Annotated in this window: 56 protein-coding genes, 1 rRNA gene, 2 riboswitches and 1 other annotated feature; of the genes, 19 read left to right on the top strand and 38 right to left on the bottom strand. The window is 40.4% G+C overall.

What is annotated here, in order from left to right:
- The 4 genes from ACTWP7_RS18380 to leuS all read right to left on the bottom strand — a co-directional run.
- Positions 1-84, bottom strand: a 16S ribosomal RNA gene (locus ACTWP7_RS18380); the annotation flags it as partial.
- Between the two features lie 392 nt (positions 85-476).
- On the bottom strand, positions 477-806 hold the full coding sequence (locus ACTWP7_RS18375) for a rhodanese-like domain-containing protein (protein ID WP_014644076.1): 330 nt from the start codon (positions 804-806) through the stop codon (positions 477-479).
- An 18-nt stretch (positions 807-824) separates the two neighbouring features.
- Entirely contained in the window at positions 825-1,136 is a 312-nt protein-coding gene (locus ACTWP7_RS18370) for a rhodanese-like domain-containing protein (RefSeq protein WP_014644077.1), read from the bottom strand.
- Positions 1,137-1,271: 135 nt separating this feature from the next.
- Positions 1,272-3,686, bottom strand: coding sequence for a leucine--tRNA ligase (leuS, locus tag ACTWP7_RS18365; RefSeq protein ID WP_014644078.1), 2,415 nt, complete (start codon positions 3,684-3,686; stop codon positions 1,272-1,274).
- 50 nt (positions 3,687-3,736) lie between these two features.
- Positions 3,737-3,958, bottom strand: a binding site (T-box leader).
- 119 nt (positions 3,959-4,077) lie between these two features.
- On the opposite strand from leuS, the gene ACTWP7_RS18360 reads away from it, so the two are divergent.
- Together ACTWP7_RS18360 and ACTWP7_RS18355 are read left to right on the top strand one after the other, a co-directional pair.
- The gene (locus tag ACTWP7_RS18360) at positions 4,078-4,200 is read left to right on the top strand and encodes a hypothetical protein (protein ID WP_014644080.1); all 123 of its coding nucleotides are present in this window, start codon (positions 4,078-4,080) and stop codon (positions 4,198-4,200) included.
- A 298-nt stretch (positions 4,201-4,498) separates the two neighbouring features.
- The gene (locus ACTWP7_RS18355) at positions 4,499-5,071 is read left to right on the top strand and encodes a tRNA (mnm(5)s(2)U34)-methyltransferase (protein ID WP_443124425.1); all 573 of its coding nucleotides are present in this window, start codon (positions 4,499-4,501) and stop codon (positions 5,069-5,071) included.
- A gap of 8 nt (positions 5,072-5,079) precedes the next feature.
- Here ACTWP7_RS18355 and ACTWP7_RS18350 read toward each other — a convergent pair whose 3' ends face one another.
- Positions 5,080-6,156 carry a tetraprenyl-beta-curcumene synthase family protein gene (locus ACTWP7_RS18350; RefSeq protein WP_443124424.1) on the bottom strand — a complete coding sequence of 359 codons (1,077 nt, stop codon included), beginning with the start codon at positions 6,154-6,156 and terminating at the stop codon, positions 5,080-5,082.
- A complete protein-coding gene (locus tag ACTWP7_RS18345) occupies positions 6,156-6,953 on the bottom strand; it encodes a lysophospholipase (RefSeq protein WP_443124423.1) in 798 nt (265 codons plus the stop codon). Before ACTWP7_RS18345 ends, ACTWP7_RS18350 begins: the two co-directional genes overlap by 1 nt.
- Positions 6,954-7,014: 61 nt before the next feature.
- Between ACTWP7_RS18345 and ACTWP7_RS18340 the strand changes: the two genes are divergently transcribed.
- Complete coding sequence (locus ACTWP7_RS18340; protein ID WP_443124422.1) at positions 7,015-7,527, top strand: gamma carbonic anhydrase; 513 nt, start codon at positions 7,015-7,017, stop codon at positions 7,525-7,527.
- 89 nt (positions 7,528-7,616) lie between these two features.
- On the opposite strand, the gene metK is transcribed toward ACTWP7_RS18340, so the two are convergent.
- Positions 7,617-8,813 (bottom strand): methionine adenosyltransferase, encoded by a 1,197-nt coding sequence (metK, locus tag ACTWP7_RS18335; RefSeq protein ID WP_443124421.1) that lies wholly within the window; start codon positions 8,811-8,813, stop codon positions 7,617-7,619.
- A 225-nt stretch (positions 8,814-9,038) separates the two neighbouring features.
- A riboswitch (SAM riboswitch) is annotated at positions 9,039-9,151 on the bottom strand.
- A gap of 615 nt (positions 9,152-9,766) precedes the next feature.
- Between metK and pckA the strand changes: the two genes are divergently transcribed.
- Positions 9,767-11,362 carry a phosphoenolpyruvate carboxykinase (ATP) gene (gene pckA, locus ACTWP7_RS18330; protein ID WP_443124420.1) on the top strand — a complete coding sequence of 532 codons (1,596 nt, stop codon included), beginning with the start codon at positions 9,767-9,769 and terminating at the stop codon, positions 11,360-11,362.
- Positions 11,363-11,397: 35 nt separating this feature from the next.
- Here pckA and ytkD read toward each other — a convergent pair whose 3' ends face one another.
- Positions 11,398-11,874 carry an RNA deprotection pyrophosphohydrolase gene (gene ytkD, locus ACTWP7_RS18325; RefSeq protein WP_443124419.1) on the bottom strand — a complete coding sequence of 159 codons (477 nt, stop codon included), beginning with the start codon at positions 11,872-11,874 and terminating at the stop codon, positions 11,398-11,400.
- 255 nt (positions 11,875-12,129) lie between these two features.
- On the opposite strand from ytkD, the gene ACTWP7_RS18320 reads away from it, so the two are divergent.
- Positions 12,130-12,969, top strand: a complete 840-nt coding sequence (locus ACTWP7_RS18320; RefSeq protein ID WP_443124428.1) for a DUF6612 family protein — start codon at positions 12,130-12,132, stop codon at positions 12,967-12,969.
- Positions 12,970-13,007: 38 nt separating this feature from the next.
- On the opposite strand, the gene ACTWP7_RS18315 is transcribed toward ACTWP7_RS18320, so the two are convergent.
- The 7 genes from ACTWP7_RS18315 to ACTWP7_RS18285 all read right to left on the bottom strand — a co-directional run bounded on the left by ACTWP7_RS18315 (position 13,008) and on the right by ACTWP7_RS18285 (position 20,868).
- On the bottom strand, positions 13,008-13,319 hold the full coding sequence (locus ACTWP7_RS18315; protein ID WP_014644090.1) for a hypothetical protein: 312 nt from the start codon (positions 13,317-13,319) through the stop codon (positions 13,008-13,010).
- Between the two features lie 69 nt (positions 13,320-13,388).
- Positions 13,389-14,492: an o-succinylbenzoate synthase gene (gene menC / locus ACTWP7_RS18310; protein WP_443124418.1), complete on the bottom strand. Its 1,104-nt coding sequence runs from the start codon at positions 14,490-14,492 to the stop codon at positions 13,389-13,391.
- The gene (locus ACTWP7_RS18305; protein ID WP_443124427.1) at positions 14,482-15,960 is read right to left on the bottom strand and encodes an o-succinylbenzoate--CoA ligase; all 1,479 of its coding nucleotides are present in this window, start codon (positions 15,958-15,960) and stop codon (positions 14,482-14,484) included. Before ACTWP7_RS18305 ends, menC begins: the two co-directional genes overlap by 11 nt.
- A gap of 101 nt (positions 15,961-16,061) precedes the next feature.
- The gene (gene menB, locus ACTWP7_RS18300; RefSeq protein WP_014644093.1) at positions 16,062-16,880 is read right to left on the bottom strand and encodes a 1,4-dihydroxy-2-naphthoyl-CoA synthase; all 819 of its coding nucleotides are present in this window, start codon (positions 16,878-16,880) and stop codon (positions 16,062-16,064) included.
- Between the two features lie 66 nt (positions 16,881-16,946).
- Positions 16,947-17,741, bottom strand: coding sequence for a 2-succinyl-6-hydroxy-2,4-cyclohexadiene-1-carboxylate synthase (gene menH, locus ACTWP7_RS18295; RefSeq protein ID WP_443124417.1), 795 nt, complete (start codon positions 17,739-17,741; stop codon positions 16,947-16,949).
- Entirely contained in the window at positions 17,735-19,477 is a 1,743-nt protein-coding gene (gene menD / locus ACTWP7_RS18290; protein WP_443124416.1) for a 2-succinyl-5-enolpyruvyl-6-hydroxy-3-cyclohexene-1-carboxylic-acid synthase, read from the bottom strand. The genes menH and menD overlap by 7 nt, the downstream gene beginning before the upstream one ends.
- Positions 19,477-20,868, bottom strand: a complete 1,392-nt coding sequence (locus tag ACTWP7_RS18285; RefSeq protein ID WP_443124415.1) for an isochorismate synthase — start codon at positions 20,866-20,868, stop codon at positions 19,477-19,479. The genes menD and ACTWP7_RS18285 overlap by 1 nt, the downstream gene beginning before the upstream one ends.
- 235 nt (positions 20,869-21,103) lie before the next feature.
- On the opposite strand from ACTWP7_RS18285, the gene ACTWP7_RS18280 reads away from it, so the two are divergent.
- The 3 genes from ACTWP7_RS18280 to ACTWP7_RS18270 all read left to right on the top strand — a co-directional run bounded on the left by ACTWP7_RS18280 (position 21,104) and on the right by ACTWP7_RS18270 (position 22,915).
- Positions 21,104-22,048, top strand: a complete 945-nt coding sequence (locus ACTWP7_RS18280) for a 1,4-dihydroxy-2-naphthoate polyprenyltransferase (protein WP_443124414.1) — start codon at positions 21,104-21,106, stop codon at positions 22,046-22,048.
- An 86-nt stretch (positions 22,049-22,134) separates the two neighbouring features.
- Entirely contained in the window at positions 22,135-22,530 is a 396-nt protein-coding gene (locus ACTWP7_RS18275) for a hotdog fold thioesterase (protein ID WP_443124413.1), read from the top strand.
- Between the two features lie 16 nt (positions 22,531-22,546).
- Positions 22,547-22,915 carry a hypothetical protein gene (locus ACTWP7_RS18270; RefSeq protein ID WP_443124412.1) on the top strand — a complete coding sequence of 123 codons (369 nt, stop codon included), beginning with the start codon at positions 22,547-22,549 and terminating at the stop codon, positions 22,913-22,915.
- A gap of 49 nt (positions 22,916-22,964) precedes the next feature.
- Here the strand turns inward: ACTWP7_RS18270 and ACTWP7_RS18265 are convergent, their stop codons facing one another.
- The 3 genes from ACTWP7_RS18265 to ACTWP7_RS18255 all read right to left on the bottom strand — a co-directional run bounded on the left by ACTWP7_RS18265 (position 22,965) and on the right by ACTWP7_RS18255 (position 25,364).
- Positions 22,965-23,564: an ECF transporter S component gene (locus tag ACTWP7_RS18265; RefSeq protein ID WP_014644101.1), complete on the bottom strand. Its 600-nt coding sequence runs from the start codon at positions 23,562-23,564 to the stop codon at positions 22,965-22,967.
- A gap of 167 nt (positions 23,565-23,731) precedes the next feature.
- Positions 23,732-23,880, bottom strand: a riboswitch (FMN riboswitch).
- Between the two features lie 633 nt (positions 23,881-24,513).
- Positions 24,514-25,113: a collagen-like protein gene (locus tag ACTWP7_RS18260; protein ID WP_443124411.1), complete on the bottom strand. Its 600-nt coding sequence runs from the start codon at positions 25,111-25,113 to the stop codon at positions 24,514-24,516.
- A 170-nt stretch (positions 25,114-25,283) separates the two neighbouring features.
- Positions 25,284-25,364, bottom strand: a complete 81-nt coding sequence (locus tag ACTWP7_RS18255; protein ID WP_443124426.1) for a hypothetical protein — start codon at positions 25,362-25,364, stop codon at positions 25,284-25,286.
- A gap of 501 nt (positions 25,365-25,865) precedes the next feature.
- Here ACTWP7_RS18255 and ACTWP7_RS18250 point away from each other — a divergent pair.
- Positions 25,866-26,057 carry a Spo0E family sporulation regulatory protein-aspartic acid phosphatase gene (locus tag ACTWP7_RS18250; protein WP_443124410.1) on the top strand — a complete coding sequence of 64 codons (192 nt, stop codon included), beginning with the start codon at positions 25,866-25,868 and terminating at the stop codon, positions 26,055-26,057.
- A gap of 235 nt (positions 26,058-26,292) precedes the next feature.
- Here ACTWP7_RS18250 and ACTWP7_RS18245 read toward each other — a convergent pair whose 3' ends face one another.
- The 6 genes from ACTWP7_RS18245 to ACTWP7_RS18220 all read right to left on the bottom strand — a co-directional run bounded on the left by ACTWP7_RS18245 (position 26,293) and on the right by ACTWP7_RS18220 (position 33,719).
- Positions 26,293-27,066 carry an N-acetylmuramoyl-L-alanine amidase gene (locus ACTWP7_RS18245; RefSeq protein WP_014644105.1) on the bottom strand — a complete coding sequence of 258 codons (774 nt, stop codon included), beginning with the start codon at positions 27,064-27,066 and terminating at the stop codon, positions 26,293-26,295.
- A gap of 630 nt (positions 27,067-27,696) precedes the next feature.
- Positions 27,697-29,667, bottom strand: coding sequence for a hypothetical protein (locus ACTWP7_RS18240; RefSeq protein WP_443124409.1), 1,971 nt, complete (start codon positions 29,665-29,667; stop codon positions 27,697-27,699).
- Positions 29,668-29,682: 15 nt separating this feature from the next.
- Positions 29,683-31,026 carry an ATP-grasp domain-containing protein gene (locus ACTWP7_RS18235; protein WP_443124408.1) on the bottom strand — a complete coding sequence of 448 codons (1,344 nt, stop codon included), beginning with the start codon at positions 31,024-31,026 and terminating at the stop codon, positions 29,683-29,685.
- Between the two features lie 156 nt (positions 31,027-31,182).
- Complete coding sequence (ablB, locus tag ACTWP7_RS18230) at positions 31,183-32,025, bottom strand: putative beta-lysine N-acetyltransferase (RefSeq protein WP_443124407.1); 843 nt, start codon at positions 32,023-32,025, stop codon at positions 31,183-31,185.
- A 281-nt stretch (positions 32,026-32,306) separates the two neighbouring features.
- On the bottom strand, positions 32,307-32,525 hold the full coding sequence (locus tag ACTWP7_RS18225; RefSeq protein ID WP_014644109.1) for a hypothetical protein: 219 nt from the start codon (positions 32,523-32,525) through the stop codon (positions 32,307-32,309).
- Between the two features lie 135 nt (positions 32,526-32,660).
- Positions 32,661-33,719 (bottom strand): M20/M25/M40 family metallo-hydrolase, encoded by a 1,059-nt coding sequence (locus ACTWP7_RS18220; protein WP_014644110.1) that lies wholly within the window; start codon positions 33,717-33,719, stop codon positions 32,661-32,663.
- A gap of 126 nt (positions 33,720-33,845) precedes the next feature.
- Here ACTWP7_RS18220 and ACTWP7_RS18215 point away from each other — a divergent pair, with 126 nt between their 5' ends.
- Complete coding sequence (locus ACTWP7_RS18215) at positions 33,846-34,397, top strand: thioredoxin family protein (RefSeq protein WP_014644111.1); 552 nt, start codon at positions 33,846-33,848, stop codon at positions 34,395-34,397.
- Between the two features lie 98 nt (positions 34,398-34,495).
- The gene (locus ACTWP7_RS18210; RefSeq protein WP_443124406.1) at positions 34,496-35,494 is read left to right on the top strand and encodes a potassium channel family protein; all 999 of its coding nucleotides are present in this window, start codon (positions 34,496-34,498) and stop codon (positions 35,492-35,494) included.
- Here ACTWP7_RS18210 and ACTWP7_RS18205 read toward each other — a convergent pair.
- From ACTWP7_RS18205 to ACTWP7_RS18195, 3 genes are all read right to left on the bottom strand, one after another.
- Positions 35,465-35,893: a YugN-like family protein gene (locus ACTWP7_RS18205; RefSeq protein WP_443124405.1), complete on the bottom strand. Its 429-nt coding sequence runs from the start codon at positions 35,891-35,893 to the stop codon at positions 35,465-35,467. The genes ACTWP7_RS18210 and ACTWP7_RS18205 overlap by 30 nt on opposite strands.
- Before the next feature lie 117 nt (positions 35,894-36,010).
- Complete coding sequence (locus tag ACTWP7_RS18200) at positions 36,011-37,357, bottom strand: glucose-6-phosphate isomerase (RefSeq protein WP_443124404.1); 1,347 nt, start codon at positions 37,355-37,357, stop codon at positions 36,011-36,013.
- Positions 37,358-37,505: 148 nt separating this feature from the next.
- Positions 37,506-38,672: an iron-containing alcohol dehydrogenase gene (locus ACTWP7_RS18195; RefSeq protein WP_443124403.1), complete on the bottom strand. Its 1,167-nt coding sequence runs from the start codon at positions 38,670-38,672 to the stop codon at positions 37,506-37,508.
- A 150-nt stretch (positions 38,673-38,822) separates the two neighbouring features.
- Between ACTWP7_RS18195 and ACTWP7_RS18190 the strand changes: the two genes are divergently transcribed.
- Positions 38,823-39,059, top strand: coding sequence for a DUF378 domain-containing protein (locus tag ACTWP7_RS18190; protein ID WP_014644117.1), 237 nt, complete (start codon positions 38,823-38,825; stop codon positions 39,057-39,059).
- Positions 39,060-39,106: 47 nt separating this feature from the next.
- Here ACTWP7_RS18190 and yugI read toward each other — a convergent pair whose 3' ends face one another.
- A complete protein-coding gene (gene yugI / locus ACTWP7_RS18185) occupies positions 39,107-39,499 on the bottom strand; it encodes a S1 domain-containing post-transcriptional regulator GSP13 (protein WP_014644118.1) in 393 nt (130 codons plus the stop codon).
- Positions 39,500-39,713: 214 nt separating this feature from the next.
- Between yugI and ACTWP7_RS18180 the strand changes: the two genes are divergently transcribed.
- Positions 39,714-40,070 (top strand): helix-turn-helix domain-containing protein, encoded by a 357-nt coding sequence (locus tag ACTWP7_RS18180; protein ID WP_443124402.1) that lies wholly within the window; start codon positions 39,714-39,716, stop codon positions 40,068-40,070.
- Between the two features lie 214 nt (positions 40,071-40,284).
- Positions 40,285-41,460, top strand: coding sequence for a MalY/PatB family protein (locus ACTWP7_RS18175; protein WP_443124401.1), 1,176 nt, complete (start codon positions 40,285-40,287; stop codon positions 41,458-41,460).
- A gap of 331 nt (positions 41,461-41,791) precedes the next feature.
- On the opposite strand, the gene ACTWP7_RS18170 is transcribed toward ACTWP7_RS18175, so the two are convergent.
- On the bottom strand, positions 41,792-42,367 hold the full coding sequence (locus ACTWP7_RS18170; RefSeq protein WP_443124400.1) for a superoxide dismutase family protein: 576 nt from the start codon (positions 42,365-42,367) through the stop codon (positions 41,792-41,794).
- A gap of 103 nt (positions 42,368-42,470) precedes the next feature.
- On the bottom strand, positions 42,471-42,686 hold the full coding sequence (locus ACTWP7_RS18165) for a hypothetical protein (protein ID WP_014644122.1): 216 nt from the start codon (positions 42,684-42,686) through the stop codon (positions 42,471-42,473).
- Between the two features lie 92 nt (positions 42,687-42,778).
- Between ACTWP7_RS18165 and ACTWP7_RS18160 the strand changes: the two genes are divergently transcribed.
- Positions 42,779-43,165 (top strand): kinase-associated lipoprotein B, encoded by a 387-nt coding sequence (locus ACTWP7_RS18160; protein WP_443124399.1) that lies wholly within the window; start codon positions 42,779-42,781, stop codon positions 43,163-43,165.
- Between the two features lie 49 nt (positions 43,166-43,214).
- Here the strand turns inward: ACTWP7_RS18160 and ACTWP7_RS18155 are convergent, their stop codons facing one another.
- Entirely contained in the window at positions 43,215-44,393 is a 1,179-nt protein-coding gene (locus ACTWP7_RS18155) for a cation:proton antiporter (protein ID WP_443124398.1), read from the bottom strand.
- A 6-nt stretch (positions 44,394-44,399) separates the two neighbouring features.
- Positions 44,400-44,888: a cation:proton antiporter regulatory subunit gene (locus tag ACTWP7_RS18150; RefSeq protein ID WP_014644125.1), complete on the bottom strand. Its 489-nt coding sequence runs from the start codon at positions 44,886-44,888 to the stop codon at positions 44,400-44,402.
- 218 nt (positions 44,889-45,106) lie between these two features.
- Between ACTWP7_RS18150 and deoD the strand changes: the two genes are divergently transcribed.
- Positions 45,107-45,817, top strand: coding sequence for a purine-nucleoside phosphorylase (deoD, locus tag ACTWP7_RS18145; RefSeq protein ID WP_422168198.1), 711 nt, complete (start codon positions 45,107-45,109; stop codon positions 45,815-45,817).
- A 31-nt stretch (positions 45,818-45,848) separates the two neighbouring features.
- Here the strand turns inward: deoD and ACTWP7_RS18140 are convergent, their stop codons facing one another.
- Positions 45,849-46,070 (bottom strand): hypothetical protein, encoded by a 222-nt coding sequence (locus tag ACTWP7_RS18140; protein WP_443124397.1) that lies wholly within the window; start codon positions 46,068-46,070, stop codon positions 45,849-45,851.
- Positions 46,071-46,364: 294 nt separating this feature from the next.
- Between ACTWP7_RS18140 and ACTWP7_RS18135 the strand changes: the two genes are divergently transcribed.
- On the top strand, positions 46,365-46,847 hold the full coding sequence (locus ACTWP7_RS18135) for a divergent PAP2 family protein (RefSeq protein WP_443124396.1): 483 nt from the start codon (positions 46,365-46,367) through the stop codon (positions 46,845-46,847).
- A 69-nt stretch (positions 46,848-46,916) separates the two neighbouring features.
- Here ACTWP7_RS18135 and ACTWP7_RS18130 read toward each other — a convergent pair whose 3' ends face one another.
- From ACTWP7_RS18130 to ACTWP7_RS18120, 3 genes are all read right to left on the bottom strand, one after another.
- On the bottom strand, positions 46,917-47,558 hold the full coding sequence (locus ACTWP7_RS18130) for a 3D domain-containing protein (RefSeq protein ID WP_443124395.1): 642 nt from the start codon (positions 47,556-47,558) through the stop codon (positions 46,917-46,919).
- 993 nt (positions 47,559-48,551) lie between these two features.
- Positions 48,552-48,869: a YuiB family protein gene (locus ACTWP7_RS18125; RefSeq protein ID WP_443124394.1), complete on the bottom strand. Its 318-nt coding sequence runs from the start codon at positions 48,867-48,869 to the stop codon at positions 48,552-48,554.
- A gap of 148 nt (positions 48,870-49,017) precedes the next feature.
- The gene (locus ACTWP7_RS18120; protein ID WP_443124393.1) at positions 49,018-50,238 is read right to left on the bottom strand and encodes an NAD(P)/FAD-dependent oxidoreductase; all 1,221 of its coding nucleotides are present in this window, start codon (positions 50,236-50,238) and stop codon (positions 49,018-49,020) included.
- A gap of 298 nt (positions 50,239-50,536) precedes the next feature.
- On the opposite strand from ACTWP7_RS18120, the gene ACTWP7_RS18115 reads away from it, so the two are divergent.
- Complete coding sequence (locus tag ACTWP7_RS18115) at positions 50,537-51,523, top strand: NAD(P)/FAD-dependent oxidoreductase (RefSeq protein WP_443124392.1); 987 nt, start codon at positions 50,537-50,539, stop codon at positions 51,521-51,523.
- 34 nt (positions 51,524-51,557) lie between these two features.
- On the opposite strand, the gene ACTWP7_RS18110 is transcribed toward ACTWP7_RS18115, so the two are convergent.
- Entirely contained in the window at positions 51,558-51,803 is a 246-nt protein-coding gene (locus ACTWP7_RS18110) for a hypothetical protein (RefSeq protein WP_443124391.1), read from the bottom strand.
- A 280-nt stretch (positions 51,804-52,083) separates the two neighbouring features.
- Positions 52,084-52,446, bottom strand: coding sequence for a HesB/IscA family protein (locus ACTWP7_RS18105; RefSeq protein WP_443124390.1), 363 nt, complete (start codon positions 52,444-52,446; stop codon positions 52,084-52,086).
- A gap of 169 nt (positions 52,447-52,615) precedes the next feature.
- Here ACTWP7_RS18105 and ACTWP7_RS18100 point away from each other — a divergent pair, with 169 nt between their 5' ends.
- Positions 52,616-53,299 (top strand): hypothetical protein, encoded by a 684-nt coding sequence (locus tag ACTWP7_RS18100; protein ID WP_443124389.1) that lies wholly within the window; start codon positions 52,616-52,618, stop codon positions 53,297-53,299.
- Positions 53,300-53,804 lie beyond the last annotated feature (505 nt).

Raw genomic sequence — 53,804 nt, 5'->3', positions numbered from 1 at the left:
ATCCGCTTGCTTCCCGCGCTCGACTTGCATGTATTAGGCACGCCGCCAGCGTTCGTCCTGAGCCAGGATCAAACTCTCCATAAAAGTTGAGATTGATTAGCTCTTTGCACACCGAATGTGCTTGTTTTAATTCCTTCTTTATAGAAAGAATATCTTGACGTACTGGTTGGTTCGTTCAGTTTTCAAAGATCAAATACTGCCTCACCGACAGTAATCAAATTCTAGCATAATGTGTTAGAAACTGTCAATGCATTTAATAGAATTTGTTGAATAAAGTTTTTGTTTTATTTTTGTAAAGTTGCTCTCAAATAAGCAACGTTAACTACTATACATTGCTACTAAAGAAAAGTCAACAGCTTCTCTTCATTTTTTTATAGTTCCTTAATCGAAAGGCTTAACTTAAAAGTTAAAACTCATAACCGCAGATGTTAAAAAGCACTCCTCTACAGAATATTGCATGCAGCAGGAGCACTTTTTTAAGATTTTATATAATAAATGGATTGCTGTCTTTTTTTCCGGATAATCTTCGCTGCTAGTTTTGCACCTCGTTTATCATCTGATACTACCAGAATTTTCTCAGGGCAGTCAAACCTCTCTTTTATAGTCCTGGATAAATAACTCAGAGGGATATTTTCTGCTCCAGGATAAGGGGAGCGGTAAGCTGAAATATAATCCCGTATATCAATTACACAAAGATCAGCGCCCGAAAGATTGGATTGGTTATAAGGTTTTAAAGCTGTTTTTTGATAAGCATTGTACAGGAACAAGCCTGCTATAATAACTATGGTCATATAGAATAAAGTCATGATTCTAACCCTTTCTAATTAAAAAACTAGTTCTCCCGTCCACTTTAGCATGCCGCCTTGCATATTTTTCACATGATGAAATCCTTTTTCTTTCATGAATTCAGCAGCGTTCATGCTCCGACTGCCTGAACGGCAAACAAGTATATACTCTTCCTCTTTCGAATATTGATCAATTTCATAAGGGATGTTCCCCAGAGGAATATGCTTGGCTGACGGAACCATACCTTGAGATACTTCCTCATTCTCTCTTACATCTATAATTGTCATCGGTTTATCTTGAGATATCATCGTATCTACTTCTTGAGGTGTAATTTCTTCAATTTGACTCATAACTTCTCCTCCTTCAAATCTGCTTACAAGATTTATTCTATTAAAAAAAACTTCAAAGTCAAGAGATTGAATTGACCACAGTTAAAACCTACAAAAGCCACCCCCAAAATAGTCTGGAGGCGGCTTTTGTATTCATTAATTCGCTACGATATTCACAAGTTTACCAGGAACGGCTATTACTTTTCGTACGGTTTTTCCTTCGAGCCACTGTTGGACATTTTCATTTTCTAACGCCTGCTTTTCTAAGTCCTCTGCAGAAGCCTCTTGATTAACCATCATTTTAGCCCTTACTTTACCCATTACCTGTACGACAATTTCGACTTCATCTTCTACAAGCTTTTCCTCATCGAATATTGGCCATTGCTGATACGTAATTGTTTCTGGATGTCCAAGCTTTTCCCATAACTCCTCTGCCAGATGAGGCGCTACCGGAGAAAGAAGCTTCACGAATCCTTCTACATATGATTTTGGAAGTTCTTCTACTTTATAACCTTCGTTAATGAATACCATCATTTGAGAGATACCGGTATTGAAACGAAGCGCTTCAAAATTTTCGGTAACTTTTTTAACCGTTTCGTGATACACCTTTTCAAGCTTATCCTCAGAAACGTCCTGCTTAATTGAATCGGATAGTTCACCGTCCACAACGAATAACCTAAACACACGATCAAGAAAACGACGTGCACCGTCAAGACCATTCGTAGACCATGCTACGGAGGCGTCTAATGGTCCCATAAACATTTCATAAAGTCTTAAAGTGTCCGCTCCATGGGTATGAACAATATCATCTGGATTCACTACGTTGCCTTTAGATTTGCTCATTTTTTCATTGTTTTCACCAAGGATCATCCCCTGATTGAAAAGTTTTTGGAAAGGTTCTTTAGTTGGTACTACACCTGCGTCGTAGAGAACTTTATGCCAGAAGCGAGCGTATAACAAATGAAGAACCGCATGCTCAGCGCCGCCAATATATACATCGACAGGAAGCCATTTTTTAAGCTTTTCATAATCGCCCAGCTCTTGTTCATTGTTCGCATCAATATACCTAAGGTAATACCAGCAACTGCCGGCCCATTGCGGCATGGTGTTCGTTTCACGCCGTCCCTTCATTCCTGTGTCCGGATCAACTACATTTACCCAGTCGTTAATATTGGCAAGTGGAGACTCGCCGGTACCGGACGGTTTGATTTCTGTCGTTTTAGGAAGCTCTACTGGTAATTCCGTCTCAGGAACCGGAGTAACGGAACCATCTTCCCAGTGAATAATTGGAATAGGTTCTCCCCAATAACGCTGCCTGCTGAACAACCAGTCACGCAACCGATAGGTGGTCTGTTTTTTACCTCGGCCGTTATTTTCCAGCCATTCAATCGATTTATCTATGGCTTCATCCTTGTCCAGTCCATTTAGAAAATCTGAGTTGATGTGTTTGCCATCACCTGTATAAGCTTCTTCATTCACATTACCGCCTTCAACAACCGGGACAATTGGCAAATCAAATTTCTGAGCGAACTCATAGTCCCGTTCATCGTGGGCAGGAACAGCCATTATCGCTCCGCTTCCGTAGCTCATTAAAACATAATCAGCTACCCAGATTGGAAGTTTCTCTCCATTAATAGGATTAATCGCATAGGAACCAGTGAATACTCCGGACTTGTCTTTAGCTAAATCCGTTCGCTCCAAATCACTTTTATTCAAAGCTTTTTCTACGTACGTTTGAACTGCATCCTGATGGTCAGGTGAAACGATTTTTTCAACGAGTGGATGTTCAGGAGCAAGCACAGCATAAGTAGCACCGAATAATGTATCCGGCCGGGTCGTAAATACATCAAACGTCCCTTTATCTCCTTCGATATGGAAGGTAACTTCGGCGCCTTCTGATTTTCCAATCCAATTGCGCTGCATATCCTTAATACTTTCAGGCCAATCTAGATCTTCCAGATCATCAAGCAGCCGGTCAGCATATGCCGTGATTTTCAACATCCATTGTTTCATCGGTCTGCGTTCAACGGGATGATCCCCTCGCTCACTTTTACCGTCAATTACTTCTTCATTAGCGAGTACCGTTCCTAAAGCAGGGCACCAGTTCACAGCAACTTCATCTATATAAGCTAATCCTTTTTCATACAATTTCAAAAAGATCCATTGCGTCCACTTGTAATAATCAGGATCAGTCGTGTTTACTTCCCGGTCCCAGTCATAGGAGAAACCAAGCTCCTGAATTTGGCGGCGGAAGGTCTGAATATTTTGAGCGGTGAATTCTTCAGGGTCATTACCCGTATCAAGAGCATACTGTTCAGCTGGAAGTCCAAAAGCATCCCAACCGATTGGGTGCAATACTTCATACCCTTGCATCCGCTTCATTCTTGAAAGGATATCTGTTGCTGTATATCCTTCAGGATGCCCTACGTGCAAGCCTGCTCCAGAAGGGTACGGGAACATATCCAAAGCATAAAATTTCTTCTTCTCTGACTCGCTATCCGTCTTGAACGTTTTTTGATCAAGCCAGTACTTCTGCCACTTCTTTTCTATTTTCTTATGATCAAAAGCCATTTCTTTTCCTCCTCATGTTCCTATCAAAATACAAAAAGCCCCTCATCCCTATATGGGACGAGAGGCTTGATTCCCGCGGTACCACCCAAATTAACGTTCTTTTAAACGTTCACTCGTGTATCGATAACGGCGATTCACCGGCAAAAAGCTACCATTAATGTTCACTTCTGCGACATCCAAGGCGAGTTCGTAATAATCAAGGACAGCTTCCACCAGCCGCTGCCTCTCTAAAAGCTTGATCTTTCACTACTACTCCTCTTCCACGTCATTAAGTTTATAATCGTATCTTAATGAAACCAAAACTCTTTGTCAAGTTTATCAAGCCTATGTTTATAGTAAGACGATATAAGGTAAACAAAACAGTAAGGAATCCTATAAGGAGGTCGTATCCATGAAGAATTTAGTCCGTAAAGCTGCGAATTATGCTAAGCGAAATCCACAAAAAACCAAGAGTTATGCGCGTAAAGCTGTAAATAAGCTTCAGAATCGCAGCAGTAAATCAAAAGTTAAATAATTCGGATTTATCATAAACTACATCTTCACAGATGTAGTTTTTTCTTTATACCTCTACTAAGCTCCCCGCTCTGCTCCAGCCCTGTTGATAGCCAGACAGGTACCACGTGATGTAAAGAATGAAACTTTACATACATGAAATAAATGTACGTATAACCCATCAATTAGCTCACCTTTATTGATTACTCTTGCCAAAATAGCCTATTTGATGGTCAGATGAATAAGAAATTATAACTCGTACGCCATTCATGCTACAATAATCCTTGCCTTAACCAAATGTAAAGGAGCTTTTAGAACCAATGACATTGCAGCCAATTCTGAACTACGCCCACTCTCTAATGGAAAACGTTATTAATGACGGAGACATAGCCATTGACGCTACTTGTGGCAACGGCCATGACACGTTATTTCTCACCAGTCTAGTAGGGGAAAAAGGATATGTTTATAGCTTCGATATTCAAGAGCAAGCTATTATCAAAACCAGGGAACGGTTAAAAAAACATCAAGCAGAAGAGCGGGTAACTCTAGTTCAGGACTCTCACGCACATTTAGCTAAGTACATCTCTCAGGTCCATCAATCACAAATTAAAGGAGCCATTTTTAACTTAGGCTATTTGCCAGGAAGTGATAAAACCGTTGTGACCACACCGAAGGAGACCCTTTCTTCCATAGAGCAGCTCCTTTCCTTCTTACAACAGGGCGGCATAATTGTTCTAGTAATTTATCATGGTCATGCGGGAGGAAAAGAAGAAAAAGATGCTTTAATGGAGTATGTTGCGTCATTGGATCAAAAGTCATTCAAGGTCCTGCAATACAGTTTCATTAATCAGAGAAATACGCCACCCTTTATTATAGCAATAGAAAAAACTTAGCCTGGCTCCTACAATGGACGGCCAGGCTTTAATTTATGATACATTTTTGTATTATAGTAAAAGAACTTCGCTTTACGTCCACTTACTTTAAGCAGATCTTTAACAAAGCTTTTCGCATTATCAAGCTTTCCGACTTTACGGTCAGCCAGATACATGCCGACCAGGCCTTCATGAATCATTTGGTGAAACGCTGTATCAGGAAGTTCTTGTACTTCTTCATGAGTTTGCCGGACAAAATACTCAAATCGATGCTTCATCTGTTCTTCATGAGCGTAATAAGAGCAAAAATTTAAATCTCCTTCTTCTTCGTCTTCTCTCTGGTCAATGTAGTAATCCAGCAGTATATGAAGCCCCTGCATAAATGGAAAGTAACTTCTTTCCACTTGTGCTGCAAGCGATTCATCCATACGGCCGTTAAGCATATAAGATACCAGACAGAAGATTCCTAAAGTAGAACCGGTGCAAGCTGAAAACTCATACCACTCTAAATGCGGCCACTCAGATTGATGATCTTTAAACCAACTTTTTAGACGTGGTATTCTTTCCTCTTCTATCACGTGTTTATGTACTTGCAAGTCGGTATATAATGATCCAAGTTTTAACGTGTGTTTCTGAACCATGGGATAATCTGATGAGTCCTTGAGTACATTCTGGCAGGTATGTACAAGGTCCCTTAAATAATTCCCATCATCCTTATCATCACGATAATGGTAATAATCTTTGATTTCATTTTCCGGAGTCAAAGCATCCGCCATGGATTGATGAAGCATGCGAAAATCGATTGGATCCATAGAAGTACTGCGGTCACACAAATTATCAAGATAGTCACTAATCGTCTGATAAGCCACAATAAAGCGAATCGACTCTTTCCATTGAGGACCAGCAAGCATGGAGTAAATAGAACCTCCTTCACAATGGAAGGTCTTATCTTCAATACTGGCTATCGCCTGGGTTCTCAATTCTTTGTTAGGAATCTTTTTAGCCCGCTCAACCCAATAATTCAATTCCTTATGAACTTCAGGAAAAACTTCCTTATAAACGCGAAACATTAAATGAACGGCATTTTGTGGTACTTGGGCTGTCACTACAACTCCTCCTTATCAGCTTGTTTCACTTGAAAGTGGATAAAATTCAGAGCAAAATTGTAGACGTCTTCCTGCTCAGGTTCATTAAAAATTTCATGATAGAACCCCGGCCATTCTTTATAGGTTTTCTCCTGACATCCGACTTTATGAAACCATTCTCTTGTTTTCTCAGGATCTACCATATGATCCTCACCTGCCTGCATGACTAATAAAGGCACATCCGGAAACTCTTCAACTTCTGAAAATGACTTCTTAATCGCTTTTCGGAATTCCTTATACCATCGAATAGATACCTTCTCTATTATAAGAGAATCCTGTTTATCTTTGGCAATAACCTCTGGATTACGGGTTACATACTCTGGTTTAAAAGGAGCTTTTACCAATACGGATGGCCAAACCTTATTTATTACATGAGTGACCGCTTCGAGAGACTTGCTAGCTCCGTTTAGTATTCCTGCAGCAGGCGACGAAAGAATCACTCCATTCACTGACGGTTTTAATTCCTGCATAACCCGCATCACAACCGTCCCGCCCATACTATGTCCCAGTAAAAATACAGGACGAGAAGAATCTGCTTTTTGCAGCCATTGACGCACAGTTTCTATGTAGGTTTCAAAATTCTTTATATGACCTTTCTTTCCTTCCGATAGTCCCTGGCCTGGCAGATCACCATAAATGACATTAAATCCACCTTTTTGAAAGCTTTCAGCCAATGAATGATAACGTCCGGCGTGTTCAAATGCTCCATGCACAATAATGATGGTAGCTAAATTTTGATTGGAGTTTAATCGTTTCACTTCTTCACGGCTCCTATCACTTTGCTATACTTAATATAACCATATTATAAGGGGGTTTAGTATGATTTGCGAATATAAAGGAAAAGAACCTCGGATCGATGAAACTGCTTATATTGCTGAAGATACTGTAATCACTGGGGATGTAACGATCGGAGCATACTCAAGTATTTGGTTTAAAACAGTCATTCGCGGAGATGTATCATCCGTACATATTGGCAGCAATGTGAACATTCAGGACCTTAGTCTACTTCATCAGAGTCCTGGTCTTCCATTGGTGATTGAAGATGGCGTTACGGTTGGACACCAGGTTACCCTTCACTCTCCACACATTAAGAAAAATGCTTTAATAGGCATGGGATCCTTAATACTTGACGGAGCTGAAATAGGAGAACAGGCTTTTATTGGCGCCGGCAGCCTTGTACCTCCGGGTAAGGTAATTCCTCCGAACACCCTTGCTTTCGGCAGGCCGGCTAAAGTCGTTCGTGATTTGACCGAAGATGATATCAAAGAAATGAATCGAATCCGAACCAGTTATGTAGAGAAAGGGCAATATTATAAAGGAGTCCAAGGTTAAACAATCTAATGATCAGCGTATCTATAGTTTTTATAGAAAAGGGAACTTCCTCTTTGAGAAAGTTCCCTTTTTGATATGCGTGAAGTTTTTTAACTAAAACGCTCTTTAAGCTCATCTGCCTTATCTGTTCTCTCCCAAGGAAATTCTACATCTGTGCGGCCAAAGTGACCATAGGCAGCCGTCTGCCTATAAATGGGTCTGCGCAAATCGAGCATTTTAATGATGCCTGCGGGACGGAGATCAAACAATTCTCTTACAGCTGCCACGAGGTCTTCTTCAGCTATCTTTCCTGTGTCAAAAGTATTAATGGAAATGGACACTGGCTGTGCTACCCCAATAGCATAGGCTAACTGTACTTCAACTGTATCAGCAAGACCTGCTGCCACAATATTTTTAGCTACATATCTGGCCGCATAGGCAGCAGAACGATCCACCTTAGTGGCATCTTTCCCACTGAATGCTCCGCCCCCATGACGCGCATAGCCGCCATAAGTATCTACAATGATTTTTCTGCCAGTTAATCCGGCGTCACCTTGAGGTCCTCCAATAACGAAGCGGCCTGTAGGGTTAATGAAGTATTTTGTACTGTCATCAATAAGATGAGAAGGGACAACCGGATCAATAACCTGTTCTTTTAAATCTTTTTTTATTTGTTCAAGTGTAATCTCTTCTGCATGCTGGGTTGATATAACAATCGTATCCACTCGAACAGGTTGATCATTAGCGTCGTATTCAATCGTTACTTGTGTTTTTCCATCAGGACGAAGATATTCCAATGTTCCGTTATTACGTACATCTGATAACCTTTTGGAAAGTTTATGAGCTAATGAAATCGGTAACGGCATCAATTCTTTGGTTTCATTATTAGCAAAACCAAACATGAGTCCCTGGTCTCCAGCTCCTATAGCTTCTATTTCATCATCACTCATTTGACCTTCTCTGGATTCATAGGCAACATCTACGCCGCCGGCAATGTCAGGAGACTGCTCATCAATGGCTGTCAATACAGCACATGTATCAGCGTCAAATCCAAATTTAGCTCTTGTATATCCAATTTCTTTAATGGTTTGACGAACAATGGCTGGAATATCAACATACGTATTGGTACTGATTTCTCCTGAAACAAGTACTAGTCCCGTTGTTACCGTTGTCTCACATGCAACTCTTGCATTTGGATCATTTTTTAAAATTTCATCTAAAATAGCATCAGAAATCTGGTCACAAATCTTGTCCGGATGACCTTCTGTAACAGATTCTGATGTGAATAACCGGCGATTGGCTGGCATTCTGAAAAACTCCTCCTTCTGTAAGTACAAAGTATTAGACGGAACTCTTTACCAGTATGTGTAGAAACTTTATCATAGTCTCAATCTATGTTCTTTTCTTATGGATGTCACAACCTAAGGTGCAAGCAATTTGGAATAGCAATCGGCATATCACTTAGTGTAGATATTGCCTTAAAAATAGAAAAAACCCTTCCTGATTCGAGGAAAGGGGGCTGCTTCCTTTCGCTCTTATCGTCCAAGGAGTATTCGTCCTTGCTTCAGGTTAGCACCATGTCATATTTCACATGACGGTTGCTGGGCTTCAAAGGGCCTGTCCCTCCACCTACTCTGGATAAGAGAGTTTCCGTTCTAAGATATCGTATCGAAAACGTACTTTAATGTCAATTAAAGCACTAATGCTATGAGGAACGCCCATTTACGGGCTTTTCTCCATCGTCTCAATAGCTGGTCTCCCCTTGTAATGGTCACCAGGAGTTTTTGGCAAAATAATAAACCTTCTGCCTATTCCTACATAGTATAATTCATATAACTTTTCACATTCTCATTCCTTTAAATTTTCTATATTAAAGGAGGAAATTTATCATCTCTAAACGAACTTGAAAATAAGCGGACGGATGATTATTAAGTTCACGTCGGTATTCAAATGAATATCTATGCTAAACGGTTCCCAGAATTCACCCGTTGCTGATCCATTTATGGAATGAGTGGATTAGGGGACAAAAAAACGAAAGATCTCTCCGTCCTCAACATTGTTGAATATCTAATACATTTCGTGCTTTTTCCAGATCATCCAGCTTGCAAAAAACAACTTTTAGATTTAACCTTACCATCACAAAAATTATTGAAAGCATTTTCATTATTAGTATGGATTAATAAAACGATTGTGTTATACTAATGTTCAGATTAACACATAGCTTGGAATAAAATTTTCTTATAAAGGCGGGTAGACACATATGAGTGCCATTAATCAAATGTCAGAATTGAATCTTTTATTAGCTCAAGACCATGTCCACCATCAATTATCGGTCCCTCAGCTAGTGGAAAGGGTCCTGGATCGCAATGAAGGAACATTGACAAATAAAGGTGCCATCCAGGCCACAACCGGTGCTTATACGGGAAGGTCTCCCAACGACAAATTCATTGTCAAGGACGACCAGTCTAACCAATTGGTCGACTGGGGCAAAGTAAATCAACCTATTGAAGACAAAGTCTTTGTAAACCTTTATCATAAAGTACTGGATCACTTGAAAAATCGCAATGATTTATTCGTTTTTAAAGGATACGCCGGGGCAGACGAAAAGTTCCGCCTTCCGATTCAGGTAATTAATGAATTTGCATGGCATAACTTGTTCGCCCACCAAATGTTTATTAGACCAGACGAAGATGAAGAGAAAAATCATGAGGCAGAATTCACGGTGATCTCTGCACCTACTTTTAAAGCGGACCCTGAAGTGGATGGAACCAATTCGGAAGCCTTTATTATGATTTCTTTTAAGCATCGCGTAGTACTCATTGGCGGAACGGAGTATGCAGGTGAAATAAAGAAATCTATTTTTTCAGTTATGAATTACTTATTGCCTCAAAAAGACGTGCTCCCTATGCATTGTTCTGCAAACATCGGAAAAGAGGGAGACGTAGCTCTGTTTTTTGGTTTATCCGGAACAGGCAAGACGACCTTGTCCGCTGATCCTCATCGAAAGTTAATCGGGGACGATGAACACGCATGGTCTAATTACGGCATCTTCAATATAGAGGGCGGTTGTTATGCAAAATGTATCAACTTATCTCAAGATAAAGAGCCCCAGATATTTAATGCGATTCACTTCGGTTCCGTTCTCGAAAATGTAGCTCTCGACAGCGGATCACACACCCCAGACTACGATGACGTAAGCCTGACAGAAAATACAAGAGCAGCTTACCCGATCCACCATATAGATAACATTGTAGAGCCTAGTATTGCGGGGCATCCACATGCCATCATCTTCCTTACTGCGGATGCTACAGGTGTACTGCCTCCCATCAGTAAATTAACCAGAGAGCAGGCGATGTATCATTTCCTGAGTGGTTACACGAGTAAGCTTGCGGGTACAGAGCGTGGAATCACTGAACCTCAAGCTACCTTCTCAGCCTGTTTCGGATCACCTTTTCTACCTTTGCCGCCTTCTACCTATGCTGAAATGCTTGGAGAAAAGATTGAACAGTTTAATGCGGATGTTTATTTAGTTAACACGGGATGGACAGGTGGCCGATACGGAAAAGGATCCCGAATGAAACTATCTTATACGCGTTCTATGATTCATGCAGCTCTAGAAGGAGAATTAAATTCTGTAGAGACCTATACTGATCCCTTCTTTGGACTCAACATTCCAATGCATTGCCCTGGTGTACCCGACGAAGTATTGATTCCTCGAAAAACATGGGATGACCCTGAAGAATATGATCGTAATGCACAAGAACTTGCAGATAAATTCCATGAAAATTTCAAGAAATTTTCATATGCTTCGGAAGAGATTAAGCAGGCAGGTCCATCTTATCACAGAAAACATTAAAAAAAGACGTCCGGGATCACTACCGGACGTCTTTTTTAATTCTTTTCATGATGTTCTTTAATTCTATGTAAGCATAAAGGAAGAACCTCATCTTTCATCATGAAACTAAAACGTTCGTTTGATTTCATATTTTTAGGAAGATGTTGAAAAATAACAGGACCATGCGTTTCAAAGTAATGCTCCTGCTTAGCTAAGAGGCCTATCGCAGCAAAGTACACATTTTTAATAACTGTGCCACCTTTACCCTCCACGTGATACTGACCTACGTATTGTAAGTCTTCAACATGACCTCCTGTTTCTTCCTTCACCTCACGAACAGCTGCCTCTTCTGCTGTTTCCCCTTCCTCTACCTTTCCGCCAGGAAACTCAAACCCTCTGTCTTTGTGCTGGGTAAGTAACCATTGGTTATTGTACCGGCAAATGACCCATACATGTTTAGGAGATTTAGAGAAAGGATGATCCTCAAAGGATAATCGAACTGAGTTTTGGTAAAAGTCGTTAAATGTCTTCACGCTAGATCAACTGCCTTTAATACTTGATGTGGGTACTTTCTTTATTCGAACAATCCTTCACCTTTCTAAATCGTACCATAAGGATTTATAAATACAAACTACTCCGAACCAAAACAATGGCTTCTTTTTTTATATCTCTTCCTTTTATGACGAACTAATAAACCCTAGAGGATTTTTTTGGAAATATTGAAACCTTGTATTTCTTATTACGTATAAAATATAAATACTTTTCTGAGAGGGAGGATATTTTTGAAAATGAAATTAGTTATGCTCATAAGTACGCTGACAGCTTTTATTTTGATCAGCGGCTGCGCGAGTTCAGAAGGAGCAAAGGTAGAGGAGATTTATACTAAAGCAGCTGAAGCCAGTAAGAGTCTTGAGAACTTTGCTATGAAGGTAGAATCCAAGCAAATTATTGATACTGGTATGGAAACAGGTAACGATAGCGGGAGCGAAGATTCCCTCGTGCCTGGCAGTATCCCTATTGTTACTACCATAGATTCTAAAATGCAGACGGATCCTATAGCTTTCCATCAGACGGTGGAAATGATGGGACAGACTATTGAACAGTACTACACGGAAGATGGTCTTTATATGACCATGCCCACAAAAGAGGGATGGTTTAAAGCACCAAAGCAAGTAGTAAAACAGCTGAACGCTATGGGTGCACAGCAGCAAAATCCGGCTTCCCAATTAGAGAATCTGAAGGACTATGTTGACGAATTTAAACTAGAAGAAGGGGAGTCCACCTATACGCTCTCCTTTCATTCAGAAGGCGAGAATGTGAAGAAACTCTTGAGTAATTCATTGAATGAGATGATGCCCAAAGAACAAGTGCCAGATGATCTAATGAAGAACATGACGGTAAATAAAGTAGATTATACGTTTGTAGTAAATAAAGAAACGTATTACCCATCGTCTGTTGATATGGAAATGGATTTTTCAATCAATCAAAACGGTGAGAACACCCATATGGTACAGACTTTCACTGGAGAATACAGTGATTTTAACGAAGTTGGGAACATTTCTGTTCCCGAGAAAGTTAAATCAAACGCTAAGGAAATTGAAGGAATGGAAAGTTTATTTCAGTCTTAAGTTTCTCAATGAACCGCTCCTATACAGGAGCGGTTTTTTTAATCTTCTAAAATTTTCATTTGCTCAATATGTTCTCGAGTCATCTCATCTCCAAGATCATGGATCATTCGAAAAGCCGATTTCATTTCTACGTCGTAATCATCATTGTCCTGATCTTGGTGGTAGGGCATGGCAGGAATGTGCGCCCGAAAAAATGAACGCATATCAGAGTTATACACTTCATCAAAAATTTCTCTGAGTTTAATGATTTCTTCTTCTGTGGCATATACAACAAAATCGTCATTATTGGCATCATGATTTAGGGAAATTTCTTGAGTGCCCATATTAATATAATACTTATTTCTATTCATGATCCGCCCTCCTCCGTTTTAGTTTGAACCACAGATTGGTTTCTTATGAATTATTTCAGGAGAAGGTTTTCATGATAAACCGAATATCTTGGACTTCTTAGTTACTCTCTCTAAGTATGATTCATCAACCTCTACGCCCATTCCAGGAAGCGAAGGAACTTCTATCTCACCATTTTCCATTTGAATACCAGGAGTGACGAGATCTTTCTGAAAATACCGGTCAGAACCGGATAAATCACCTGGAATACTAAAGTTAGGAAGAGAAGCCAATGCTAAATTGTGGGCTTTTGAAATACCTGATTCAATCATTCCCCCACACCAGACAGGGATGTTTTCCTGTGCGCAATAGTCATGGATCTTAATTGCTGCGCTCAGACCTCCCACCCGGCTGATCTTAATATTAATTACCTGACAGCTTCCTAGCTGAATAGCCTGCTTAGCATCATGAAAATTCATGACCGATTCATCCAGGCAGACAGGTGTTTTCAAGTGCTGTTGTAATTGCTGATGTAAGTAGAAATCCCCTGCTTGAAAGGGCTGTTCAATCATGATTAATCCATATTCATCAAGAGTCTGGAGGTAATCCATGTCTTTTTCCGTATAAGCACCATTGGCATCGATCATCAAAGGCAGATCAGGCGAAATCTGCTTAACCTGATCGATTATTTCCCGCTCCCTGCCTATATCCACCTTTAATTTGTAACGCTCATACCCTTTCTCTTCTAATGCTTTTATACCTTCTGCAGTGGAGTCACTCAAACTAATGACAGCTCCCGCCTTTACACGTTTTCTTGAACCGCCTATCATGTGGCTCAGACTTTGGCCGGTTTGTTTTCCATAAAGCTCCCAAAGCGCACCTTCGACTCCAGCTTTAGCCATTGGATGCCCTTGTATTCCAGATACCTGTTCTGGAAAATCAAACGGGTGCATAACCTTCTGAAAATCAATAGTTGGAACAATACAATCGGAAATAATATGCCACGCTGTCTGAATGGTTTCTGAGGTATAGAAAGGTTCAGCAAATGCCGTTACTTCTCCGTAACCCTTTCGTCCAGCCTGGTCCCCGGCCTCTACAATGATTAACGTTCTTTTTTTGATCAAGCCCTGGTGAGTGCGAAAAGGCGAACGTAATGGTAATTCAACTAAACGAAGACTTAAATAGTCAATGTTCATGATTCCTCTCCTTCTCCAATGCAGAAAACAGTTCTCGGCGCATCAGTTTATTAGAAGCATTTCTAGGTAGCTGTTGTATCTGGTGAAATTCTTTAGGCACTTTATATTTAGCTAAGCTTTTATAACAAAACTGGCTTAGGTTTTCTTGATTAATCCTTCCATTATCTACTACGAGAAAAGCGACCGGCACCTCTCCCCATTTATCATCTTTCATCCCAGTTACACCAGCCTCAATGACTCCAGGATAGCCTGTCAGCACACTTTCGATCTCAGCAGGATACACATTTTCGCCTCCTGAAATAATCATGTCTTTCACTCGATCAACCACATATAAAAAACCTTCACTGTCTTTATATCCGAGATCCCCCGTTCGGAAATAAGTTTCAGCTCTTGAAGGGTGGTTATAATAGCCCGAAGATACCATTGGACCTTTTACAATAATTTCACCAACTTCACCGGCGTTATTATTATCAATCCACAGCTGTGCCAAAGATAAGGGCTTTCCAGCGGAACCTATTTTTTGATTAGCTGATTCAGGCGAAAGTGTCGCTATTTGAGAAGACGTTTCCGTCATACCATAGGTTTGAAATACTGGGATACCTTTAGTTGCCGCTTGTTGAAGAAGTGGTTCTGGAACAGGACCTCCACCAAGCAGCATACACCTGAAATGCTCTGGATAAATCCCTTCTTGTAAGTTGTTCATCAACCGCTGCATCATAACCGTTACCACTGAAATATGAGTCACGCCACGTTCCATAATGGATTCATTGATTACTCTTTCGTCAAAGTTATTCACTAAATGAACCGTCATGCCATAGATCACACTTTTCATAAGCACAGAAAATCCACTCACATGAAACATGGGCAAACATAAGAGCCATTTATCTTTGCTGCCAGTTCCCAGATTTAAAGCAGAAGCAATGGCGCTGTACCAGTGGTTTCCATAAGTTTGCATGACAGCTTTGGGGCGACCTGTAGTTCCAGAAGTGTACATCATTGTGAAAACTTGATCTAAGTCAATTTCTTTACTGAAATGGGTTCTATCCGTGACTGCCTTCCTGGCCACTTTATCCATTCTAAACGCAGGGATCACAGGTGCCTCCGCTTCCTCTAGTACTTCCAAAGCTTTTACTTCGGTCTGTTTTCCAGTTATTAAACAATTAACTTGAGCATCATTTAATTGATAAACAAGTTCGTTCGGAGTAAGTCGTATATTTAATAATACAATGGTGGCTCCCACATAACTTAATGCATGAATGTAAATGGGAAATTCGCTGCTATTCTCCGCTAAAAGGGCTACGTGATCTCCAGGTTTAATACCTTTTTCCAGTAGAGATTCTGCCATTTTCAAGCTTTCTCTTCGTAACTCATTAAAATTCATAACCGTTCCTTCTGGAGTTTCAAGCGCAATATGATCTGGATTTAGTTCGTTTTGTTTATCTAACCAGTGCGGAATTTTTTCCCCCATGACCATCTCTCCTTTTGTACTTGAATTCAAAAAAGGGCACCCCCTTTTTGAATGGGATGCCCCTTACGATTAAAGCCTATTCACATACATCTATTCACGGATCAAGGGAAACGAGGAAACTTATCAAATTCAGGTTTCCTTTTCTCCTTAAAGGCATCCCGACCTTCTTTTGCTTCTTCCGTCTGATAGTACAACAATGTAGCGTCTCCACCCATTTGCTGTAAACCAGCTAATCCATCTGTATCTGCGTTGAAAGAAGCTTTCAGGAAACGAAGAGCAGTTGGGGATTTTTCGAGCATCTCTTTACCCCATTGAACCGTTTCCGCTTCCAGATCTTCTACAGGTACTACTGTATTAACGAGTCCCATATCTTCCGCTTCTTTGGCACTGTATTGACGGCACAGATACCATATTTCACGGGCTTTCTTATGACCTACAATACGAGCCAGCAGACCCGCACCGTAGCCAGCATCAAAGCTCCCCACTTTAGGACCTGTCTGACCAAATACAGCATTTTCTGCAGCAATGGTTAAGTCACATACAATATGTAATACGTGCCCGCCGCCAATTGCATATCCAGATACCATAGCCACTACAGGTTTTGGAATAACGCGTATTAAACGCTGCAAGTCCAGTACATTTAAGCGCGGAATATGGTCATCGCCAATGTAACCGCCGTGACCTCTTACTTTCTGATCGCCTCCAGCGCAAAAAGCCTCATCTCCAGCTCCAGCCAGGACAATCACACCAATCTTGGAATCATCGCGAGCATAAGCAAAAGCATCGATTAATTCGTGTACCGTCTGCGGCCTGAAAGCATTCCTTACCTCTGGACGATTAATCGTTATTTTGGCTATCCCTTCAAATGTATCGTACAGAATATCTTCGTATTCGCGTTCGCGAACCCAATCAAAAGCCATATTGACTTCCTCCTTCAACATTTAATATGAAACTGAAAAGCACATAACGCTTACATACATGGTTAATTATATCATGAACTTCTCTACAATTTTAGCAAAAACTCGTGGTTTTTCGAGATGAACCGTATGACCGGCCCCTGCCACCTCTACCCAGCGAACGTTAAATAACCGCTGCTCCATGTGCTGATTAATCGAACGAAATTTTTCATCTTCTTCCCCTGTAACAAGCAGCACATTTGCCCTTACCTCCTCAAGCTTCTCCCACCAGGAGGGCTGAGAGCCTGTACCCATTCCTTCCAGGGATTCTGCCAAACCTTCAACGGAGTGACTTGTACGTTCTTCTCTTAAGGCCTTTCTACGTTGTTCAGGAAGCTTATTAAGAGTTTCAAATAGCGGAAGAGATTCCCAGTACTTCACAAAACTTTTTATACCTTCCCGATATAATAAACCGGCCAATCGCTGATCTTTTGAGCGTCGTTCACTTCTTTCTAATTCTGAAGGCAGTCCCGGAGAAGCACTTTCCAGAATTAAACGATTGACTCTTTTAGGATAAAGTAAAGTAAAAGATAATGCGGTTCTTCCTCCAAGCGAATAGCCCAGGATATTTATTTCCTCAACGCCAAGTTTATCTAAAATCACGGCGAGATCTAAACAGAACTTCTCCATGGATACGGTTCCGATCGGACCCGTTCTCGCATGACCGGGAAGCTCTATTTTTATAAGGCGGCATTCGTTATTCATATAATGTAAAAAATCATCAAATGTATGTGTACTTCCTGTAAAACCGTGCAGCAACAACCAGACAGGCCCACTACCGGTATCCTCTATCCAGTAGTTACGTTCTTCAGCCTTGATCAACATTCATCTTCGCTCCAAGTAGTAATGGATTCCTCAATGCTCTGCCATTTAGCTTTATGAAAGGCCACGTGATCTTCACGATTCGTAATTACTTCCACCACGAAAAGACCTTCGGATCCATAGCTTTCAGCTAAAGCGTTTTTATATTCGACCCAATTTTCCGCCTTCCTGTGAACGCCTCCGTACATCTCCACTATTTTAGAAAAATCCAAATCCAGCGGTGTACCGAACAACTCTTCAAAATGGTCAGGATGATTCACTTGTGGGAGGTAAGAGAAAATGCCGCCCCCATTATTGTTAATCACTACAATAGTCAGGGGGAGCCCTTTATGCTTAGCGATTAACATACCATTGAAGTCATGATAAAAAGACAAGTCGCCCAATAACAAGGTTGTCCTGCGCCCTGAAACAGACGAGCCCAGGGCAGCAGATAGAACCCCGTCAATCCCATTAGCACCACGATTAGCAAGTACTTTAACTGATTTAGGAGTAGACATAAAGAAACTATCCACGTCCCTTATCGGCATGCTGTTTCCAACAAATAGATTGGAGTTATCAGGAAGAGCTTCTGACAAATATACAACGGCATGTCCTTCATTCATCTGGTCTTCGGGCTCGCTCAACATTTGATTTTTAGCTGTACTGTTTAACTTATGCCATAGTTCCAGCCAATCCGTTTCATAGCTTCCTTCTTTAAAGAAGCTGGATAATCTACTACAAAGAATCGCCGGATCGCTCCAAATAAACTGAGCGGTGATCCCTGCAGGTTCGCGATAACTTTTGTACGTATCCACTATGAAATGGTCCGCGTGAGTTTCAATTTTTTTCACCCATTTTAAATAAGCTTTCGAGACAGGCATTGCACCAAAGCGAAGAATATAATCTGGTTCGATTAACTCTTGAATGCGTTCAGACTTTAATAAAGCATCATAATTCTCTATGATGTTCCTCTTATCATGTGCCCCTGCTCTTAATTGAGATATCGGATCTGCCAGTATTGGAACTCCCAGTCTAGCAGCGAGCATTGTTACATAGGGAGCGAGTTCTTCGTCTGCTTGCGGACCGACCACGATGACGCCCCGTTCATAACGATTCAGTCTTTGAAACAGTTCTTCAAGCACTTCTTCCTGAAGGCCCGGTTTTCCTGAAAAAGCACGAGGAATAGGCTTGACTCCTTCCCTCCAAAGTCCATTCAAACTAAAATCAGGTATCAGCGGTTCGCGGAATGGAAGGTTCAAATGAACGGGTCCAGGATGATTACCTACAGCTTCTTCTACTGCTCTTGCGGCCTGACGTCTGGCATACATATGCAGCCCTTCCCCGGGCACGGCTAAGTCCTGATACCACCTGACGTAGCTTCCAAACATATCTGTCTGATCGATAGCCTGAGGGGCCCCTGTATCCCTGAGTTCATGGGGACGATCTGCTGTTAAAACCAATAGTGGAACCCGGCTGTAATAAGCTTCTACAATCGCAGGGTAGTAATTAGCCGCAGCTGTCCCTGAGGTACAGACTAAAGCTACTGGTTTATGTTGTTCTTTAGCAATCCCTAACGCAAAAAAAGCCGCAGAGCGTTCATCAAGATGAACCCACTGGTTCATCTCGGAATGCTCTGCAAGGGTCATAGCTAAAGGAGTTGACCTCGATCCGGGCGATATAACTACGTGCTCGACTCCCGAAAAGACGAGCTGGTCAACAAAGTGTGTCACATATTTGGTTAATGACTCCACATGTTCCATTAACATCCTCCTAAAACTGAGAGCATTGGTTTTAATTTTACATCCGTTTCCTCATACTCCGCCTCTGGATCTGAATCCTCTACAACACCGCATCCTGCGAATAAGGAAGCTTTATCAGATTTTATTAAGGCTGAACGTATAGCAACGGCGAACTCCCCGTTATTATGCATGTCAAACCATCCAATTGGTCCTGCATACCATCCTCTGTTTAACTTTTCATTGGTTCGTATATAGTCGACCGATTTTTTCTGCGGCATGCCGCCAAGAGCTGGAGTGGGATGAAGCCTTTCAATAACGTCGAGCAGAGTGTATCCTTTCTCGAGTACTGCCGTTACCGGAGTATAGAGATGCTGAAGATTTTTCAAAGGATATAATACAGGTGCTTCCGGGATCTGAACGTTATAGCAACACGCTTCTACTGCATTTCGAATCATTTCTACAACAAATTGATGCTCCTGCCTGTTTTTCGGATCATATAAAAGTTCTTCCCCCAGCTGCTCATCCTCTTCTTTTGTTCTGCCGCGGCGGATCGTTCCGGCTAAGCAGGTGGAAACAAGCTGCTGGTTATCAAGTTTGGCCAGCCGCTCTGGTGTAGCTCCAACAAAATATACTCCTTCACTTTCAAAAGCAAAAATATAGCTATTAGGCTGTGTAGAAGCTAAGGCTTCAATCACTGCTGCGAGCTGGACAGGTTCATTGAACGTAATCCGTAATTCCCTGGCAAGAACCACCTTATCTAAAAGACCTTTCTTGATATCTTCTGTTGCCTGCTCAATCGATTTCTTCCACCCAGATGGGTCAATCTCCTCTGAGTCTGTTCTCACCGGCAGTTCAAATGAATGATGACCAGATTTCAGTAAGACTTCTCGATGGTCGGATAATTGCGTAATAATCTGTTGCTTGTGGTCTTCTGGAAAAATAAGAACATTCGTTGTCAGATAGGATTTAGAACCTTTATTGGTCAACAAAAAAGCAGGGATGGTCATTTGACTGTCAGGAAAAGATTCCCAGGGAACCTGCTCTTTCTGTTTGGAATCAAAACTAAAACCTCCGAGCGCAACGATGCCCGTCCCCTTTTCATTAAATTCATCATAGATCGATGCGCTTTGCTGGATATTGTCCCACATGACCTGTATTTCATTAAAACGATTTTCTTTTCCAGCATACATTTTATGGGCCGAGCCGACAGCTACCATTGTAAAATCTTCTTCTGCACTTCGCCAAAACAGACAATGGTTGTTTATCGAAGTTCCAGCATCCAGAAATTGAAATGGATCTGAAGGCTCTATTTGATCTACCACACTAATCAATTGTGGTTCTTTTTTTTCTTGAGCCTGATTTACGGCTTTTTCAATTATTTCATTTATTTGAGGTGCTTGAGTATGAAGCATCAAAATTCCTCCCATTCCTTAAGGGACGTCATAAAACCTATTAAAATGGCTTAAAAACCATTTATTAAGATTCAATAAAGCTTAATCTACCTCTATTTTATTCTCTTTTTTCCCTTGACTCAAGAATTGTCCACCCAATCTTACAGTTTGTTACATGTATTGACACTCAAGAAGTGTTTATCTAAACTTAATTTGTTATGATATGACTAGTTTAAGTACAAGGGAGAGGACATCTATGAGCTCTGTTCCAAATCAAAACATGAAAGCTTCCTTGAATGAACGTGAGGGTTTCCAGGTATGGTGGAGGCTGTTAAGACCTCATACTTTGACGGCTGCTTTTGTTCCCGTATTTGTCGGAACGATGCTTGCTGCAATGGAACAGCCGATTAACTTTGGGTTGTTTACAGCAATGTTATTAGCTTCTATCCTCATTCAAGCTGCAACAAACATGTTTAATGAATATTACGACTATGTAAGAGGATTGGACAACGAGAATTCCGTTGGCATTGGCGGAACAATTGTAAGAGATGGTATTAACCCAAGTGTGGTACGTTCCCTCGCCATTGGTTTTTTTGTAATGGCTGCTTTGTTAGGCGTCTATATTTGCATCGCCTCGAGCTGGTGGATCGCTGTCATAGGACTGATTTCCATGCTTTTTGGATACCTGTACACAGGCGGTCCTTACCCCATTGCCTACACTCCATTCGGCGAATTGACAGCTGGTTTTTTTATGGGAACGATTATTGTAGGGATTAGTTATTATATCCAGCGTTTAACGATTTCATGGGAAGTTATTCTTGTCTCTATTCCTGTCGCTATATTTGTTGGAGCTATCCTGCTTGCTAACAACATTCGTGACAGAGTGGGCGATGCCGGGAATGGCAGGAAAACATTAGCTATATTATTTGGTCATCAAGGATCTATTCGTTTTTTGACTGCCCTATTCCTAATTGCGTATGGACTGACGATCGTACTGATTATCTTTAATATTTTACCCTATTGGTCGTTTATTACCTTATTCAGTTTAACGAAAGGTTATCAGGCTATTCAAGGATTTAAAGGAAAATCTCAGCCGCTTGAAATGATGCCTGCTATGGTAGCCACTGCAAAAACAAACACTATGTACGGAGTTCTTTTGGGTCTTTCTTTGCTATTGGAGATTTCAATTCCTCTGGGATAACTAAACGGGATGGCTTCCAGCCATCCTTTTTCTATAGGTTTGACTCCTGAGGCAACGGGAAATATGAGGTAAAGGATGGATATCTAATGGAAAAATTAATAAAAAACACTCTTATGGAAACCTTAGGAATGGAAATTGAACATGCGGAAGCTCATTATGTTCAAATCCGCATGCCTGTGGATCACCGTACTCATCAGCCTATGGGCTTTCTACACGGCGGTGCAAGCGTAGCCTTAGCTGAAAGTGCCGCCAGTATAGGCGCTTACTTAAATGTGGATGAAAAAGAGCAGCAGATTTTCGGTATCGAAATTAATGCGAACCATATTAAAAGTATTCGCGAAGGATATGTGATCGGGAAAGCAGCGCCTATTCATATTGGGCGAAATACAATGGTCTGGGAAGTTAAGATCCTGAATGAAGCAGAAGAAACGATTTCGATATCCAGGTGTACCATTGGAGTAGTACCAGTAAAAAATAATTAAAAGGGGTCGATTTTACATGCTAACGGAAAAACAAAAAGAATCTTTTAAACAGCAGCTTTTAGAAATGAAAAAAGAAGCGGAAGAAGAGCTTGAGGAGTATAAAGATGATCGATTGAAAAACGACTACGAAAATGATGATACTGGAGAAATTTCGAGCGTTGCCGATCACCCGGGGAACTTGGGAACTGATCAGTTCGAACGAGAAAAAGAACAGACTTTTTACGAAAAATCCCGTGAGAAATTAATGGAAGTAAACGATGCTCTGCAACGAATGGAAGAAGATCGGTATGGATTAAGTGAGAAGTCAGGGGAGCCGATACCTTTAGAACGTTTAGAAGCTATGCCGACAGCCCGCTATCGAGTGGATGAAATGGAAGATGAATAATATTGAATAATAAAAAGCTGTCCAGCTTAACTGGACAGCTTTTTACTATTCACGCGGCTTTGGAAGATCGAACGCTCTTCTGCTCAATCCACGGCTTTAACTTAATGAATAAAGGAACAAACAAAGCCCCGATAATTATTCCTTTAATCGCATTAAATGGAAGAATCCCCGCTAAAATAGTAATCCATTTAACATTAGCACTCATTGTTTCCCATCCCATAAACCAACTGTATGCAGGTAGAATGAGAAAGTAGTTAAGTACACTCATTCCCGCCGCCATGATAATAGAACTCGCCACCATGCCGGATACTAATGATTTTGTGGATTTGAACTTGTGATAGATCATGGCTGCCGGGACCACAAACAGGACACCTGCCGCAAAATTAGCTACTACCCCTACTGGATCAGCAGCTCCTGTATAGATGAGGTAAAGTGTATTCTTTAACCCTTCTACGATGACTCCGGCTAATGGAGTAAAAAGAATAGCAGCAATCAGTGCAGGGATCTCACTGAAGTCAACTTTTAAATATTGAGGAAGTATAGGCAGTGGAAAATTCAGCAGCATTAAAACCATAGAAATACTTCCCATTAGAGCTAATATAATTAATTTAAGCAAATTTGACGATTGACCTGTATAAGGGTTCATCATCGATCTCCTCCTTCATCTTTTTCATCGATTCACATCCCAGATGAAGGTGAACGTGCTCCCTATGTCCATAATAAAAACCCTAAAGCATACATAAAGGGGCTTTAGGGTGGATTAATTGTCCATAGGAAACAGTAGGTAGAATTAGATATACTTCTACCTGCTTCGCTCGACATCTTCTCCCATCCAGACTGTAACTGTCGGTCCCGGAGTTGCACCAGGTCCACCGTTTAGCATGATGCCAAACGGGTCACGGACTGAAAGCGTATATACGCTCATCACCGTCGGTCGGGAATTGCACCCTGCCCCGAAGATGGAATCGATATGTTATTGTATGTTTATTCTATACAAAACCCTATGAAATCGCAACTCCTAAGTTTCAAATCGGATCTCTTTTGGTTTGATTAGGATTAATTTTGATCGTTGTTGACGAGTTTCGTCAACAATTCGTCAACAACATAAGCCATAATCAAATCCGTTACGATGTTTGATCTCTACTGGTAGGTCGTCGCTCTTAGTCGTTGTAGAGCAAACTCGATTTCTTCCAGCTTCTGTTCATCAAGATCGGCTTTCTCCACATGCTCCGGCAACATTAATAATGTCCGCTTTATAGCACCCCTGATCTCTAGGACCATTACTCACCAGTAGAGTTCGTGTAATAAAAAATGTTCATGCTCCACCGACATTAGGGCTTCCTGAAGCATTTCACTGCACAAAAATAACCGTAACAACATCCTCATTGCAGAAGTCAACATGACATTTCATTAAGTATTCCGATACTCCACTCTAACGCTTAGTTCTATATATTCCAAACAGTACCATATCCTCAAAATAATTTCTCAAAAAAAAACGCTATTACAATTTTGTAATAGCATCTCAAATGTTAACGAGATTTAATTAAATCATTAGTACAGAGCTGCTCTTCAACACTAGAGATTTTTTAAGTTACTGACTATTGATATCTAGTTATCACAAGATGCGCGGAAACTGGACGCGTTCCTCCTGCCAATGGTGTGATTGTTAATGCAGTTGCGTTTCCTGCTGGATTTCGCACCGTTAACGTTGAATTTATTACAGTTGTTTCCACGAGCGCCAATCCAATAATTTGAGACGTTCCCGTAGCTCGCCCCACTACTGTGTACGCTAAGTCTGCTCCATTTAGAGTCAGTATAAGCTGCCCCGGCTCCGTTACACTTACCTGAAACAGCACCTGATAGATCCCAATGTCTGCTAAATTAAATTCAGAATCATTATCTCGGGTTATTCCTGTACCAGGACTACTAGGACCATCCTGAGGAAAGCTTACATCAGTACCTACAGCTACCGTATCAGCATTATCCGGCGGCATAAGAGCAAAGAAATCAGCGAAATCCAACACCCCACCTGCAGGACCTTGAGGGCCCGTAGCCCCTGTTTCACCCTGAGGTCCCGTTGACCCTTCAGCACCTGCTGGACCCGCTGGACCTTCTGGACCCGGAGGACAGTCACATTTAGTTGATTTCCGATGATAAATAGGACAAAAACCACAGTATTTTTTTACCTTCAAATTCATCACCTCCACTACATATACCCCAGAATATGCAATAGTAATAAATCTGACTGGACTTTTCACGATTGACTACAATCTAAATAAAGCGCAATAATATAGGAACCTTAGGTGCTTTTTTCGATAAGCCACTGAGAGATGATAACCCAATGGGCATGAATTTAGATATTATTGTACTAATGGACATCGTCAAATAAAGCTTTAATCAAATCTTCTAGAGTTTCAAATGTTTCTCCACAAATAAACTCTGTCTTAATCCCCTTATACGTAGCTTATGCTCCAGCGGTATCATTAGGGCAGCCCTTTTTTATGCCCAATGTTTTGCAGTATTCTGTAAAACATTCCTTCCATAACTCCTCTTTATCCAGTATCTCATTTTCGGAATATTGCGGGTACTAATACAAGTGAGGCTTCCCTCTCAGAATGTGGCAGTACATACGCCATACCTTTAGGTGCAAAATTGTTATTAAAGAAAGTATAAGCCTCAGTTTGATTAAAATCTCCTTCAATTACGAGTTGGGAGATATGTTTGAAATCTCTCAAGAGGCTTATGAAGAGTTGAGAAAGGAATTAAGGATGAAAGGTTATGATCTAAGGCATTAAATGATTTGAAAAACCTACAAATCAACTAAGCATATTTCCATTTTGGACCATTGAAACTGAGGATGAAATGTCCATTTTCAAAAATATTCTACATAGTATAATTTATCTAAACCTATATAGGAGATTAGTTCTTTGTAGATTTTGAGAGGTGGATAATGTCCGATAAGAAGCGATTTGAAGAGCAAATCGAAGAAACGAGAGAAAAGATGTATTGCGCTTATATGAATAATGTAGATTTTCTAGATGTTTTAATTATTTCTCAACAACTGGATTGCCTACTAAACAAATTGGAAAAGCTGCGCAAAGAAAAACCCTCACTCTGGGAAAGTGAGGGAAACCAACATTAAGCCCCCAATCTTAGAGCGAGGTACAGGCCGTGACGGTTTAATAAGTATTAGAAAACCAAACCTTTTTTTCCGTTTTATACCAACCAATTAAAAACAAAAATTCTACATAAAAAAAAACTTTTTTCACCAACATTTTTGTTACTGTTATTTCTATTTTTAATAAACCACGCCCTATCTTTAATTGAAGATAAGGCGTAGATAGCTTAAATATTTTAAAAACCATTTTTAATTTAAGTTACTTTAGCAAGTCATATAATCTCATTAACACAAGTGCAAAGTCTCCACGCTTCAAGCTATCATTAGGACCAAAATTACCATTAGGATAACCTTCAAGCAAACCGAGATCCTTAGCTCTTTTAATGGCTGTTGCCGAGTATAGATCATTAGGTACATCGTTAAATCCTGTACCCCCAGGAACGGGTGCTGGAACGTAAGCTACGTTAAAATATTCACAGATCCCCTTCGCGTGTTCAACGGCTACTTCCATTTGAAAAGCCCTATCGATCATGAGCAGAGCTTCTCTTTTATTATCCATGAAGCCGTTCTCGGTTAAAATGGCGATCATATTGGTTTCTCTTAGCACATGGAAATTTTCTTCTTTTACTCCACGAAAATTTTGAACAGTGCCTTCTCGAAGATATTTAGCAACCGCATTAGCCAACTTCCCAGATTCATTATTTAAGTCTCCATTATATACAAAGATCTCTATACCACTAGCATCTTCTCCACTAAATGTTCCATCAAAAGCATTGTAATGCACAGAGATATAAGCATCGGCATTTCTACTATTGGCTAAGTCTGTTCTCTGTTGTAGAGATGTATCTACGTCTGTAGGCGCCACTAGTAGTGTATCAAAGCCGCATCGTTCGAGTTCTATTTTCAAAAAATTGACGACCGCACGGTTAAATTCGTTCTCATGAATTGACATCCCGATTTCTGGTATGAAAGGTGTTCGTTTTCCAGGAGTATCTATTCCATGTCCATCATCTAGCGCTATCAATCTAGGCACTATTACCACTCCTTATAAGTTTGGTTATTTTATAACCTCTTATATTAAATGCGCAAAGATTTAAATGGAGTGGACGTATAAACTATATCTTTCACATATTTAAAAAGATATTATGTACTTTGGTCACTAGCGTTGCATTAGTATAGTCTAAAATTAGTAATCTCACATTTAACTGTTTAAATAAAAAAATACTACATTCACCTGAACAGGCTATTCTACCCATTTGGTATTTTTATACAGTTAGACTAGTTAGACTAGTGACAACAGCCATTACTTCTGTATCATGGGACACCCTTAAGGGCTTCAAAAAAGGCTTTAATTAGCCTGTGACTTTTCTAGCCTCACTTTCAAAAGTGAGTACAGGTACTAACGGTTTAATTTGTATTGGAAAACCAAACCTGCAGTCCATTATGATCCAATTATTAAGTAACTATCACTCGCGGGGTTTCAGGAGGATTAGCTGTATGGACCGTGAACGCAAACGACTTCCAAGGCAATACATTTTTAATGATTTGACCATTTACCAAGACAACTCACCTTTTGATTACTATTCCTCTCCCCACCCTTCCGCGATCTCCATTCAAAAAATCCCGGTTCCTGTTAATTCAGAAACCGGGATTTTTTATTTTTCTATAATTGTACCCACGTATGCTGTTCGCCCCAGCTCTCTTTTGCTAACTTCTCAACTTGTTGGACAATTTCGTCTTCCACAGCATAAGCGTCTCCCTGCTCATATTGGTTATAATGAAATGCATATAGCCTGGACACAAACTGATGGAATGGAAGTGAAGATTCGCCCGGAATCTCATTACATCCTTCTACGCTGGGCTCTATTCCCTGTCCCCAGTCCTGAGAACTGTCATTATTGGGGTTATAGAAATAAATACGTATTTCTCCATCCGGATCTTTTGCAATTCTTTGGATAGAAACGGCGTGGAGCCCTAATAACTTCCCGAATGCATTGGTTATAAATATTCCTACTGGATTTGGATAGATCAGTTCATAGCCTTCATTGTAATCCGGATGGTGCGTGCCGTAAAATAATCGGACAAACCCTGGATAATCAGCTACGGAACCAGTCATCGGGTCAATCACACCGCAAAAACCTTTTTGAACCCAGTTTCCATAAAAAGCCGGATTGACCCATTTATGAACATCATCCCCCCGAAATTTCGAGCGGCGAACCAGCTCTGAATATATACGATCTAAATGCGGCACAAGAATGAGCGAAACAGGGTCTAATTCATCGTGGAGATCATCGACTAATCCTTCCCGTAAATCCTTAGAGTGAATCGTTTGTCCTTCAAAGGTGAGATCAACGTCCCCGTCCCTTGCCGCTCTTGCAATTAAGTCAAGTAAGTGTCCTGGGGCATGAAGTGACCACAGACTAATTCCTCTCGCTGTCTGACAAGTAGGATTCATTCCCTGCCCTATACCCAGGGGCTGCCCAAGAACGCTTATTACTCCAGCTATCAGAATACTGTTTGCCGTAATTCCTTCATTTCCATTAATGGAATTTAACAGTACTTTTCTGGTTTCTGAATGTAGATCCAATTCGAAGATTCTGCGCATTCCAGGAATGACAGGCGATGAGGACAAAACGCCTCGATCAAGTATTTTTGCCAGACCATACAGCGACTGTTTTAATGGAATATGAATTCCCGCCTTAATTAATTGCTGCACAAAGGACATATGCTCTTCTAAATTTGCTTTTCCCTTGTTCGTTAAATCCAGCGCCTCAGCAAGTAACTGAGGATGCTGTTTATTAATATAACGGACGAGTACCACATGATTAGATGCAACAAGACCCGTTTCACGCATCGTATTTGCAAAGGATTGAGCTTCTGCCCTTAAAGCATCCTCTTTTAAGTTCTTGATTTTATTCCTGTATTTCTTGGTATCACAGTTTCTGCTTTTTTTCGTCCTGCCTCTGATAGCATCCACATATGTTTGGATAGCCTTTCTATCTGACTCCTCAATCTCTTTCCCCATTAATTTTTCCGCATGATCAACCATTTTAACAATTCTATTTACCATGATGGGACGCTGAGCAATAAGACCGCTGATTTCTTTCACCAGTTCGCCAGAAATAGAAGCTAAAGATAGCTTTTCTTCTAAAAATTGAAATAAGCGCTCCATCCGGTCTTTTTCTTTTCCTTTCCCCTCAATCCGAGCAGCTTCCGTTTCTTCTGGAAAGAGTATATCTATATTTAAAGCCATAACTTCGTGCAGAAAAGATTGAGCCTGCTCCTCTGAAACTCCTTCTCGCTTATATACACCTTTAGCTATAGCCACCATTCTTAATTCACTAAGCATTTCAGAAATGGTCGTTAAACCGCCTGCCTGAAGAGAACCTTTTACAAGAAAAGGCTGAAGCTTAGACGGATCCTCCCAGGGACTGTCTTGAAAAATACCAGCTTGTTCATAGCGTTCCGCAAGTTGGTATAAAGCTGATAAACCTTCCTCATCATCCATCAGTTTAGCTGCTGCCTGTAATACATTACTTTGATACATGGACTTTGCAAATGAATAAGTAGACTCCATGGTCTCTAGTTCTTGTTTAAAAGCCTCAATTTTAGATGTATCCATTTTTACTGCCATCGCATGTGCTTCCTCCTAAATATAAAAATCGTAGTCCACATAATCGGTTAATAATTGGGAAATCTCTTCGCTGTCATTCCCGTGCAGAAAAACCGTCCCCCAATGATTTCCATAGCCCTCGTTTGTGTCCTGGAACTTCGTAATCGTGGGCTTATACAGCGTATGTTTATCAAAACTGGAATGACTTTCCATATCGTGTGGTATTTGCACACGACTTACGGTTTTCTTGCGGGGATAGACTAAGAAACTTCCCGCATGTCCATCAGCCTCAGGTTCTTTTGGCACGTATTTTTCAAGTTCTTCCTGAGAAGTATGAGGGTCACAGCAAAGAAGGTGAGCTCCAAATGGATTGAATTTGTATACTTTTTGAATTAGTTCGAATATATGACCGCCTGGAATCCGGTAGGCAACTTCTCCAAAGTAAACCTCTTCCTGATCCGTAATAAAAAATTCAGGATGAATCATGCCGTATTGAATATCAAACGCCTGAACAAGTTTTTCCACCTCTTCTATTATCAGAGGGCGATAATGCTCTAAAGCAGCAGATGGTGGAACCATACTGGAGTACCCGAGAAGTACATATTCTGTTATATTCAGAAACTTGATTTCACCCTTATGAATGAACACCTCACATGAAACTTCCATTCCATGCAGATGACTCTCTACCAGCCCTGGAAAGCTTTCGTCCGTTAGCTTGCTTTCGATATCCTCTTCTGAAAATATCATGCGATGGCCAGCCGCTCCCGCCTTATTTAACGCTTTGAAATGGATCGGATCAGGCTCCTGACTATGGTTTTTCAACAGTGATTGATTAACCCTTCTGAAAAAACGTTTAACCTCTTCCTTATTTTCTACCTCTTCAAATACGCCCACTTTTAACCCACCTATATGAGCCCTGCGCTTCATCATCGCTTTATCTCTAAAGAGAATAGAGTGATCGAATACATTCGGGTCATTTCGAAGGCGCGCATTCAATGCGCCAGACCATTCTACCGTTTCCTCGAAGATCGGGATCGTATGACCGACGTCCAACTCCACTAATTGGGTGAAAAGATCCCCCGATCGTTCATAAACCTCCTGATAATGGCTCGGTTTTCCAAAATCCCATGAAAAAAATGGAATGTTATGCTGATCCGCATAAGGTTTGAAATCTTCATGGCTGACCACTATATATGATTTTCCCATTTGCTGCATAGCTTCAATTGACGGCACACTCCAGCCAATTAATGCTACTTTACTGCCGCGCTCTGGTCGTTCATGATTAATTCTAAGCGGTCCTATCTGCCTTCCGTTCAACCGCTTACGATCATTTTGATTGGTAAATTTAAATGAATTTGTTTCTTGATTAAGCCTTGGCATATGATTTTCACCTATCCTTGAAATAATTAAGCAACATTTTGTTAGAATCTCCACCACAGGCCTATTTATCCTTAAATACAAGTGAATTTTTTATGTTAAATTTAAATTATTTTATGTATAAAAAAACAGGACAGCTAGGAGCTGTCCTGTTCCGTTTTATAGAATTTTATACCAGATATTCATATCTTCCAGTCCTGTCCCGATCCAGCTGTTCTGAATCATACACCCACCATAAGTAAATCCTTGCTGAGCAGCCACAATATTCATACCCATTGAAGTTGCCCTCGTATAGGAGAACATTGTATTAATTCCTAATTCTTTCGCTTTTTCTTCAAGAAAAGGATACTGATGAGATAAAAGACCTTTGCCTCTATGTTCCGGCAGTGTTGCACAATCTGTAAATTCTGCTGCTTTATATTCTGGAAATACATCAGCAGAACAGGCACTAACTAACTTTTCACCTTTAAAAATGAGCGCAAAATGCACATGATCTTTCATCATGTCAACGATATACTCTGGATTATGGATAGGAGTAGGATACTTAGCAAAAGCAGTTTGATAGAGTTCTGCCATTTCTTCAGCATTCTCTTCTCTACCCCACTTCATGGTATAACCGTCCATCAGCTTTTTGGTTTTCGCGGTGGAAGTATGATTCAATTGTTTAACATAGTCAATGACGTTTCCCTCTTTTTTCTTTTCTCTGGCAGGATTTAAATATTTAGCATAAACTCTTGTATCATCTCCACGGAAAAAACCTTTAATTTCTCCTTCAATTTTACAGGAATGTGCTTGTAAATCTGCTTCTTCTTTACTCCCAGTTTTCACATAAAAAATAAGCTTATCACAGTCTTTTTTATAGGCTGCTTGCGTAAGTTCCTTGATAAATCCACTTACGTCATCAGGCAGATCGTACACCTTAACTCTTCGGCTTACAAGTTCTACGTCAAAGTAACTTTTTTCCATTAAGGTGCCGGCAGAAAGAAAATCTCCAGATATCATCAGGTACACTCCTATTTATTGTCTATTATGGAGAGATGGGCTACTCCTTATCGATATAACAGCTGAACTCCTCAGTGTCCTTATTAGTAACCATCTTCAATAAACATTCTACCTTAACTACCTGTCAATATAAGTCTAATTTTCTTGGAAAGACACCAAAGATTTTGTCGAAATCCCACTACTTTTGACATATAGAACTTTGATGATGCTATATGCCGAATCTCTGGAAAAAAAATAAGCCCCCTCACATATAGCGAGGGGGCACTTCCATTACATCTTTATCAACCCATCATGCCTTCTCTTCTTTGCGTTTCTGCAGCTTGAAGCAACAATCTCAAAGAAGATGATACGGTATTAATATCTACTAAACCATCCTCTAACTCTTTTACTTTATCCAACTGGTGAAATACATATTCTTCACATCCGTTAAACGTTAACTCGCCCGTACTTATTCTTCCCTTTAGAGACATAATACTTTGATGAAGTAATTCCCGATCCATTCCGCTCTCTCCTTCGTTAAGGAAATAAAACTTAAAGCATTAATGGATAGTATATCCAAATAATCATGAATTATTCCTAAACAGGAAGGGATTAAGTAAAGGAAATAACTCGATACGAGGTTCATAGTTCTCTTATTAATCTTCTAACGGATTTAAATTTTCTTCGCCTGTCATGCTGGCAATCATCTCTACTAACAAATCAATTTCTTCGTCAATATCTTTAATACTTACGGTTTCTACCGGAGAGTGCATGTACCTTAGTGGTAGAGATACAAGGCTTACTGGAACACCTTTGCCAGTTAGACGCATTTTATCTGCATCTGTACCTGTCATTCTTGGAGTGAGTTCGTACTGCACTTTCATATCCAGTTTTTTAGCCGTTTTCTCTAGCAATTGGTTGATCTTCCGATTGATTGGGGCTCCTTTTGCCAGAACAGGACCTTCATCTAACTGAATATCGCCGTATTTATTTTTGTTCACTCCTGGATAATCTGTAGCGAAAGTGACATCACAGGCAATAGCCATCGTCGGTTCAATACCTGCAGCAGCAAAGAACGCACCTCCCATATTGGTTTCTTCATTAACCGTACTCGCCGCATATACCCCCACTTTCACTTGTTTTTCGGATAAGCGCCTCAGTACTTCTCCTACAATAAATTGACCGGTGCGATTATCCAATCCTCGTCCGGCTATGTAGCGATCCATCATAACTTCAGGGGTACGTTTATAAACCGCTAAATCACCAATTTGCACTAGTTTTTCTATCTCTTCTTTAGATTTTGCACCACAATCAATGAATAAATCATCAACGCCGAAGTCTCCTTTTAATCCGCCATGGTGCTGAGCATTAACACCTATCACCCCTGTCAACGTTCTTTCATAACCTAAAATCGTGACTTTCATTCCAACAGCTGCTTTCGGGTTAATCCCTCCCATTTTGTCAAAATGAAGATATCCCTGTTCATCAATTCGATTAATCACCAATGCGATTTCGTCACAGTGGCCGGCCAGCAGTACCTTAAATTCCGCTTCCGGATTCAAAATCGCAATAGCATTTCCAGCATGATCCGTTCTGACTTCATGAGAAAATGGTTTCACTTCTTTAATCCAGCGTTTTTGAATCTCCATCTCCATACTGGAAGGAGAGGGAGTTTGAAGCAATTCTAGTAAAAAATCCAATCGGTTTTCATTCATTTTTATGATTCCTCCTTTTTCTCTCATCATCATATCAAAAAAGTCACTTAGTTTTCTAAATCATGCTTAAACCATCATCCTTTAGGGAATGTATTTGAGATGTAGTATTTAAAAGGAGGGGTTTCGATGAATTTGGAAGACTGGTTTCAAAAAGGCATGACAGCCCAAGAATACGTGGATTCAATGGACAAGTTCCAAAAAGATCTTATATATATATATGAGCACTTTAATATCTCTACAGAGGACTATCCTTTTTTTGAAAAACTTCAGAAAAAAGATATACGTGCCGTCGTTCTTACGGAAGACTGGTGCGGAGATGCGATGTTAAATGTCCCTATTTTTCTTCGATTAGCAGAAGCTGGTCATATTGAAACTCATTTTTTAAGACGTGATGAAAATCTTGAATTAATGGACCATTATCTTACCAACGGAAAATCCCGTTCAATACCGATCATCATCTTTATAGATAGAGACGGGGAAGAGATTTGTTCATGGGGACCTAGAGCACCAGAGCTGCAAACGTTTTTGGATGATTCCATCGGCAGCCTGCCTGAGAAAGAAACAAAAGATTATCAGGAAAAGCAGAAACAGATGCTTACTTTTATCACAAAAGCTTATCGAGATCATCAGAACTTCTGGCACTATGTTTACAAAGATATGATAAGAACATTAGCATAAGTTCAAAGTTAACTTGCCACTAAGCGATTAGGGCAAGTTTTTTTATGTTTGAATCACCATTTTATTAGCTATAATGAACTAAAAAAGGGGCATTCATGATGCAATCCTTAGTTCGTCTATATTTTCAAGTACCTTTATTCTTAAGACTTTTAGGGACAGTCATCGTTATGATGACTTTTTTCGGTATGATTATCCATTGGATTGAGCCGAGAAGCTTCCCTACTTTATTTGACGGGGTATGGTGGGCATTTGTTACCGGGGCGACAGTAGGTTACGGTGATTATGTCCCGCTAAGTGCCCTGGGAAAGATTACGGCTATTCTGCTTATATTAACTGGAGGAGGATTGGTAACCTTCTACATGGCCACGTTGTCAGCCTCCACAGTCAAACATGAAGAAGCTTTAGTTCGGGGACAGGTGGACTTTCGTGGATCAAATCACCTGGTGATCATCGGGTGGAATGAACGGACAAGGCAGCTCATAGATATGATGGGATTTCAGGGAATCCAGGAAAGAATTGTTCTCATTGATCGCACTATGCACGAATTTTACCGTAATTTGTCGTATGTGCATTTTATTAAAGGAGATGCAACCGACGAAGACATTCTCTTAAAAGCAAATCTTTGCGAAGCTCGTATGGCAGTGATTACGGCAGACCCTTCTAAACGTGAAGAACAATCGGACCAATCCGTTATCCACCAGACTGTAGCTCTAAAAGGACATCACCCGGAATTATTTATTATTGCCGAGGTGCTGACTGACAGACAGCGAATTAATGCAGAAAGAGCTGGAGCTAACACGGTTATTCGATCAAATGATTTTATGAGCAGTCTATTTTTCCATGAACTTTACCGCAATGATCCAGTGCAGCCTTTTGAGTTGTTACTGGATTTATTGACGACCAGACAATTTCATGAAGAAATAGTACCTGAAAATTTGGAAGGGCAGCCTATCATTCAAGCACTAGAATACTTCTTGAAGAAAAGCTGCCAAATTATCGGTATTAAAAAGGGGAAAGAAGTTTCTTTTGATCTCGATGGAGATATGAAATTGGAAAAAGGAGATTATTTAATCGTTTTCTCCCCGCTTCGTCAATAAAGCATGCTCAGCTTCTGCCAATACTTCCTGCCCAGTGCTAATGTGCTCTTCTGGAAATGAAGCATCTTTATCAACAGGTTCTGAGAATTGATCAAAAATCGCCCGGAAATTACCTTCCTTTACGTTATCATCAAGACCAGGATTATATTTATGTGATAGCAGGAAAGGTTCTTCCATACGGATGGTCGCATAGTCAGTCGGAGCATCCATAGATCCAGACTCCATTGTAAATGGCAGCCGTATAAACTGATAGCCTACATGGTCATCAATCTTATAATCAAAGTATCCATGCTCATAATCCCAATTGTCCGAAAGCTTAAAGCCAATTGGTTTAAGTGCAAGTTCTGCATCTGTAAACCGAAATACTTTTCCAGTTAACGATGAAGATAATGGTATCATTCTATCCACTCCTTTTAGCACTAGCTTGCCCAATTAAATACACCTCAGGTCATCCAAAATATGGATGACCTGAGGTGTTAATTATTTCCTATCCTTGAAACTTAATAATGCTTAATCTTATAGTCGTTTTTCAAGCTGTTCTTTTTCTTCTTCAAATCCTGGCTTCCCAAGAAGGGCAAACATATTTTTCTTGTATGCTTCCACTCCAGGCTGATCAAACGGGTTTACGCCGAGTAAGTAGCCACTGATGGCACAAGCCTTCTCGAAGAAGTACACAAGATAACCAAACGTATAGGCATTTCTTTCAGGAAGATGCAGAATAAGGTTAGGAACTTGTCCGTCAGTATGAGCGAGCATAGTACCCTGATAAGCTTTTTCATTTACCTGATCAACCGTTTTACCAGCTAAATAGTTCAAGCCGTCTAAGTTCTGCTCATCTTCTTCAATCGTAATATCTGAAGCAGGCTGCTCGACATTTAGGACGGTTTCAAACAAGTCTTTTCGCCCATCCTGCACATACTGTCCAAGCGAGTGCAGGTCTGTAGAGAAGTTAGCTGAAGCAGGAAAGATGCCCTTTTGGTCTTTTCCTTCACTCTCACCAAACAGCTGTTTCCACCACTCTCCAAAATACTGTAGAGATGGCTCATAGTTCACTAACATTTCAATTGTTTTTCCTTTGTTATAAAGAACATTTCGAACAGCTGCATATTGATAAGCAGGATTTTCTGAAAGCTTACTTGAGCTTAACTCCTGTCGTGCAGACTGAGCGCCTTTCATCATTTCATTAATATTAATTCCGCTTGCCGCAATCGGAAGAAGTCCCACAGCTGTCAAAACGGAATAACGTCCGCCTACGTCATCAGGAACGACGAAGGTTTCATATCCTTGTTCCGAAGCTAACGTCTTCAAAGCTCCTTTTTCCTTATCCGTGGTAGCATAAATGCGTTTACGTGCTTCCTCTACTCCGTACTTTTCTTCTAGAAACTTGCGGAAAAGACGGAAAGCAATAGCAGGTTCCGTTGTTGTTCCACTCTTGGAAATAACATTAATCGAAACATCCTTATTTTTCAGGACATCAAAAAGTTCATTCATATAAGGAGCACTAATGCTGTTGCCCACGAAGAATACTTGCGGAGTATTACGATCTTCAGAAGCAAGTTCGTTGTAGAAACTGTGATTCAGCATCTCAAGAGCTGCTCGTGCCCCGAGGTAAGACCCGCCGATGCCTATGACAAGCAGAACATCAGAGTCTGATCTAATTTTTTCAGCTGATTGATGTATACGTTCAAATTCTTCTTTATCATAATCTTCCGGCAGATCCAGCCACCCTAGAAATTCACTTCCTGCTCCTTTTTTTTCGTGTAATGCTTCATGAGCTAGAGTAACGGCATCCTGCATATAATCCAACTCGTGTTCACCTAAAAACGGCAGCGCCTTTTCATAATCAAAGCGTACGTGTGTCATATCTTTCCCTCCATTTGGTCATATAATAACCTAATCCAATTTTCACTTTATAGGAACCTACTCCTATAATCAAGCAAACTTAAAATTGTAAACGGATACATTAAAAAAGAGATCCAGAACAAATTGTTATGGATCTCTCTTAAGCAGCTTATTTAGACATTTCTAAAATTTGAACGACATCTTCCGATTTTAATTGATTAAAGTTTCCGAAAGGTCCTCTTTTCATTGCTCGATCAGTAATTACATCAAATTTCTCATCGTTCATACCATAGTAGTCCAGTGTTTCTGGAGCTCCTAAAGAACTCCAAAATGTACGAAGAGCTTCAATCCCCTCTTCGCCAACCTCGCGACTTGATTTTCCTTCGGTAGTAACTCCGAATACCTTCACAGCCAACTGCTTGAAACGATCTGGGTTTACATCTAAGTTGTGCTTCATCCAGTTAGGGAATAAGATAGCGAGACCTCCCGCATGGGGAATGTCGTATACAGCCGAAACGGCATGCTCAATATTATGACTTGCCCAGTCACCACGATATCCCATTTGGAGCATGCCATTCAGAGCAACCGTACCTGAATAAAGAATCGTTTCACGATGCTCGTAGGATTCAGGGTTATCAAGAAGCTTAGGTGCCGTATTTACAACCGTTCTTAACACTCCTTCAATCATCTCATCCTGAACAGGAGATTGCGTTGGATTATGGAAATATTGCTCTAACATATGAGTCATCATATCCACAATTCCATATACGGTCTGGTCTTTGGGAACAGAAACCGTATATTGAGGATCTAAAATGGAAAATAAAGGATTAGTATAAGGCGGTGCTCCCCACCCATACTTTTCATTGGTCTCCCAATTGGTAATAACAGAACCAGCATTCATTTCTGAACCAGTAGCGGCAAGTGTTAATACAGTACCAAAAGGAATAGCATCCTCAGGTTTTTCTTTCCTTGTGACAAGGTCCCATGGCTCTCCTTCATATTTTGCGCCAGTTGCGATCGTTTTTGTACAGTCGATGACACTTCCACCGCCAACGGCTATCAGAAAATCAACACCTTCTCGCTTGCAAATCTCCACCCCTTTTTTCACAGTTGTCAATTTAGGGTTAGGCTCAACTCCAGAGAGTTCAAGGATTTCAACGGCTGCTTGATTTAATTGTTCAACCACCTGATCATAAACCCCATTTTTCTTAATACTTCCTCCACCATATACCAGCAGTACTTTTTTAGTACCTTCAGGTAATTGAGACGGCAGCTGGGTTACTTGATCTTTACCAAAAATTAATTTAGTTGGATTATAAAATGTAAAAGTATCCATCTATAGAAACTCCTTTCTTAACTATGTTTACCTATCACATTATCCCTCATTTTTGTCTAGGGCTCAAAAGATATGCAAAATGTATATTTTTTGGAAGGTGGCTCAAGCTAAAAATGATTCTATTTCAAACTTGAACAGGAGGGTTTTATCATGAGTTGGATTCAACGTGTAGCTTTACTTCTAATTATTGTCGGAGCTATCAACTGGGGATTAATTGGGCTATTCCAATATGACCTGGTTGCTGGTTTGTTTGGCGGTGGAGAGCAGAGTGGAGCTTTTGCTCGTGTCATCTATACTCTCGTCGGCATTAGTGGACTTATCGCCATTTCCATTTACTTCTCACCTGCTGCAGAGTATAGTGACTCTACAGTAGAATCAACAGAATAAAAAAATGGCTCAGGTTAGATAACCTGAGCCATTTTTAGTCACGGACATTATTTACGGTACTTTTCACGATCATCAGACTGCTTAATCCAGTCTTCAAGCTTATCCTTCAAAGTGTTAAACCCTGCAGAAGCATCTTCCTGTTGTTGCTGTTTAGGTGCCGCTTGTTTACGCGGGCGACGCTGTTCAGCCTTAGGAGCTTCTTGTGTGGCACGAATAGAAAGAGAATATTTATTGCTCTTTTCATCGATATTCAAGATTTTAACTTGCACTTCATCTCCTTCAGAAAGGTGCTCGTTAATATCTTTCACAAAACCGTGTGTCACTTCAGAAATATGGACTAAACCTTGTACTTGATCATCAAGCGCAACGAATGCACCATACGGTTGAATTCCTGTGACTTTACCTTCTAATACTTGACCTTCTTGAAACTTCTCTGACATGCTATACAACTCCTGATATATATTATTCGATTCTTTTCACGCAATTAATGATTTTATCACAGTTCGGCACATTTAGCAAAACTGTAAACAGAATAAAATCAATAGATTATGTTCGTCAATTTGTGACAATTTCTTTAGTGACCCTTTTGTGAATTCAGGTCTTCTCCATTATCCTCCATGGTATAATGGAGAAAAGCACAGAGGAGGAACAATCATGTCAATTGGGGATAATATTCGTAAACACAGGGAATTAAAAAAGGTTACAAAAGATGAACTAGCGATGAAAGCACGAATGGGAGTTCATACATTAGAAAGCTATGAAAATAACGAACGAGTTCCCGAGCTCGATACCATCTTAAAAATTTCTACTGTACTTGATATTCCCGCGTCAGAGTTAATGGAAACGGAAGAAGAAGATACTCTGATGGATGATGAATTACAAACCCTTATTAAAGAAATTGGGGTTAAACGCTCAAAACTAATCTTAAAAAAGGCTCGTGATTTTTCTGAACAGGACGTTCTGCGGGCTATGAATCTCTTATACGATTTAAATCAGCAAAAAAATAAATAAATAGGTTTAATATCTATTAAATGTGGTAATAATGTATAACGTAAGACTTTCTCGTATTCCCCCTGTGTAAGCAAAGCGTACGCTCGCTTTGCTTATTTTTTTTTTGAAAATGGCTACCCTTGAACATAACAATAGTTAGAAACGATATATTTTCATTTATCTGAATCCATAGGTTATCATAAATAGTAAACCAACAAGAGATGGAGGTCTGACGATGAGTCGTTTTAATAAAGTAACACCCAGAAAAGGAACAAGATCCGTTAAATGGGATATGGCTGAAGATTTGTATCAGGATAAAGAAGTACTGCCCATGTGGGTAGCTGACATGGATTTTCAGATACCTGAAGCAGTGAAAAAGGCTCTTCAAGACAGAGTTGAACATGGCATTTTTGGTTATACTTGGCCGGATAACCTTATAAAAAATAAAATAACAGCTTGGCTCGATAAGAGACACAATTGGGGAGTGGAAGCTGACTGGATTACATATAGCCCTGGAGTAATACCTTCCTTGCATATGATTATTCAAGCGTTAACTCAAGAAAAAGATCCCGTGTTGATCCAAACTCCAGTTTACCCGCCTTTCTACAGCGTGGTAAAAGATCATGAACGAGAGTTGATCACCAATCCTCTAGAATTTACTGGGGATCGTTACGAAATTAATTTCGAAGATTTCGAGCAAAAAATAAAAAATCATCAGGTCAAAATGTTCATTTTGTGCAATCCTCACAATCCAGTGGGACGTGTATGGACAAAAGACGAATTAATCAAAATGAGTGAAATTTGCGTGAAACATGATGTGATGATCATTGCGGATGAAATCCATGCTGATTTAATTTTCAGTGGTCATACTCATATTCCAATAGCTTCTTTAAATGAAGATATCAATCAGCGTACCGTCACGTGTTTGTCGCCTACTAAGACATTTAATCTTGCAGGGCTGCAAGCCTCCTATTTAGTGACAGCGAATAAAGAATTAAGAGAACAAATCGACCAGCAATTTAAGAACCAGGGAATGGTTATGTTAAATACACTTGGCATTACAGCTATGGAAGCCGCCTATGAATACGGCGAGGAATGGCTGGAAGAATTAAACCAAACATTAGAAAACCATCGTGACTATGTCATGAAACGATTCCAAGAAGAAACCCAATCCATTCGAGTCCTTCCAGCAGAAGGAACCTACCTTCTTTGGCTGGATTGCCGCTCTCTCGGCCTCGAACAAAAAGACCTTAAATCCTTTATGCAAACGCAAGCTAAAGTCGGCCTGAACGATGGGGCTTCTTTTGGAGAAGAAGGAGAAGGTTTTATGCGGATTAACATAGCCGCTCCTATGTCTATTCTTGAAGATGGAGTGACTCGGATTATTGAAGCTGTTCATCAGAACGAATAAAATCTTCTTAAAAGGCCGCCTCTAAATAGCTTGTGTGTATTAATGATTAAAAAAAAAGCGGGCTGTGTGGAATTTAATTTCCGTACAGTCCGCTTTTTTATTTTATCAAGAGATTTATGCCCTCTATTCATCACGATTCGTTATTAGTCGTGAAACTTGTCATCGCCCCTTGAACACACACCTTTGAGACCCGAAGATGAGCTTCTGTTGATTCTGTACTAAGCTGTCGGTGATGACGCCTGCAGAAACGGCAAGAGCCGAAAGTCCACTCGTTTAAGTAATTTTCGATAGACAAGAGTTTTCAGCAGCCCTCTTAAAAAGGAAGACCCATTTAACTCTCTTCTTGCTTTGTATCTGGCTCGGTAGGATCCGTTGTATCATCTTCATCTGCTTTTAACGTAATTTCTCCACAAGCGATACGTTCGCCAGAATTACCAGACGGTTGAGACATTCCATCATCTACACCGCTGCTCAGGACAATAGATGTACCTTCCTTCCTTAGCAGAGATTGCTGGGCTTCCTTAAGTTTAGCTTCACTTAAAGTCAGTTTTACATCAATCATTCCACTTCCATCTGCTTCTAGATTGGCCATGTCTCCTGTGTGGGCACCCTTCGTATTCATTAACCCATGTTCTTTAGCCATTGGATTAAAATGGTTGCCTGCACTCTTAAAATCAGGAGGTTCGCACTCAGGGAATTCATGAATATGAACCGCATGCATGCCAGGCTCGACTCCTTCAACCTTAAGGGCTACTTCTACTCCTTCTGGACGCTCCGTAAAAGTCGCGGTACCAATTTTATCATTTTCACTATTATAGATAGATGTTTCAAGTGGCGATCTCTCTTCTCCAGAACAACCAACCAGCATAATTAAGATAGCAAGAACTGACCATAACCATTTGTACATGATGTCCCTCCATTTCAGACCTCAATGTTATGATTATTGTCCCCCATCATTCAATTTTATATAACAAAACCACGCCTTGAATCGGCGTGGTTTATTAGAATTATCAGTGTTCGCTCTCTTTATGATCCTTAGGATAAAACGTTTCTTCTGTTTTCTTCTCTTCTTTACGGGAGGCCTTAATGATAACAACCATCGTTACAGCCGCAGCAACGATAAATAAAATAAGCATAAGTACAGCCGGAATGTACTCGGATTTATCTTCTGGAAAGTATAAAAATTCCATCATAGGACGATCACTTCCTTCCATATCTCCTGTCATTATATCAAATTCTCCTCCCGTTTTTCACGAGCTTCACTATTTCTTCACAATTTAAATCTTTGGTACAATGAATGATAAAAGGAGGAATTGCCATGGCTGAATTTGAAAAAGGAGCTCTTGTGAAAGCTCACTATAAAACAGGAATTTATGTAGGAGAGGTCGTAGAAGACCGCAACCGCTTCTATCTAGTTAAGATACTTGCCGTAGATAAACACCCGATGCAAGGTGACCTCCATAATCCAGGTCAAACAGAAGATGTGTTTTTCCATCAACGTAAGGCTCTCAGCTTTAATGAAAAAGCTAATGTCCAAAAAGAAGCGGTCCATCCCTTTGAAGAAGATACGCTTCCAGATTATGAAGCGTCACTAAAACAGGCTGTTGAAAAGTTAAAGACAAAACTGACTAGAAGAGAAACAGAATTCAATCAAAACGCCAAACAGCAGCTGGAAGATTTAGAAAACCAATACTTCAAGTCATAATTATCTCCCTGAGGAGGGGGTGCAGGATCGGCTCCCTCTTATTGCTTCCTTAACCGCCGGGAACTTTTAAATTCTTCTTTTTCTTAACTGGCTTTCCATACACTTTATTCGTAATCCACGAGGCTTGTTCAAATAAGAGCATTCCTACAAATGCAGCAATGACGATATATAAACCACTGAAAACTTTCAGGACCCCTACAGCTGTACTTGCAATGACTACGGAAAACTCTCCACGTGCACACATGGATAATCCCGCTCTTAGAGAAACACGCTTGGATAATCCATACAACGGACCGCCAAGCACTCCTAATAATATCTTAGAAAATACAGACCACACCAAGATGGAAATAAGCAAGCCTACCATAGGCACCCCGTCTCCAAGCTCAATGGTCGTCCCAAAGTAGATAAAAAAAGTAGGAAGCATTAAATCTCTAACAGGGTAGACGGTCTGCTCGACTTTTTCAATCTTTCCGATCTCTGCTAGCATCATCCCCGCTAAGAATGCACCCAACACTTCAGATAATCCAAGTAACAGCGCGAGTCCCCCAAAGGAAAGGGCAATCCCGACCAACAGCGCTATCTTAAAATCTTCATCATCAATTCGATCAAGAAACGTTTCGAAACGTTTAAAAAGGGTTTTGCTTAATATAATAGCTAATGCTGCCAACCCTAAAATTTTACCTACTAACAGAATAAAAGTGAGTGAAGTAAAGCTTTCCCCTGAACTCACTCCAAATAGGATAGCTACTACTATAGGCGCAACCAGATCTTCAAATATGAGGATAGCCAGCATAAATTCGGTTTCCGTATTAGCCATACGTCCTCGGTCATCTAACAACTTGGCTGTAATGGAAGAACTGGTTGCATACGTAATGCCGCCAATCAAGAAACTTGAAAATAGATCTAAATTAAATAAAAGAGCAATCCCCGTTGTAACCCCCAGGCTTAAGGAAACGTCGAGAAGCCCGGAAGGCCATATCTTTTTCGCAATGCCGCCCAGACGATTCACATTAAACTCAAGTCCTAATATGAAAAAAAGTAATACAATTCCGATTTCACTGGCAAAATGCAGCAGTTCGCTGTCGTGGAGGAAGTCAGCCAATATTATCCCTAATAAAATGTATAAAATGACATTGGGTACTTTTATCTTCAAACTTAAGAATCCTAAGTAAAAGATGAAGAGTAAAATAAGCCCTGCCCCCAGTAAAGCCGGAAAATCAGTAGGCACCTATGATCATTCCTCTCCTTTACACAAATCTGACAATGTGTCAATTTGATCCTGTTTACCAATTGTCATGATGACGTCTCCGGGTACCAATGTAGTATTCGCCTCAGGAATGGCGATGGTTTCATCCCCTTTGACAATACCAATAATGGTGGCCCCTGTCTTATTCCTTATTTCGGATTCTTCAATTGTCTGATGAGCAATACTTGAACGCTTCGATAGTTCAACCCAGTCAATAACAATCTGATTCTTGAAAATTTTCAATTTATCAGCATCTACCGGCTGGTAAGTAGCACCTAATAATTGTGCTCCAAGCTCTCTTGTCTCATCAGATGTAAGATCCATTGCAAAATCAGCCTCTTCACTATCTGCTTCTTCGAAAAAATAAAGTTCTCTTTTGCCTGTGTGGTGGACAATTAACACAAGCATGCTGTCTTCACCTGTTTTTAAAGAGATTTTTTGACCAATCCCAGGCAGCTGGGATATTGAAATGTTCATCTGACCAGCACTCCTTACTTTCTTCTTCCATTTAATTATAACAGAATGCTCCCTATTGATAGGAATGATTCTATATGAAAAGGAATTTCTTTATCATTTGAGTAATTATTAATACTTTTCACCGTTCAATTTACTTTGATCCCCCCACCTAATTTGTCATCTGAAATGGTGTGTGGTAATTTAAAGTAGGTAAAACGATACCTTAGGAGGTTAAAATAATGACAACACATATTGGGGCTGAAAAGGGAGAAATAGCAGAAAAAATCCTTCTTCCCGGAGACCCTTTACGAGCTAAATATATAGCTGAAAACTTCTTAGACGATCCTGTTTGTTATAACGAGGTCCGCGGAATGTATGGTTATACGGGGACCTATAAAGGAGAACGGATATCTGTACAAGGTACAGGCATGGGTGTTCCGTCCATTTCAATATACGTAAATGAATTGATCGAAGGCTATGGTGTAAAGCAATTAATTCGTGTTGGGTCTTGCGGAGCCTTGCAAAATGATGTGAAAGTCAGAGATGTTATCCTTGCTTCTACTTCCACAACGGATTCACAAATGAACCGGATGGTTTTTGGCGGTATCGATTTCGCTCCTGCAGCAGATTTCAATTTATTAAAAAATGCTTATGACGCCGGTACGGAAAAAGGGTTAAAATTACGGGTCGGCAATGTATTTACGAGCGACAGTTTTTATCGAGACAATGCGATGGATTTATTTAAACAGCTGGCTGACTATAATGTATTAGCGGTTGAGATGGAAACCACAGCACTTTATACCTTAGCAGCCAAACATGGTTGTCAAGCTCTATCCGTACTAACCGTAAGCGATCATATCCTTACAGGGGAAGAAACGACTTCAGAAGAGCGCCAGACCACCTTTAATGAAATGATTGAGGTAGCGCTTGAGGCTGCCATTCAAGAGTAATCAATGACACCCTCTTCAGTAGAGGGTGTCTTTAATTTTGTTTAATTTCAATCAGCTCTTTTAGGTCCAGTTCATAAATTGTATCTCCTGCAATTATCAGGAAAAACTCGGGACGTATCTGTTCAAGTATCCCGCGAAAGGTAAGTTCCCGTGTATAAACGACTACGCATTTACCTTGGTTTTTATAGATGCTTTTTAATCGATCCGTCTTAAGAATAGATCGAGGGATGGAATCAGGTAATTGTAGGGCCATAGTATTACCCCCTGTATGACAGCTTTCTTTATCTTATACAGTTTCTTTAGTTACGTTTGGGCCGACGTCTTCTAATTTCAACCCCATTTCTATCGTTTAAGTTTAAAGGTCTTTATTCAAGTATTCCTAATCCAGTTTAAAATTATGACAAGGTAAGTATTCCCCTTTACCTGCATGCTTTTTTAAAACGTTCAACTTGAAATTATGATATAATTACCATGTTCTGATTTAATAAAAGTCAGAACATGCAATTTTATATACATACATTTCTTAATTTGTGGAAAGGATGTCAACATGTTGTTGGACTTACTGCATAATTTCCCTTTATGGGCTTCAATTGCTTCGATTTTTTTTGCTCAAATAGTGAAAATCCCGATTCAATTTATTGCATCTAGAAACTTTAACCCCAGTCTGGCATTCAGCACCGGAGGCATGCCGAGCAGTCATTCAGCTGCCGTAACGGCGCTCGCTACAGGCGTCGGAATCCAGCAGGGCTTTAATTCATCGATTTTTGCCGTTGCTTGTGTGTTTACCATCATTGTCATGTTCGATTCAACGGGAGTTCGGAGGCAAACTGGAGAACAGGCCATTATGCTGAACATTTTAACGAATGATTTTAACCGGTTTGTGAACGAAGCAAGAGATTGGGGTAATAAAGAACAATACCAGAAGAAAGAAGAGCTGAAAGAATTATTAGGTCATCAGCCTATTGAGGTTTTCTTCGGAGGATTTACAGGAATTTTATTAACCTTTCTGCTCTACGCCTGGATTTACTAACCTGCAATTTTGAGATCTAAATATAATTAACGTTAAAGAAGAAGGGTTCAACGAGAGAACCCTTCTTCTTTAACGTTTTAAAATTTGAGATCGGAATACTTGTAAGGACTCGTTTTCATTCAGTACATTCAATCGCTCTTCTGAAAGAGTTCCATTACCCTCTTCTATTATATATACATCTAACGTTTTTTTACCCCACTGTTTGTAAACCTCTTCTACGGTTGGAAAGTATAAATCAAGTTCATTCCCTTGAATAGCAGCACCTTTATCTGCCACTACCCCATAACCATAATCAGGAATAAAGAGTACGGTACCTATAGGAAATACATCCAGATCGGCAGCAATCGTTGAATATAAATCTCTTTTTACATTAACCCTCGAAAAAGTAATGCCATAACCAGGGTGATCCGGGGTTTTTCCTGTGGATTCCGGACCTGCTGTGTACCCAGTAGCTGTGACAGTGTGAGATTGAAATTGAGATAGATCAAGCGTTTCTACAAGCTTTCGTTCAGATTCTTCAGCGGCCCTTGAAAGAAGCACAGGCTGAATGGCGGAAGCTTCCAAAATATATTCAGGAGCGTCCTTTTGAAACTTAACAGAGATCCACTCATCAAAATCTCCCATTGATAGATTGGACACATTAGCTACTGTATTGTATAAAGCTAAGGCAAACAATGTAATTAGCAACGTTTTTTTCAGGCGCTTGCTCATGAAAATCACCTCTAGGTGTAATCATGTCCAAGCTCGAATAATTTATTCAGAAGTATTCAACGGAAATATGAAAAGCGGACGTCTATAAAGTGATTCTCATACTTTACTAAAAAGCTCTGTTAACCTTCCGTGTTGTTATTAAGGTAAAGCTTCCATTACTTGAAGACTTGATTTCGAGATAAATTGGGTCCGTTACTCTATGGGGATGAGGGTTGGTGGGGAAATAACTCGTCTTGTTCCATCACCCAGACACTCGAGACATAAGCCGTTCATCAACAGACGGAAAGACCACCGTCCTTTTGATGGTCGGCTTATGCTGTTCGTGTCTATCGGGGTGATTCCACATTTGGACACTTTCCTATGGGGGAACGGTGAGCTTCCTCGCTCGTTTCACTCCCTACGGGATCTCACCTAGTCCCTTCTCCCATGGGAGTCTCGCCATTTCCCCCCAACCCAGCCACAGGAGAATAACGGACCCTGCCTGAAGAGAGTGTGCTCTTTTTCTTAACTGGTCTTAAATGCTCCTATGACAGGCTATTCCCCATCTTTATAGCATGACAAATCCTCATGCTCCCATGCTCATTTTGTGCATCAAGAAGATATCTTAAATGGTTTCGAGTTTCTGATTCGGCCAGGTCCGGAGGGGGACGATGTAGGCTCCTGCGGGATGAACATGATCGGTGAGATCCTGACAGGGCTGTTAAGCCCGAGGAAGCTCAGCACATGCCCGCGGAAAGCGAAATCGTCCCCCGACGAAGGACCTTCCTCATAACCAATATCTCGAAATCGAGTCTTCAACAATCCGGCCCTATTGCGTAATAAGCCTGATGAAAAATCAACAATAACTATAACAGAGACTACTAAAAAGAAAGTAAACTCATTTTCTTTCCCCTGAGAGAAGTAAAGAGCTCGTGAGGTGTCACTCCTAGGGGTGCAATCCATTAATAGAACTTATAGAAAATAGCCTCTTCTCTAAATAGAAGAGGCTGTTTATTAAAACATTTGATAGCCATTTTTCCTTAACCAGCGGATAACAAGACCAGCGCCAATGGTACCAGCTAAACCGCTCGCCAAAATCAATATATCAACTACTTGTAAATTTACTAATTTTGCAAATACAGTCGGAAAAGAAGTGGTTGGTTGTGAAAAGTACTCCGTCCAGGGAAAGTCGTCAACGATAAACAGAACGATCACTGGATAAACAAATGACATGACCCACGAGGACCGTAAAAGCATGTTCAAAAGGAAAGATATCCCAAAAAACAATACAAAAAACAATAAAATAGAAACAAAAAACTGTACGATGTTCAATGAAGTTCCCCCTAAACTTACACTTGCCTAATTACCTCCAAAACTCATTCTATAACTGATAATAGTAAAGCGCAAGCGCTCTATATAAGCTAAGAAAAAAGCAAAGGCAGCGATCTGCCTTTGCTTCGTGAACAAGTGATTCACAACATTATTGGAAAAAGTTCAGCTTACCTTTCTTCAAAACAAGACCAGGACCGCCAAGTTTAAGAAGATAACGATTATCAATTACCTTCTTCATAGCAGAAGCAGACCAGCCGAAGAGTTTCTTGTCGTTAAACACTACACCAATAGCATCTTTGTGACCTAGAGAAGCAACAGTACCTTTAAGGTCTGGAGTGAATGGCTCCAAATGCTTATCTCCTTTTACAAGCTTGGTAAGGTTGTCTGCTGTCTGCTCAGCCATTTGAATGGCAATTTGAGCTGTAGGCGGATATGGGCGTTCTGTTTCTTCATTAATAAGCAAAGCACAGTCACCTACGATAAATACATCGTCATATCCTGCTGGGCGCAAATCATCACTTACAGGAGTACGTCCCCTGTTAGACTCAAATCCAGCTTGTTCGACCAAGCTGTTTCCGCGTACACCGGCGGCCCAAACAACTGTGTTCGTAGGAATTTCTTCACGCTGTTCATCTTTTTCAAAAACCAGTTTATTTTCAGTAACTTCTTTAATCATAGCCCCGATTTTGAATTCAACTCCACGGCCTTCTAGAGAGTTCATGGCATATTCAACCAGCTCGGGGTCGAAACCTGGCAAAGCTGACGGAGCAGCTTCCACGTTAATAATACGTACCTTTTCACGAGGAATATCATACTCTCGGCATAACTGTGGAACACGGTTCGCAAGCTCACCAACAAATTCAATCCCAGTGAAGCCAGCTCCGCCTACTACAAGGTTTAAACGCTCTTCTTTTTTATCTGCTTCGTTATTGTATTTAGCAAAGTTGTACTCGATATGCTGACGAATCAGTCGAGCACTGTTGATGCTTCCAATCGTGAAAGCATGCTCTTTTAAACCTGGAATTCCAAATGTAGCTGCTTCATAACCTAAACCAATGACTAAATAATCGTACATTAAATCGCCGTTTTCGAGCATAACTCGTTTTTCAGACGGCTTAATTTCTGTTACCGTATCCTGTACAAAGTTAATCTTACTTGTATTGATAACGTCTTTAATAGGAATACGTGTATGATCATGGTGAAGTGTACCTGCAGCATTTTCATGTAACCAGGTGGTTTGGTAATGGTAGCTGTGTTTGTTTACCAATGTAACGTTTGCTTCATTTACACCTAAACTTTTTTGAAGTTTAACAGCTGTAATAATACCTCCATATCCTGCACCGAGGATGACTATGTTAGGATTTTTCATGAATAATCACTTCCATCTCGTAATATTTTATTTATCCGCTGAGTTTTCTTTGTGACTACTTTCACACATAAGATTATAAAAAAATTGTCGTTATTCTAATATGTTTGTCACAAATTCGTTAACTAGTGTCTAGTCTCATATTAGACTTTTTTATTTTCATTTTCAACCCATAATCTCTTTATCAAAATAATGGAATTATTACGTATTATTGTAAAGGGTTTCAAGAGGGCTGTTTCCCATTCAAAAATGTTTTGTGATAGAATGTACATTAGTGACATTTTTCAACAGGAGGTAAATTATGAGTGATAAGATATATGATATAACGGTCATTGGTGCTGGACCCGTCGGCTTATTCACCGCTTTTTACGGTGGTATGCGTCAAGCCAGTGTCAAAATCATCGAGAGTCTTCCTCATCTTGGCGGCCAGCTCACTGCATTATATCCTGAAAAATATATTTTCGATGTAGCGGGCTTTCCAAGAGTCCGAGCTCAGGAGCTGGTTGATAACCTTGAAGAGCAGGCAATGGCGTTTGACCCAACGATTGCATTGGAACAGTCGGTTGAATCAGTCGAGCGTGTAGAGGATGATGTTCTTAAACTAACTACCAACAAGGAAGTACATTATACGAAAACCCTGATTGTTACAGCTGGAAATGGGGCCTTCCAGCCGCGCAAGCTTAAAATTAAAGGTACTGATAAATATGAGGATACCAATTTGCATTATCATGTTAATGATATGAATAAATTTGCCGGTAAGAATGTCATGATCTGTGGTGGCGGCGACTCCGCTGTAGACTGGGCTCTTATGCTCGAACCTATTGCAAACCAGGTGACACTGGTCCACAGAAGGGATAAATTCAGAGCTCATGAACATAGTGTGGCCCAATTGGAGAACTCTAATGTGAAATTAATGACTCCTTTTGCGCCTGAAAAAATGATTGGTGAGGAACGAATAGAGCAAGTTGAATTACATGAAGTCAAAGGGGATCGAGTAGAGACGATTGATGTTGATGATGTCATCGTTAACTACGGATTTATATCGTCCCTGGGTCCCATTAAGGACTGGGAGCTTGAAATTGATAAAAACAGCATTGTTGTGAATTCTAAGATGGAAACCAATATAAAAGGGATTTATGCAGCCGGTGATATTTGTACGTATCCCGGTAAAGTCAAATTAATTGCCTCCGGTTTTGGGGAAGGACCGACAGCTGTCAATAATGCTAAAGCTTATATAGATCCGGGCGCACGTGTACAGCCCAAACATTCTACGAGCATGTTTTCGTGAGACATTAAAAGGAGACCCTTCCAGGTCTCCTTTTTTATGGTTCATTTTGAGCTGCTCGATCTTCACGATTCTTGATTGCTATATCTTTGACATGCTGGGAAACCTGAATTCCTCCAATCACATAAATAAAGGTTAGAATTAAGTTCTGAACATTCATGTCTATAGTCCCAAGGCGTACATACTGAAACATGGTAACCCCGAGCGTTATAAAAAAACCAATAATGATGGCACTAATCCTGTACTCATTCATCGACAAACAGTCCCGTAATGCCTGCTTCATTTAAGTGCACTCCTCTCAAAATAGATGGTTTACTATCATATATATGGAGAGAGGAACAAAAAAATTATCACATAAAAGAACCTGGCTTTTAGGTGTACAGCTGTCACTCGAGAAGAGCTTTTTGACGAAATCAAAATGGAACATCATTAAAAACATGAGGCATTTTAATAGAAGCAAAACAACAGTTGCCCCTCAGAACATAGAAAAGCTTGTAGAAAAGCCATTTGGTTTCTCTACAAGCTGTGGACTTCCTTTTAAAGGTAGTTTCCATTTTTATTCCTTAGCAGTTAGGGTCAGGGCTTCCTGCGTTTGTCGCTGTCTTAAAGGAAGAGCCGCACCCACAGGATACAATGGCATTCGGATTATCAATTGTAAATCCTCCGCCCATCATGTTCTGTTTAAAATCTATAGTTGTACCTTCTATAATAGCAGCATCTTGTCGGTTAATGACAACAGGAATCCCGTTCGATTCTTCTGTAAGATCCAGTTCTTCATTAATTTCATCTTCGAAGCCCATGGCATATGATAATCCACTGCAGCCTCCACCTTTTACACCAAAACGAAGACGTACATCACTAGAACCTTCTTCTTTCAACATTTCCTTTATCTGGTGACTTGCCGCTTCTGTAATATTTAGAATCATCCTGAGCCACTCCTTTCTTTCTTAATGCTAGTATACTAACCACTGTCATAATTATCAAATGGATTACCTGTCAATCGTTCACTCTCCGAGTTATGTTTGAATAGTGCTTACATGGAGAATAAGCATAGAAGACCACGCTTTAGAAAGTAGGATTATATTGGCTTCCACCTTGATCACTCATGTTCCATCTACAAGTTTACACCTGCTTGCAGGTGCTTTTATTATGTTTGCTTTTTTTGGTAAAGAAGATTATTCAATTAAACAGCGAGCTCTAGTTATGAGTCTGGGATTTATTGTTCTAATCCCGGATATACCTAAGTTTCTTGGTACTACAGCCTTCCATTCGCTGATCAGCCTGCCTTTTTTATCCTTGTTACTGGCTATCCTTATTCAAAAATGGACTAAAACGAGGTACTGGTATAGTTTATTAGCCACGTTTGCTACTTTTATAGGAGGCGCACTGCTCATCGATTGGATTGGAAATGGATCCCGCCTCCTTTCTCCCCTGTCAAATAAAAATTATGCATTCACACTGCTCAAACACGAGCTACTATTAATACTAATTATGACTGCTGTGTTACTTATCGTATTAAAGACAAGCAATAAATTGATTCTTACGGTCGGGTTACTTGTTGCCCTGAGTTTCTTATCCTTAAAAGCTTATGGGAAATTACAGTTACAAAGCTATTTACGAAATCAGGTTCAGGCTGCGCCTATAGAGTGGATAGACGTTGAACCACATGGGCTTTTGGGAAACGAGTGGGAATTCGTTGTAATGGCTCACGATAAAAAGATCCGCGGCACAGCCTCTTTGCTTGGAAGCGATGTAAAAATCACAAGCCGGCTCCAATGATCCTTATCCCTCTAGACGCTCGGCTGTATAACAAACAACAATCTCTTATATACATTGAAATCAACTCTTCTTAAAAGGCTTATTAAGCTATAGTACCGGATTGTGGAAGACTCGATTTCGAGATGTTGTGTGGAGAAGGGGCTCCAGGGGACGGCTCGCTTTTCGCGGCCCTGCACGACGCAGAGTCGTTCGACGTTGCCACACGGCGTGGCGATCATCCCACGCGCTGAGTCTCCTCAGGCTGGCGCCTTCCTGGGCCTCAACTGTCATGTTCATCCCGCAGGGGGTTCGCCGTTCACAAAATTAGAGTTGGGTTGGTGGGGAAACGATGAGACTCCCGTGGAAGAGGGATCTAGTGAGACCCCGAAGGTGTGAAACGACTGAGTTATCATGAACGAAAAACTAGCTCCTTACACGTAAATTCGTAGGTTAATCGGGTAAGGAATAAGTAAGAAACCCAAACCCTATCAGAGCTACATTACGGAAGGAGCTAGCTTACTATGAA

The organism is Halobacillus sp. B29 (assembly GCF_052246755.1).
Taxonomy (GTDB): domain Bacteria; phylum Bacillota; class Bacilli; order Bacillales; family Halobacillaceae; genus Halobacillus; species Halobacillus halophilus.
Note: the sequence above shows the minus strand (reverse complement) of the source record. Positions and strands in the feature narration are given on the sequence as shown.

What these genes read in the sequence shown, in the direction of transcription:
- ACTWP7_RS18375 (WP_014644076.1), bottom strand. Translation starts at nt 806, where the DNA reads ATGACTTTATTCTATATGACCATAGTTATTATAGCAGGCTTGTTCCTG.
- ACTWP7_RS18370 (WP_014644077.1), bottom strand. Translation starts at nt 1,136, where the DNA reads ATGAGTCAAATTGAAGAAATTACACCTCAAGAAGTAGATACGATGATA.
- leuS (WP_014644078.1), bottom strand. Translation starts at nt 3,686, where the DNA reads ATGGCTTTTGATCATAAGAAAATAGAAAAGAAGTGGCAGAAGTACTGG.
- ACTWP7_RS18360 (WP_014644080.1), top strand. Translation starts at nt 4,078, where the DNA reads ATGAAGAATTTAGTCCGTAAAGCTGCGAATTATGCTAAGCGAAATCCA.
- ACTWP7_RS18355 (WP_443124425.1), top strand. Translation starts at nt 4,499, where the DNA reads ATGACATTGCAGCCAATTCTGAACTACGCCCACTCTCTAATGGAAAAC.
- ACTWP7_RS18340 (WP_443124422.1), top strand. Translation starts at nt 7,015, where the DNA reads ATGATTTGCGAATATAAAGGAAAAGAACCTCGGATCGATGAAACTGCT.
- metK (WP_443124421.1), bottom strand. Translation starts at nt 8,813, where the DNA reads ATGCCAGCCAATCGCCGGTTATTCACATCAGAATCTGTTACAGAAGGT.
- pckA (WP_443124420.1), top strand. Translation starts at nt 9,767, where the DNA reads ATGAGTGCCATTAATCAAATGTCAGAATTGAATCTTTTATTAGCTCAA.
- ACTWP7_RS18320 (WP_443124428.1), top strand. Translation starts at nt 12,130, where the DNA reads ATGAAATTAGTTATGCTCATAAGTACGCTGACAGCTTTTATTTTGATC.
- ACTWP7_RS18315 (WP_014644090.1), bottom strand. Translation starts at nt 13,319, where the DNA reads ATGAATAGAAATAAGTATTATATTAATATGGGCACTCAAGAAATTTCC.
- menC (WP_443124418.1), bottom strand. Translation starts at nt 14,492, where the DNA reads ATGAACATTGACTATTTAAGTCTTCGTTTAGTTGAATTACCATTACGT.
- ACTWP7_RS18305 (WP_443124427.1), bottom strand. Translation starts at nt 15,960, where the DNA reads ATGGGGGAAAAAATTCCGCACTGGTTAGATAAACAAAACGAACTAAAT.
- menB (WP_014644093.1), bottom strand. Translation starts at nt 16,880, where the DNA reads ATGGCTTTTGATTGGGTTCGCGAACGCGAATACGAAGATATTCTGTAC.
- menH (WP_443124417.1), bottom strand. Translation starts at nt 17,741, where the DNA reads ATGTTGATCAAGGCTGAAGAACGTAACTACTGGATAGAGGATACCGGT.
- menD (WP_443124416.1), bottom strand. Translation starts at nt 19,477, where the DNA reads ATGGAACATGTGGAGTCATTAACCAAATATGTGACACACTTTGTTGAC.
- ACTWP7_RS18285 (WP_443124415.1), bottom strand. Translation starts at nt 20,868, where the DNA reads ATGCTTCATACTCAAGCACCTCAAATAAATGAAATAATTGAAAAAGCC.
- ACTWP7_RS18280 (WP_443124414.1), top strand. Translation starts at nt 21,104, where the DNA reads ATGAGCTCTGTTCCAAATCAAAACATGAAAGCTTCCTTGAATGAACGT.
- ACTWP7_RS18275 (WP_443124413.1), top strand. Translation starts at nt 22,135, where the DNA reads ATGGAAAAATTAATAAAAAACACTCTTATGGAAACCTTAGGAATGGAA.
- ACTWP7_RS18270 (WP_443124412.1), top strand. Translation starts at nt 22,547, where the DNA reads ATGCTAACGGAAAAACAAAAAGAATCTTTTAAACAGCAGCTTTTAGAA.
- ACTWP7_RS18265 (WP_014644101.1), bottom strand. Translation starts at nt 23,564, where the DNA reads ATGATGAACCCTTATACAGGTCAATCGTCAAATTTGCTTAAATTAATT.
- ACTWP7_RS18260 (WP_443124411.1), bottom strand. Translation starts at nt 25,113, where the DNA reads ATGAATTTGAAGGTAAAAAAATACTGTGGTTTTTGTCCTATTTATCAT.
- ACTWP7_RS18250 (WP_443124410.1), top strand. Translation starts at nt 25,866, where the DNA reads ATGTCCGATAAGAAGCGATTTGAAGAGCAAATCGAAGAAACGAGAGAA.
- ACTWP7_RS18240 (WP_443124409.1), bottom strand. Translation starts at nt 29,667, where the DNA reads ATGGCAGTAAAAATGGATACATCTAAAATTGAGGCTTTTAAACAAGAA.
- ACTWP7_RS18235 (WP_443124408.1), bottom strand. Translation starts at nt 31,026, where the DNA reads ATGCCAAGGCTTAATCAAGAAACAAATTCATTTAAATTTACCAATCAA.
- ablB (WP_443124407.1), bottom strand. Translation starts at nt 32,025, where the DNA reads ATGATATCTGGAGATTTTCTTTCTGCCGGCACCTTAATGGAAAAAAGT.
- ACTWP7_RS18225 (WP_014644109.1), bottom strand. Translation starts at nt 32,525, where the DNA reads ATGGATCGGGAATTACTTCATCAAAGTATTATGTCTCTAAAGGGAAGA.
- ACTWP7_RS18220 (WP_014644110.1), bottom strand. Translation starts at nt 33,719, where the DNA reads ATGAATGAAAACCGATTGGATTTTTTACTAGAATTGCTTCAAACTCCC.
- ACTWP7_RS18215 (WP_014644111.1), top strand. Translation starts at nt 33,846, where the DNA reads ATGAATTTGGAAGACTGGTTTCAAAAAGGCATGACAGCCCAAGAATAC.
- ACTWP7_RS18210 (WP_443124406.1), top strand. Translation starts at nt 34,496, where the DNA reads ATGCAATCCTTAGTTCGTCTATATTTTCAAGTACCTTTATTCTTAAGA.
- ACTWP7_RS18205 (WP_443124405.1), bottom strand. Translation starts at nt 35,893, where the DNA reads ATGATACCATTATCTTCATCGTTAACTGGAAAAGTATTTCGGTTTACA.
- ACTWP7_RS18200 (WP_443124404.1), bottom strand. Translation starts at nt 37,357, where the DNA reads ATGACACACGTACGCTTTGATTATGAAAAGGCGCTGCCGTTTTTAGGT.
- ACTWP7_RS18195 (WP_443124403.1), bottom strand. Translation starts at nt 38,672, where the DNA reads ATGGATACTTTTACATTTTATAATCCAACTAAATTAATTTTTGGTAAA.
- ACTWP7_RS18190 (WP_014644117.1), top strand. Translation starts at nt 38,823, where the DNA reads ATGAGTTGGATTCAACGTGTAGCTTTACTTCTAATTATTGTCGGAGCT.
- yugI (WP_014644118.1), bottom strand. Translation starts at nt 39,499, where the DNA reads ATGTCAGAGAAGTTTCAAGAAGGTCAAGTATTAGAAGGTAAAGTCACA.
- ACTWP7_RS18180 (WP_443124402.1), top strand. Translation starts at nt 39,714, where the DNA reads ATGTCAATTGGGGATAATATTCGTAAACACAGGGAATTAAAAAAGGTT.
- ACTWP7_RS18175 (WP_443124401.1), top strand. Translation starts at nt 40,285, where the DNA reads ATGAGTCGTTTTAATAAAGTAACACCCAGAAAAGGAACAAGATCCGTT.
- ACTWP7_RS18170 (WP_443124400.1), bottom strand. Translation starts at nt 42,367, where the DNA reads ATGTACAAATGGTTATGGTCAGTTCTTGCTATCTTAATTATGCTGGTT.
- ACTWP7_RS18165 (WP_014644122.1), bottom strand. Translation starts at nt 42,686, where the DNA reads ATGACAGGAGATATGGAAGGAAGTGATCGTCCTATGATGGAATTTTTA.
- ACTWP7_RS18160 (WP_443124399.1), top strand. Translation starts at nt 42,779, where the DNA reads ATGGCTGAATTTGAAAAAGGAGCTCTTGTGAAAGCTCACTATAAAACA.
- ACTWP7_RS18150 (WP_014644125.1), bottom strand. Translation starts at nt 44,888, where the DNA reads ATGAACATTTCAATATCCCAGCTGCCTGGGATTGGTCAAAAAATCTCT.
- deoD (WP_422168198.1), top strand. Translation starts at nt 45,107, where the DNA reads ATGACAACACATATTGGGGCTGAAAAGGGAGAAATAGCAGAAAAAATC.
- ACTWP7_RS18140 (WP_443124397.1), bottom strand. Translation starts at nt 46,070, where the DNA reads ATGGCCCTACAATTACCTGATTCCATCCCTCGATCTATTCTTAAGACG.
- ACTWP7_RS18135 (WP_443124396.1), top strand. Translation starts at nt 46,365, where the DNA reads ATGTTGTTGGACTTACTGCATAATTTCCCTTTATGGGCTTCAATTGCT.
- ACTWP7_RS18130 (WP_443124395.1), bottom strand. Translation starts at nt 47,558, where the DNA reads ATGAGCAAGCGCCTGAAAAAAACGTTGCTAATTACATTGTTTGCCTTA.
- ACTWP7_RS18120 (WP_443124393.1), bottom strand. Translation starts at nt 50,238, where the DNA reads ATGAAAAATCCTAACATAGTCATCCTCGGTGCAGGATATGGAGGTATT.
- ACTWP7_RS18115 (WP_443124392.1), top strand. Translation starts at nt 50,537, where the DNA reads ATGAGTGATAAGATATATGATATAACGGTCATTGGTGCTGGACCCGTC.
- ACTWP7_RS18110 (WP_443124391.1), bottom strand. Translation starts at nt 51,803, where the DNA reads ATGAAGCAGGCATTACGGGACTGTTTGTCGATGAATGAGTACAGGATT.
- ACTWP7_RS18105 (WP_443124390.1), bottom strand. Translation starts at nt 52,446, where the DNA reads ATGATTCTAAATATTACAGAAGCGGCAAGTCACCAGATAAAGGAAATG.